This window comes from Streptosporangium subroseum (genome assembly GCF_900188345.1).
GTDB classification, from domain to species: domain Bacteria; phylum Actinomycetota; class Actinomycetes; order Streptosporangiales; family Streptosporangiaceae; genus Streptosporangium; species Streptosporangium subroseum.
This window is the reverse complement of sequence record NZ_FZOD01000005.1, coordinates 230169-287113: the sequence shown is the minus strand read 5'-3', so window position 1 is coordinate 287113 and position 56945 is coordinate 230169. Positions and strand designations below refer to the sequence as shown.

54 protein-coding genes (2 of these 54 cut by a window edge) are annotated in these 56945 nt (G+C 69.6%); 15 read left to right on the top strand and 39 right to left on the bottom strand.

The genetic code is table 11. From position 1 onward, the window contains the following. The 3 genes from CHC08_RS07845 to CHC08_RS07835 form a co-directional block, all read right to left on the bottom strand. On the bottom strand, positions 1-1585 hold the 5' portion of the coding sequence (locus tag CHC08_RS07845) for a DUF4012 domain-containing protein (RefSeq protein WP_089206500.1). The gene continues 143 nt to the left of window position 1, outside the view; 1585 of the gene's 1728 nt are visible here — the first part of the coding sequence; the start codon lies at positions 1583-1585; the stop codon falls past the left edge of the window. A gap of 22 nt (positions 1586-1607) precedes the next feature. Continuing rightward, positions 1608-2267 (bottom strand): hypothetical protein, encoded by a 660-nt coding sequence (locus CHC08_RS07840; RefSeq protein WP_143653138.1) that lies wholly within the window; start codon positions 2265-2267, stop codon positions 1608-1610. Positions 2268-2541: 274 nt separating this feature from the next. Beyond that, entirely contained in the window at positions 2542-3735 is a 1194-nt protein-coding gene (locus tag CHC08_RS07835; RefSeq protein WP_089206498.1) for a PQQ-dependent sugar dehydrogenase, read from the bottom strand. A 166-nt stretch (positions 3736-3901) separates the two neighbouring features. Between CHC08_RS07835 and CHC08_RS07830 the strand changes: the two genes are divergently transcribed. Beyond that, complete coding sequence (locus CHC08_RS07830) at positions 3902-4654, top strand: SDR family NAD(P)-dependent oxidoreductase (protein WP_089206497.1); 753 nt, start codon at positions 3902-3904, stop codon at positions 4652-4654. A gap of 134 nt (positions 4655-4788) precedes the next feature. Here the strand turns inward: CHC08_RS07830 and CHC08_RS07825 are convergent, their stop codons facing one another. After that, on the bottom strand, positions 4789-6003 hold the full coding sequence (locus CHC08_RS07825) for an ABC transporter ATP-binding protein (protein WP_089206496.1): 1215 nt from the start codon (positions 6001-6003) through the stop codon (positions 4789-4791). A gap of 176 nt (positions 6004-6179) precedes the next feature. On the opposite strand from CHC08_RS07825, the gene CHC08_RS07820 reads away from it, so the two are divergent. Further along, the gene (locus CHC08_RS07820) at positions 6180-7178 is read left to right on the top strand and encodes a LacI family DNA-binding transcriptional regulator (protein WP_089206495.1); all 999 of its coding nucleotides are present in this window, start codon (positions 6180-6182) and stop codon (positions 7176-7178) included. Positions 7179-7187: 9 nt separating this feature from the next. On the opposite strand, the gene CHC08_RS07815 is transcribed toward CHC08_RS07820, so the two are convergent. Continuing rightward, a complete protein-coding gene (locus CHC08_RS07815; RefSeq protein WP_089206494.1) occupies positions 7188-7673 on the bottom strand; it encodes a glutathione peroxidase in 486 nt (161 codons plus the stop codon). A 628-nt stretch (positions 7674-8301) separates the two neighbouring features. On the opposite strand from CHC08_RS07815, the gene CHC08_RS51345 reads away from it, so the two are divergent. Further along, positions 8302-9066: an aggregation-promoting factor C-terminal-like domain-containing protein gene (locus CHC08_RS51345; RefSeq protein ID WP_245878194.1), complete on the top strand. Its 765-nt coding sequence runs from the start codon at positions 8302-8304 to the stop codon at positions 9064-9066. 70 nt (positions 9067-9136) lie between these two features. Here CHC08_RS51345 and CHC08_RS51340 read toward each other — a convergent pair whose 3' ends face one another. Further along, positions 9137-9304 carry a hypothetical protein gene (locus CHC08_RS51340; protein WP_245878193.1) on the bottom strand — a complete coding sequence of 56 codons (168 nt, stop codon included), beginning with the start codon at positions 9302-9304 and terminating at the stop codon, positions 9137-9139. Between the two features lie 6 nt (positions 9305-9310). Then, positions 9311-9523, bottom strand: a complete 213-nt coding sequence (locus CHC08_RS51335; RefSeq protein WP_245878204.1) for a TetR/AcrR family transcriptional regulator C-terminal domain-containing protein — start codon at positions 9521-9523, stop codon at positions 9311-9313. Here CHC08_RS51335 and CHC08_RS51330 point away from each other — a divergent pair. Further along, the gene (locus CHC08_RS51330; RefSeq protein ID WP_245878205.1) at positions 9485-9631 is read left to right on the top strand and encodes a hypothetical protein; all 147 of its coding nucleotides are present in this window, start codon (positions 9485-9487) and stop codon (positions 9629-9631) included. The two genes, CHC08_RS51335 and CHC08_RS51330, sit on opposite strands and share 39 nt — an antisense overlap. A 149-nt stretch (positions 9632-9780) precedes the next feature. Here the strand turns inward: CHC08_RS51330 and CHC08_RS07800 are convergent, their stop codons facing one another. The 5 genes from CHC08_RS07800 to CHC08_RS07780 form a co-directional block, all read right to left on the bottom strand. After that, on the bottom strand, positions 9781-10500 hold the full coding sequence (locus tag CHC08_RS07800) for a hypothetical protein (protein ID WP_089206493.1): 720 nt from the start codon (positions 10498-10500) through the stop codon (positions 9781-9783). 171 nt (positions 10501-10671) lie between these two features. Next, positions 10672-11031: a DUF202 domain-containing protein gene (locus CHC08_RS07795; protein WP_089206492.1), complete on the bottom strand. Its 360-nt coding sequence runs from the start codon at positions 11029-11031 to the stop codon at positions 10672-10674. After that, positions 11028-11369 carry a YidH family protein gene (locus CHC08_RS07790; protein WP_089206491.1) on the bottom strand — a complete coding sequence of 114 codons (342 nt, stop codon included), beginning with the start codon at positions 11367-11369 and terminating at the stop codon, positions 11028-11030. Before CHC08_RS07790 ends, CHC08_RS07795 begins: the two co-directional genes overlap by 4 nt. A gap of 57 nt (positions 11370-11426) precedes the next feature. Next, positions 11427-11831, bottom strand: coding sequence for a hypothetical protein (locus CHC08_RS07785; RefSeq protein WP_089206490.1), 405 nt, complete (start codon positions 11829-11831; stop codon positions 11427-11429). Between the two features lie 9 nt (positions 11832-11840). Beyond that, on the bottom strand, positions 11841-12068 hold the full coding sequence (locus tag CHC08_RS07780; RefSeq protein ID WP_218825154.1) for an ATP-binding cassette domain-containing protein: 228 nt from the start codon (positions 12066-12068) through the stop codon (positions 11841-11843). 232 nt (positions 12069-12300) lie between these two features. Between CHC08_RS07780 and CHC08_RS07775 the strand changes: the two genes are divergently transcribed. Continuing rightward, a complete protein-coding gene (locus CHC08_RS07775; RefSeq protein ID WP_089206489.1) occupies positions 12301-12558 on the top strand; it encodes a ubiquitin carboxyl-terminal hydrolase 14 in 258 nt (85 codons plus the stop codon). A gap of 161 nt (positions 12559-12719) precedes the next feature. On the opposite strand, the gene CHC08_RS07770 is transcribed toward CHC08_RS07775, so the two are convergent. Then, a complete protein-coding gene (locus tag CHC08_RS07770) occupies positions 12720-14306 on the bottom strand; it encodes a Na+/H+ antiporter (protein ID WP_089206488.1) in 1587 nt (528 codons plus the stop codon). Positions 14307-14781: 475 nt separating this feature from the next. Beyond that, on the bottom strand, positions 14782-16134 hold the full coding sequence (locus tag CHC08_RS07765) for a hypothetical protein (RefSeq protein WP_143653137.1): 1353 nt from the start codon (positions 16132-16134) through the stop codon (positions 14782-14784). A gap of 264 nt (positions 16135-16398) precedes the next feature. Between CHC08_RS07765 and CHC08_RS07760 the strand changes: the two genes are divergently transcribed. Next, the gene (locus CHC08_RS07760; protein WP_089206486.1) at positions 16399-18537 is read left to right on the top strand and encodes an ATP-dependent DNA helicase; all 2139 of its coding nucleotides are present in this window, start codon (positions 16399-16401) and stop codon (positions 18535-18537) included. Positions 18538-18714: 177 nt separating this feature from the next. Here the strand turns inward: CHC08_RS07760 and CHC08_RS07755 are convergent, their stop codons facing one another. The 9 genes from CHC08_RS07755 to CHC08_RS07715 form a co-directional block, all read right to left on the bottom strand. Next, entirely contained in the window at positions 18715-19518 is an 804-nt protein-coding gene (locus tag CHC08_RS07755; protein WP_089206550.1) for an SGNH/GDSL hydrolase family protein, read from the bottom strand. A 178-nt stretch (positions 19519-19696) separates the two neighbouring features. Beyond that, positions 19697-20134, bottom strand: coding sequence for a type II 3-dehydroquinate dehydratase (gene aroQ / locus CHC08_RS07750; protein WP_089206485.1), 438 nt, complete (start codon positions 20132-20134; stop codon positions 19697-19699). A 253-nt stretch (positions 20135-20387) separates the two neighbouring features. Then, positions 20388-21464, bottom strand: coding sequence for a 3-dehydroquinate synthase (aroB, locus tag CHC08_RS07745; RefSeq protein ID WP_089206484.1), 1077 nt, complete (start codon positions 21462-21464; stop codon positions 20388-20390). After that, positions 21461-21964: a shikimate kinase gene (locus CHC08_RS07740; RefSeq protein WP_089206483.1), complete on the bottom strand. Its 504-nt coding sequence runs from the start codon at positions 21962-21964 to the stop codon at positions 21461-21463. The genes aroB and CHC08_RS07740 overlap by 4 nt, the downstream gene beginning before the upstream one ends. Positions 21965-22028: 64 nt before the next feature. After that, entirely contained in the window at positions 22029-23207 is a 1179-nt protein-coding gene (gene aroC / locus CHC08_RS07735; RefSeq protein ID WP_089206482.1) for a chorismate synthase, read from the bottom strand. A 367-nt stretch (positions 23208-23574) separates the two neighbouring features. Continuing rightward, positions 23575-24255, bottom strand: coding sequence for a prepilin peptidase (locus tag CHC08_RS07730; RefSeq protein WP_179281930.1), 681 nt, complete (start codon positions 24253-24255; stop codon positions 23575-23577). A 309-nt stretch (positions 24256-24564) separates the two neighbouring features. Further along, positions 24565-25209, bottom strand: coding sequence for an SseB family protein (locus CHC08_RS07725; protein ID WP_245878192.1), 645 nt, complete (start codon positions 25207-25209; stop codon positions 24565-24567). 51 nt (positions 25210-25260) lie between these two features. Then, complete coding sequence (gene bar / locus CHC08_RS07720; RefSeq protein WP_089206480.1) at positions 25261-26352, bottom strand: barbiturase; 1092 nt, start codon at positions 26350-26352, stop codon at positions 25261-25263. A gap of 33 nt (positions 26353-26385) precedes the next feature. Then, entirely contained in the window at positions 26386-27303 is a 918-nt protein-coding gene (locus CHC08_RS07715) for a carbamate kinase (RefSeq protein ID WP_245878191.1), read from the bottom strand. A gap of 254 nt (positions 27304-27557) precedes the next feature. On the opposite strand from CHC08_RS07715, the gene CHC08_RS07710 reads away from it, so the two are divergent. Continuing rightward, entirely contained in the window at positions 27558-28454 is an 897-nt protein-coding gene (locus tag CHC08_RS07710) for a cation diffusion facilitator family transporter (RefSeq protein WP_245878190.1), read from the top strand. Between the two features lie 116 nt (positions 28455-28570). Here the strand turns inward: CHC08_RS07710 and CHC08_RS07705 are convergent, their stop codons facing one another. The 4 genes from CHC08_RS07705 to CHC08_RS07690 all read right to left on the bottom strand — a co-directional run bounded on the left by CHC08_RS07705 (position 28571) and on the right by CHC08_RS07690 (position 33266). Further along, positions 28571-28975, bottom strand: a complete 405-nt coding sequence (locus tag CHC08_RS07705; RefSeq protein WP_089206478.1) for a YidB family protein — start codon at positions 28973-28975, stop codon at positions 28571-28573. 286 nt (positions 28976-29261) lie between these two features. Beyond that, positions 29262-30116, bottom strand: a complete 855-nt coding sequence (locus tag CHC08_RS07700; RefSeq protein WP_089206477.1) for a GNAT family N-acetyltransferase — start codon at positions 30114-30116, stop codon at positions 29262-29264. Positions 30117-30378: 262 nt separating this feature from the next. After that, positions 30379-31563 carry a pyridoxal phosphate-dependent aminotransferase gene (locus CHC08_RS07695; RefSeq protein ID WP_089206476.1) on the bottom strand — a complete coding sequence of 395 codons (1185 nt, stop codon included), beginning with the start codon at positions 31561-31563 and terminating at the stop codon, positions 30379-30381. Positions 31564-31664: 101 nt separating this feature from the next. Further along, the gene (locus CHC08_RS07690; RefSeq protein WP_218825153.1) at positions 31665-33266 is read right to left on the bottom strand and encodes a GDSL-type esterase/lipase family protein; all 1602 of its coding nucleotides are present in this window, start codon (positions 33264-33266) and stop codon (positions 31665-31667) included. 739 nt (positions 33267-34005) lie between these two features. Here CHC08_RS07690 and CHC08_RS07685 point away from each other — a divergent pair. Continuing rightward, on the top strand, positions 34006-35325 hold the full coding sequence (locus tag CHC08_RS07685) for an extracellular catalytic domain type 1 short-chain-length polyhydroxyalkanoate depolymerase (RefSeq protein ID WP_143653136.1): 1320 nt from the start codon (positions 34006-34008) through the stop codon (positions 35323-35325). A 120-nt stretch (positions 35326-35445) separates the two neighbouring features. On the opposite strand, the gene CHC08_RS07680 is transcribed toward CHC08_RS07685, so the two are convergent. Together CHC08_RS07680 and CHC08_RS07675 are read right to left on the bottom strand one after the other, a co-directional pair. After that, entirely contained in the window at positions 35446-36822 is a 1377-nt protein-coding gene (locus CHC08_RS07680) for a GH1 family beta-glucosidase (protein WP_089206475.1), read from the bottom strand. Next, positions 36819-37109, bottom strand: a complete 291-nt coding sequence (locus CHC08_RS07675; protein WP_218825152.1) for an ABC transporter permease family protein — start codon at positions 37107-37109, stop codon at positions 36819-36821. The genes CHC08_RS07680 and CHC08_RS07675 overlap by 4 nt, the downstream gene beginning before the upstream one ends. A gap of 276 nt (positions 37110-37385) precedes the next feature. On the opposite strand from CHC08_RS07675, the gene CHC08_RS07670 reads away from it, so the two are divergent. The 5 genes from CHC08_RS07670 (at position 37386) to CHC08_RS07650 (ending at position 41119) form a co-directional block, all read left to right on the top strand. Further along, on the top strand, positions 37386-38411 hold the full coding sequence (locus CHC08_RS07670; RefSeq protein WP_089206474.1) for a LacI family DNA-binding transcriptional regulator: 1026 nt from the start codon (positions 37386-37388) through the stop codon (positions 38409-38411). 71 nt (positions 38412-38482) lie between these two features. Then, complete coding sequence (locus CHC08_RS07665; RefSeq protein WP_218825151.1) at positions 38483-39463, top strand: DUF418 domain-containing protein; 981 nt, start codon at positions 38483-38485, stop codon at positions 39461-39463. Next, complete coding sequence (locus CHC08_RS07660) at positions 39426-40220, top strand: carbon-nitrogen hydrolase family protein (protein WP_089206473.1); 795 nt, start codon at positions 39426-39428, stop codon at positions 40218-40220. Before CHC08_RS07665 ends, CHC08_RS07660 begins: the two co-directional genes overlap by 38 nt. Positions 40221-40259: 39 nt before the next feature. Further along, positions 40260-40691, top strand: coding sequence for a hypothetical protein (locus CHC08_RS07655; protein WP_089206472.1), 432 nt, complete (start codon positions 40260-40262; stop codon positions 40689-40691). Then, entirely contained in the window at positions 40688-41119 is a 432-nt protein-coding gene (locus CHC08_RS07650; protein ID WP_089206471.1) for a hypothetical protein, read from the top strand. Before CHC08_RS07655 ends, CHC08_RS07650 begins: the two co-directional genes overlap by 4 nt. Before the next feature lie 64 nt (positions 41120-41183). Here the strand turns inward: CHC08_RS07650 and CHC08_RS07645 are convergent, their stop codons facing one another. Next, positions 41184-42680 (bottom strand): carboxyl transferase domain-containing protein, encoded by a 1497-nt coding sequence (locus CHC08_RS07645; RefSeq protein ID WP_089206470.1) that lies wholly within the window; start codon positions 42678-42680, stop codon positions 41184-41186. Continuing rightward, positions 42677-43831 (bottom strand): CaiB/BaiF CoA transferase family protein, encoded by a 1155-nt coding sequence (locus CHC08_RS07640; RefSeq protein ID WP_089206469.1) that lies wholly within the window; start codon positions 43829-43831, stop codon positions 42677-42679. Before CHC08_RS07640 ends, CHC08_RS07645 begins: the two co-directional genes overlap by 4 nt. A gap of 176 nt (positions 43832-44007) precedes the next feature. On the opposite strand from CHC08_RS07640, the gene CHC08_RS07635 reads away from it, so the two are divergent. After that, the gene (locus CHC08_RS07635; RefSeq protein ID WP_089206468.1) at positions 44008-44583 is read left to right on the top strand and encodes a uridine kinase family protein; all 576 of its coding nucleotides are present in this window, start codon (positions 44008-44010) and stop codon (positions 44581-44583) included. A gap of 245 nt (positions 44584-44828) precedes the next feature. On the opposite strand, the gene CHC08_RS07630 is transcribed toward CHC08_RS07635, so the two are convergent. Next, positions 44829-45734, bottom strand: coding sequence for an alpha/beta fold hydrolase (locus CHC08_RS07630; protein WP_089206467.1), 906 nt, complete (start codon positions 45732-45734; stop codon positions 44829-44831). A gap of 398 nt (positions 45735-46132) precedes the next feature. On the opposite strand from CHC08_RS07630, the gene CHC08_RS07625 reads away from it, so the two are divergent. Then, complete coding sequence (locus tag CHC08_RS07625; RefSeq protein WP_089206466.1) at positions 46133-49648, top strand: S8 family serine peptidase; 3516 nt, start codon at positions 46133-46135, stop codon at positions 49646-49648. Positions 49649-49789: 141 nt separating this feature from the next. Here the strand turns inward: CHC08_RS07625 and CHC08_RS07620 are convergent, their stop codons facing one another. From CHC08_RS07620 to CHC08_RS07590, 7 genes are all read right to left on the bottom strand, one after another. Then, positions 49790-50149: a hypothetical protein gene (locus tag CHC08_RS07620; RefSeq protein WP_143653135.1), complete on the bottom strand. Its 360-nt coding sequence runs from the start codon at positions 50147-50149 to the stop codon at positions 49790-49792. A gap of 59 nt (positions 50150-50208) precedes the next feature. Beyond that, complete coding sequence (locus CHC08_RS07615) at positions 50209-52305, bottom strand: hypothetical protein (RefSeq protein WP_089206464.1); 2097 nt, start codon at positions 52303-52305, stop codon at positions 50209-50211. 272 nt (positions 52306-52577) lie between these two features. Continuing rightward, complete coding sequence (locus CHC08_RS07610; RefSeq protein WP_089206463.1) at positions 52578-53234, bottom strand: histidine phosphatase family protein; 657 nt, start codon at positions 53232-53234, stop codon at positions 52578-52580. Positions 53235-53502: 268 nt separating this feature from the next. Next, positions 53503-54399, bottom strand: coding sequence for a polysaccharide deacetylase family protein (locus CHC08_RS07605; RefSeq protein WP_089206462.1), 897 nt, complete (start codon positions 54397-54399; stop codon positions 53503-53505). Positions 54400-54697: 298 nt separating this feature from the next. Then, complete coding sequence (locus CHC08_RS07600; RefSeq protein WP_089206461.1) at positions 54698-55645, bottom strand: ribokinase; 948 nt, start codon at positions 55643-55645, stop codon at positions 54698-54700. An 87-nt stretch (positions 55646-55732) separates the two neighbouring features. Continuing rightward, a complete protein-coding gene (locus tag CHC08_RS07595; protein WP_089206460.1) occupies positions 55733-56599 on the bottom strand; it encodes an aldehyde dehydrogenase family protein in 867 nt (288 codons plus the stop codon). Positions 56600-56647: 48 nt separating this feature from the next. After that, positions 56648-56945, bottom strand: partial view of an aldehyde dehydrogenase family protein gene (locus CHC08_RS07590; protein WP_089206459.1) — the final stretch only. The gene runs 1130 nt beyond the window's last position; the window shows 298 of its 1428 coding nt (coding positions 1131-1428); its start codon lies off the right edge, out of view — the gene reads right to left on this strand; its stop codon occupies positions 56648-56650.

Here is a 56945-nt window from a genome sequence, read left to right as displayed (position 1 = left end):
CCAGGATGGTCGAGTAGACGGGGTGGGACCGTTCGGTCGCCTTGATGAGCGACACCGGGTCGCCGTCGAGCCGGGCCCCGGTCATCTTCGCCCCGAGCCCGCCGTACAGCGACACCCACAGCAGGTTGGACCCCGGGGCGTGACGGCGCGTCGGGGAGTCGAGCCGGCTGGTGACATAGCTGGGCAACGCCCCTCGCGGGACGTCGTTGGTGAGGCGGACCCGCACGGTCGAGGGGCGCAGCCCGTCCCGGCAGGGCCCCAGTTTGTAGTCGAGGGAGCGTTCCAGGTAGTAGTCGAGCTTGCCGCCGGCGGAGTTGTTGACCACCAGGCCCGCGAACGGTCCCGAGCGCAACGGCAGCACGCCGCTGACCGGGGTCCGCGACAGGCGTCGCTGCTCCGCCTCGTGGCTGCTCCAGATCTGGATCCGCCGCTCGCTCACCATGCGGGTCAGCACGGGCAGCAGTCTGGCGGGCTGGGTGAGGGACGCGGGCAGCGCCTCGCTGACGGCGCCGGCGATCGTGATGAGGAACCGCTTGCGCGCCATGGGGTCGGCGAAGCGGGCGTAGGCCGTCCGCTCGGTGAGGTCGACGACGTTCGAAGAGGTCACCTTCTCCCCACCGGGCAGGGTGACCGGTCCGATCAGCTGCAGCAGGTAGGACAGGCCCACCGGGTCGGTGGCGAGGGCGCCGTCCAGGTGGCCGCGGGCCTGCTGCTCCCACAGTCCCGTCCAGGTGGCCGCGGCGTACGGGAAGTGCGGGGAGAGGTTGGAGATGGAGAGCAACTTGGTCGACCACGGTCCGTAACGCGCGCGGTAGTCCGGGCCGTGGTCGGCACCGGGAACGGAACTCCCGGCGAGGCCGTTGTTGGCGGAGAGGTGCCCGATGTCGACCTTGCCCCGGTCGGCCTTCAGGATGCCGAACGCACCGACCAGGCCTCCGGTGCCTCGTGCTTCGGCGTTGGTCTGGAACGCGAGGAAGTAACGACGGGGGCCGTCGAGGCCGAGCATCGGCGGCAGCAGGGTGGCGGCGGTCGCGGCGGCGTCGAGCCAGCCGTGCAGCCGGTCGACCTCGTGCAGCGCCGTACCGCGTGCCTGGTCCAGCTGCTTCAGGCCGGTCTCCGCCGGGGTGGCCTCCAGGCCGGAGCCGATCCTGGCGAGGCGGGCGGCGGCGGATTTCAGGGTCGGCGACGCCGCGTCGAGGTCGGTCAGCGGCTGCCGCAGGTTGCCCGGGGATCTCTTTCCCATCGTGGTGAAGGCCGCGGCGAGGGGCCGGACGTCGGCCAGCACGCCGGTCAGATCCGCGGCGCTCTCGGCCAGTCCTCGCACGGTCGTCGCGGCGTCTCCCACGACCGGAGTGTGGGCGATCGTCCACCAGTCAGGGCCCTCGGTGAGCCGTCGTGCCTCGTCCGCGTGCCGCCGGGCCTCGGCCAGCGCCGTGGCCATCGGGCGCGGGTCGCCCGTGCTCGCCGCCGCGCGCACCTGGACCAGTGCGGCCCCGGCGGCCTCCAGATGATCGCGCACGCGCATGCCGAGATGGGCCGACCAGCCTCCCGCCAGTATCAAGACCGCGGAAGCCAGCAGGCCCACTACGACTATGCGACGTCGTCTCCTACTTGACACTGGTGGATCGGCGGCGACGTACCGGAACCAGCACGCCGACGGTTCCCATGGCCAGCAGGCCACCGCCGAGCGCGGCCACGGTCGTCACGGGCGCTCCCGTGAACGGCAGCTCCCTGCCCCTGCCGACCCGTTCGCCACAGCCCCCCTCGCAGCAGTCATCCCCGCAGTTGCGGAAACCGCGCCTGTGGTGGCGGTCCTCGTCACCGAAGTCCTCATAGACGGCTTCGGGATCGACGTTGTTGTTGTTGTTCGTGTTGTTCACCTCGCCGCCCCCCTCACATCCGCGGCGGGCGATCTCCTGAGCCCGCTGGGCATCCGCATCAGCCCCGACGGCCATCCTCTCCGCGTCCCTGGCCATGTCCTCGGCCTCGGAATCGCCTGCCGCATCGGCGGCGTCGGCGATGGCGTCGGACCTGATCCCGATGTTCCTGGCCTCGGCCTCGAGCGCCTCGGCCGCCGCGGTTATCCTCGCCGCCTCGGCGGGGCCGCCCTCACAGTTCTCGGCCTCCCGGAGGAGAGCCTCGGACCTGTCGTCCACACTCGCGGCGTCGGCCATGGCCGCATCGGCGAGGGCTCCGAAGTCGGGTGGATAGGGCTGCGCGTGCACGGCGGCCATCGGCGCCGGCATGCTGGTTGCGGCGATCGCCATTCCGGTGGATCCGAGCGTCAGTCCGCTCCCGGCCACCACTGCAAAAAGAACAGATATTGTGTATTTTCCGGCCATTCCGGACCCCCTGTGGCAATGATTCAGGTCATAGAAACCAGACGCTTGGAACACAAGCGGCATGTCCCCGGAACCCGTTATATTCACCACCGGAAAATGGCAACCCGACCGGCGCACACCTCTTACCGAACAATCAGTGGTTGTTCTCCGAACATTGACATTCGGAGGACGACAACGCCCCGGCCGGAGATCGGTGAGGTCACGGAGCGACCTCGATCCGGTAGACGGGTCCGTCCAGGCTGAGCGCGTACAGCTCGCCGTCGTGATCCTGGCCGAAGGACGACAGCTGCTTCACCTCGCCCAGGTTCTCGGCCCGCTCCGGCTCCCCCGCGGGAGCGGACCTGATCCATCCCGCGCAGAAGTCGCCGTAGAGGAAACGCCCCTCCAACCCGGTGATCTTCTTGCCGCGGTAGACGTATCCGGCGATCACCGAGCAGTTCCCGCCCTCGTGCAGGGGGTATTCGATGACGGGGTCGACCAGATCGCCCGTGGCGTCTCCGTCCCGGAACCGGTGGGTGGCCTCCTTGATGTTCCAGCCGTAGTTCTGCCCGCCCTTGCCCCGTGGCTGGACGTCGACCTCCTCCCAGGCGTTCTGGCCGACGTCGCCGATCCACATGTTCCCCGTCTCGGAGTCGAAGGTGAACCGCCAGGGGTTGCGCAGGCCGTACGCCCATATCTCGGGCTTGGCGCCGTTCGTCGCGACGAACGGGTTGTCGCCGGGAACCTTGTACGGAGTGCCGCGCGGATCGATCCTGAGGATCTTGCCGAGCCAGGTGTTCAGGTTCTGGCCGTTGCCCTGCGGGTCTCCCCCGCTGCCGCCGTCACCGAAGGCGATGTAGAGGTAACCGTCGGGACCGAAGGCGAGCTGACCTCCGTTGTGGTTGGCGTACGGCTGCTCCTGCGTGAGCACGTCCCTGCGCCCGGTGGCCTTTCCATCCTTGAAGGCCCATTCCGTCACGTGGGTGTGCCCGTCGCGGTCGGTCCAGTCCAGGTAGAGGAAATCGCCCCCCGGATGGAAGGCCACGCCGAGCAGCCCCTGCTCGTTGCCCCCGCTCACCTCCGCCGAGAGGTCCACGACGGGCTCCTGGGCGACCTTGCCGTCCGTCACGGCGCGCAGCCGTCCCGTCTGCTCCACGATGTAGAGCGTGCGGTCCCCCTTGCGCACGGCCATCGCCACCGGCTTCTCCAACCGGGCGAACTCGGTGAACCTGACCCGCGGGGCGGTCTCCCCTGCCGAGCCTCCCGAGGCCGTGTCGGCGGGCGTGGCTGCGGGCGTCGCCGCGGATGTGACGGCGGGCGGGGAGGCGGCCTCGGTGGGCGTGCCGGAGGAGCAGGCCACCAGCGCCGCACTCAAGAGGGCGAGGCCCAATCCGGTCCGGTAGGAGATCGTCATGGTTCTCATCCTTCAATAATCGGCGACTACCTGACTGACTGCCTTCTACCCAGGCCTGGCGGCAAAGGTTCCGCGATGGTCCGGGCCCGTGCTCCGCCGAGCCCATCGTGAATCGCGGGGACCGTGGAGGTTGGGGGATCCGATGGCGCGATCTTAGACTGCGTGCATGCCAACCGCACTGATCACGGGAGCGACCGCCGGCATCGGCGCCGCCTTCGCCCGCCACCTGGCCGCCGACGGCTTCTCCCTCGTCCTCGTCGCCCGCGACGGCGAGCGCCTGTCCGCCGTCGCCGAGGAGCTTCGCCTGCGCTACGGGGTGAGCTCCGAGGTGCTCCCGGCCGACCTGTCGGCCGACGAGGGCCTGGAGGCGGTCGAGGAACGGCTCCGCCGGGGAGTCGACCTGCTCGTCAACAACGCGGGTTTCGGCCATGGCGACGCCTCCTCCGAGGTGTCCGTGGACGAGGAGCGGCGGATGCTCAAGGTCCACTGCGAGGCGGTCCTGCGACTGACGCTGGCCGCGCTACCCGGAATGAGAAAGCGCGGCCGCGGCGCGGTGATCAATGTGGCGTCGGTGGCGGCGTTCTTCCCCCAGGGCACCTACAGCGCGTCCAAGGCGTGGGTGGTCAGCTTCAGCGAGTCCATGGCCGCGGAGCTGGCCGGCAGCCGCGTGCGGGTGATGGCGCTGTGCCCGGGATTCGTGCGCACCGAGTTCCACGACCGCGCCTCGATCGACATGTCGGGCCTCCCCGGGTTCCTCTGGCTGTCGGCGGACAAGGTGGTCGGCGAGGCCATGCGCGATCTGGCCCGCGGCGTATGGGTGAGCGTCCCCGACCTGCGCTACAAGGTCATCACCAGAATCGGCACGCTGGTCCCCCACCGGCTGGCCGCCGAGGTCTCCCGCCGTTTCGTCCGCCGGTAGTCGCGGCCCGGCCTCGGCGCGGGCAGCTGGGAAGACGAAAGGGCCCGCGCCACGGGAGGGGGTCGTGGCGCGGGCCTTTTCGGCTTACGAGGTTGGTCACGGGCGGGCCTCGCGGCCCGCGGGGTCACTCAGGCTCAGACGTTGGCCTCGTGGCCGATCGCCAGGCCCGAGACCGGGTCGAAGAAGTGCAGGTTGTGGGTGTCCACGACCAGCTCGATGGTCTGGCCGGGGCGGACGTGGCTGCGCGAGTTGACGCGGGCGGTCCACAGCGACTTGTCGCCGACGAGCGGGAGGGTCGCCTCCTCGTCGTCACCGGCGTCGGCCGCGGCGACCGTGTCCTGGTGCACGACGGGCGGGGCGTCGATCAGGAACAGCACGTTGATCTCGGAGCCCAGCTCCTCGGTGACCTCGGCGCGGACCTGCAGGTGCGTCCAGCCGCCGGCGGAGCCGTTGGCCGCGGTCGAGTCCTCGAAGTCGGAGGGACGGATGCCCAGGATGATCTTCTTGCCGAAGTACTGGTCGAGGCCGGGCTTCTCGGCGAAGGTCGACTCCGGCACCGGCAGGCGAAGGTCGGCGAAGGCGACGTAGGCGCCACCGTCACCGCGCACCAGCTCGGCGGTGACGAAGTTCATCGAGGGGGAGCCCATGAAGCCGGCGACGAACAGGTTGACCGGCTTGTCGAACAGGTTCTGCGGGGTGTCGACCTGCTGGAGGAGACCGTCGCGCAGGACGCAGACGCGGTTGCCGAGGGTCATGGCCTCGACCTGGTCGTGGGTGACGTAGACGGTCGTCACGCCCAGGCGCTCGTGCAGGGTGTTGAGGGAGGCGCGCATGGAGACGCGGAGCTTGGCGTCCAGGTTCGACAGCGGCTCGTCCATGAGGAAGGCCTGGGGCTCACGCACGATCGCGCGGCCCATCGCGACACGCTGACGCTGACCACCGGAGAGTGCGGCGGGCTTGCGCTTGAGGTACTGCTCGAGGCCGAGCATCTTGGCGGCCTCGCCGACGCGCTTGGCGATGTCCGCCTTGGGCATCTTACGGAGCTTCAGACCGAAGGCGAGGTTCTCCTCGACGGTCATGTGCGGGTAGAGCGCGTAGTTCTGGAAGACCATGGCGATGTCACGGTCCTTCGGGGGCAGATGGTTGACCATCTTGTCACCGATGAAGATCTCGCCGCCGCTGATGTCCTCGAGACCGGCGATCATGCGCAGGGCGGTGGACTTGCCGCAGCCCGACGGCCCCACCAGAACCATGAACTCCCCGTCCTTGATCTCAAGGTCGAGAGCGTTCACGGCTTTTACGCCGCCTGCATAGATCTTGTCGACTTTGCTGAGAACGATGGAAGCCATGAAAGTCCTTAGCGCTTCGGGCCAACCCCGTGTTTACCCGGTGTGGATACGTTTTCATGCATCTCACCGGAAACGGACATCAGTGTCAAGAGGTAGGTCGATTTTGGCTTGTCAGAAGCACTTCTGTTACCTCTCCGCACTGGATTGCTCACGGAAATCATGATGGAATCGTTTCCATGAGTATGCGTCGTACGACCATCAAAGACGTCGCGGGAGCAGCCGGGGTCGGGGTCGCCACGGTGTCACGAGTCCTGTCCGGCGGCTCGGCGAGCCCCGAGACCAGGGAGCGGGTGCTGAACGTGGCGGCCCAGCTCGACTACCGGCCCAGCGCGCTCGGCCGTAACCTGCGCCAGCAGAGATCGGGCGGGATCGGGCTGCTGCTGCCCGACATCACCGACACCTTCTACGGCCGCCTGGCCGACGGCGTGCTGGCCTGTGCCCGTTCGGCGGGCGAGCCGGTGATCCTGGGCACGACCGGCGACGACCCGGAGCGCGAGGCCGAGCTGATCGGCATGCTGATGGAACAGGGCGTGGACCGTGTGATCGCGGTTCCCTCCGGCGACGGAGAGATCTGGGCGCCGACCCTGCGGGCCGGGCTCACCATGGTCTTCGCCCACCGGCTCTCGACGGGGCATGGCGACGTGCCCGCGGTGCTGGCCGACGACCGCGCCGGCGTACGGACCGCGGTGGACTACCTGACGGGGCTGGGACACCGCCGCATCGCCTATCTGGGCGGCCCCGGGCAGGAGCAGCGCCTGTCGGTCTTCCGCCAGGCGCTGGGCGGCCTCGTGGACGAGGAGCTCATCGTCGTCGCGCGGGGCAGCCGTGACTCCGCCTACGCCGCCGCCGCCGGGCTCTTCCAGCACCGGCCCGACCTGACCGCCGTGCTCGCCGGGGGCAACCTGCTGGGCGAGGCGGCCGTGCTGGCCGCCAGGGAGCTGGACCTGCGGGTGCCCAGGGACCTGTCACTGATCATGTTTGACGACGTGCCCTGGGCCGAGCTGTGCGCTCCGCCGCTGACCGTGATCGCCCAGCCCGCCCAGGACATCGGCTACCGCGCGGCCGAACTGGTGCTGCGCGAGGGTGGCCGGCGCCCGCGCGGCGTGCTGCTGCCCACCGAGCTGATCGTCAGGGGCAGCTGCGCGCCCAGGAGAACGCCGAACAAGAGCGGTTGAACCGATCGGTCAGAGAGACTTCTCGATCGCCTCGACGACCGCGGGGTCGTCGGGCTGGGTGCCCGGCCTGAACCGGGCCAGCACCTCTCCCTCGCGCGAGACCAGGAACTTCTCGAAGTTCCATTTGACGTCTCCGGCCTCCCCTTCGACATCGGGAGTAGAGGTGAGCTCGGCGTAGAGCGGGTGGCGGTCCTCCCCGTTGACATCGGTCTTGGCGAGCAGAGGAAAGTCCACGCCGTAGGTGACGGAGCAGAACTCCTGGATCTCCTCGGCGGTGCCCGGCTCCTGACCGGCGAACTGGTTGCAGGGGACGCCGACGACGGTGAAGCCCCGCTCGCCATAGGCCTGCTGGAGGCCGACCAGTCCGGCGTACTGGGGGGTAAGGCCACATCTGGATGCCACGTTGACAATCAGGACGGACCTGTCGCCGGCCAACTCGGCCAGGGTGGTGGACACGCCGGTGAGAGTACGAAGAGGGGTATCACGGAGACTCATGCTCCGCAGCCTAATCCTCGCGTCGCATTGGAGAGTCGGCGCCCCGGGGGGTGGGACATGATCGATGCGATATATGAGATGTCAAACCATTCACCAGCCCTTTTGCCACCTGCGAGCCCTTCCTTGACATAAAAAACGACGGGTGAGGTCGGCGTGGCCGCCGGAGAGCCGTCCGTACGTCGCATCGCCCTCCTCTCGGGGCCCGGGCGGACGGCGGCCCAGCGGGCCCGAACCACCCCGGGGAGCGCCGCGGATAGCCAGGTGGGGTGCGAGCTCGTTTTCCGTCGCACAGCCGGCCCCGATTTGAAACCCCATGCCGAAGCTATTTTTGAATCGGTCCTCCATAGAGGAGAATCGCCTGGCGTAATTCGGTACCCGCCGAATCGCCTTTAGACCACGAAGATCGGGCAAACACCTTTCCTCCGCGTGTCGCATCCGTCTCTCAACGATCCCTCGGCGTACTAGAAAGCGGCCTAGAGAGATCGTCGCGGTGTCTCATGCCGGAAACAGGCCGGCGAGACCACGCGGGCATTCCTCACCCGGGCCACGGGCGCTGGATCGCCAAGCACGTGAGAGCACCTCGTGCCCTCACGTGCCTCCCGCACGCGGCCAGAGGACAAGGATCACCTTGAACAGCTACCGCCTTGTGCGCAACACCGTCGTGACCATGATCGCCGCGTCGACCATGGTCGGATCGGCGGCGGTGGGGCGAGCAGAGGAGACCGTCGAACCATCCGGAAAAGGAACGGAGGAGACGGTCCGCGAGGACGCATGGTCCACCCAGGCCGAACCTGGGGTCACGATCCGCGAGAACATCAGGACCGCCCAGGCCGAGCCTGGGGTCACGGTCCACGAGGGCATCTGGTCCACCAAGGCCGCACCCAAGGCCGTGGTCCGCGAGAGCACCTCGACCACCCGGGCGAAGCCCGGGGTCGCGATCCGTCGAAGCACCTGGCCCACCCGGGCGAACCCCGGCGTGACGGCCCTCGACGGCACCTCGTCCATCCGGGCGAGGCCCAGCGTCGCCGTCCACCAGAGCACCTGGTCCACCAAGGCCGCACCCAGGATCAGACTGGCCACAAGGACCGCCAAGGGCAGGAACAAGGCGATCGCTTATCGCCTCGTCTCCCGCCGCGCGTGGTCACACAGCCAGTTCCGATGTCTGGACAGCCTCTGGACCAGGGAGAGCAACTGGAATCACCGGGCCTACAACCAGTCCTCGGGGGCCTACGGCATCCCGCAGGCGCTGCCGGGCTCGAAGATGGGCGGCAGCGGCGGGGACTGGCGGTACAACCCGTTCACACAGATCCACTGGGGTCTGAGCTACATCAAAAGCCGTTACGGGTCACCGTGCGGCGCATGGGGTCACTTCCAGTCCAGTAACTGGTACTGACACCGCCGGGGAGCTTCCAGGGGAAGGGAACGCTCCCTGATGACGCCCGGGACCTGGCCGGTTCCGGGCGTCACCTTTTCAGCCGTACGGTTATCGCCTCTATGAGCAGTTCCAGGCCGAACTCGAACTCCGCCTGGTGGTCGCAGTCGCTCAGCGCCGAGGTGAGCCCGCTTACCTCGGGGAACAGCTGGGGATCGACGTCCTTGACCGCGAGGTCGGTACGGTAGGTCGGGGTCACCCCGACCTACCGCAGCAGTGAGCCCACGATGTAGGCGATGAACGTGCGCAGGACGCGCACCGCGTCGTCACCGTCGAATCCGGCGCCGCGCAGCGTGGTGAGCGCCCGCTCCACCGGCAGCAGCCCCGCGTTCGACTTGAGCCGGCGGCTGACCACCACCATCGTGCACCGGGGATAGTGGTGCGCGATCTGCCGGAAGGCGAGCGCCTGTATGCGCACGCGATCGGGCCATTCGGCGAGAAGCTCGACGCCGAGCGCTTCGCCGCCGAGGAGACCGAACGCCACGCGGAGGTCGCCGAGACGGTGGCCCTCGGCGTCGACTCCTGACCTTCCGTACTCCAGGGCAGGCCGAAGACGCTCGGCTCCCGTACGTCAGAGCAGATCGAGGGCGCTCGAACCTCCGTCGTCATGGCAGGCCGAGGGCCCTCGAACCTCCGTACGTCACGGCGGGTCGAGGGCGCTCAGACCTCCGTACGTCACGGCAGGTCGAGGGCGCTCAGACCCAGCAGCAGGGTCTGCCTCTCCCTCGTGGTCAGGGTCTCGTACGGCACGGCCGCGCGGCGGTTCGTCTCCGCCTCGATCCGGTCACGGACGGCGCCCGGCGTCAGGGCGATGATCTGCGCGGCGGTGAAACCCTCCTCCTCCCAGACCGCGGCGTGAACGTCGGCGCGGTGGTAGCGCAGCGCGGCCAGCCGGTTGAACAGGAGCACGCCCGCGGGGGTTCCCTCCGGCTCGTAGGGCGGCGAGGCCTGGGTGAAGGCCGCGCCGCCGCTGTCCGCACCGGCCGCCAGGAGCCGCCCGGCGAGGTCCGCGAGCTCGGGCAGCCGGTCGGCGTGGTCCGCCCACAGCGCGCCGGTCACCGTCGCGTGCACCTCGTACAGGGCCGCGATGAACGCGAGCGAGATGTCCGTCGCGTGCAACGCGCCGTCGTCGACGAGGATGCCCTGGGCGATCTGCGCCTCGATCTCGGCCCGGTCGAAGGGGTTGTAGCGGTAGAGGGCGGTCAGCCCCTCGGGGGTCAGCGGCCGGATGGGGAGCACGTAGCGGAGATCGATCATCAGCTCCGTCTGAAGACCCGACTGCCTGACGAGTTCCCCGCCGATTGGCCGGCTCGCGACATGGACGCCCAGGTGAACGGCATCGATCAGCGGAGCGATCGATGCCGCGTAACCCGGCAGATCATCGAAGCGTGACATGCTGCGCCATCTTGCCCCATTTTTGATGGGTCAGGAGACGTCATTCGATGCCTGGCAGTTCTCCGGCCACCCGCCGCCGACCGTCGAACCCCCCGAACGGACCGGGCGGACCAGGCGGACCAGGCGGACCAGGCGGACCGGATGGACGGGCGACCCGGACGACCGGCGCGCCTACCGGGTGAGCACGAGGCTGAGCGCTCCGAGGGTGACGGCGAGGGTTCCAAGCCAGGCGATGAGGGCGTCCACCCGGTTGTCGAGGGGGCGGCCTCTCCGGATGGCCTCCTGGGCGTTCCGGTAGCGGATGCCGGTACCGGTGAGCAGGAGCGCGCCGCAGAAGACGGCAGGGGCGAAGGGGATTATGGCGATCGCAGGTGTGCCGGTGCGCAGGGCGAGGCCCGCGCCGCCCAGGCCGGTGACGGCCAGCAGCGCGGCGGTGCGAACCCAGGCCAGCCGGGTCCGCTCGCTCTGCAGGCCTTCCCCTCCCCTGAGGTTCGACGGCGGGTCCGGAGGTTCCTCTCCGCGAAAGCTCATCGGCGGAACAGGATGAGAACCAGGGCGAGCACGGCTACGGCGGCCACGCCGTAGCCGAACAGGGGCGCGAGGGCCGGAGGCGGGAGCGGGGCAGCGCGGCGCAGGGCGCGCTGGATCAGGCGCCAACGGGGGTAGGCCATCGCGGCCGACAGGGCGGACAGCGACACGAGGATGACCGCGAGCACGGTCCGCATCCAGGGCACGAAGACGTCGGCGGAGACCGCCGCCATGGCGACGCCGCCCGCGCTCAGCGCGAGCGACGTGCTCAGCCAGGTCAGGAACGTTCGTTCGTTCGCGAGCGTGAACCGGGGGTCAGGCTCGTTTTCCAGGGTCTTCATGAGAACGACGCTATTTCAGCCACATTCCCCCTAGAGAACCCGGGATTGAGCGGAGGCTCAGCCGCCGCAGGCGCCGGCCAGCTGCTCGACCCACTTCACCGAGTCGGTCGCGACCTTCTGGGCCGCGTCGACGGCGTTGTTGGCGTTCGTGGCGTTCAGTCCCTCAAGGTCCTTGGAAACGCCTTCGGCGGCTTCCTTGAGCGTGGTGTTGGCCGCCTCGTCAGCCAGGGTGCCGAGCTTGGCGGCGCCGTCGTTCAGCGCCTTCTCCATTTCGGCGGGGTCGTTGACCAGGCCGGCGACCTTCGCCGCCGTCTCGGTGACGATGCCCGTGGCCTGAACGCACTGCTGAGCCTTGTCGATGCCCTGGCTCACGTCCTGGATTTCGGAACAGCCGGTGGTGACGAGCAAAGCGGCCAGAACCGAGGCGGAGAGGATGGGAATTCGTCGCGGGAGGGGTCGCATGCCTCGACCCTACCCAACGGGCCGCCGCGACAGGCGCCTGACGCGGCGGTCATTGTCCGCCCGCCGTTTCGTGGAGCGGGAACCGCCCAACATGCGGCCCCGCGCCTTGCATGGGCCGCTCCCCGAACATCGGACCGAGCCTCGGGTGATCTCGCCGTCGTGCACGTCCGGCAAGCCGGAGAGGGTCCGGAGTAAGGTTGTTCTACCGGCTCCGTTCACGCCGAGAAGAGCCGCCATCGAACCGGTGGGCGCTTTCAGACCGACACCCGCGCGACACCGGCGTCACGCCGTCGTAGACGACCTCAAGATTACGGACCTCCAGCATCGGACTCCCACGAGGTGAACTCCATGCCACTCTCCGTCGATGGAATGGCAACTCGCCGTGACACCCTGTATCGATGGGCAAGGCGGCCGAGTTGGAACCCGGCTCTGGAAGTACGATCATTGGATGTCTAAGTAAGGGGAGAACATGAGTGTTTGTGAGCACATCGTTGAAGCGCAGGACCCGCCCGCCAAGACGCCCCAGGGGTGCGAGGAGTGTCTGGCGATGGGTACGCGCTGGGTTCACCTGCGCAAATGCCTTTCGTGCGGGCACATCGGTTGTTGTGACTCATCGCCCGGCAAGCACGCCACGGCCCACTACAAGGAGACCAGCCACCCGGTCATGGCGTCCTTCGAGCCGGGCGAGAACTGGCGCTGGTGCTTCGTGGACAACGTCATCGGCTAGAGGGGCCCCTCCTCGGGCGTCGAACAGATGTCACCGTCGGACGGTCGGCTCCTGCCGGGGCCGGTTCTCCTCGCGGGACGGTCTGACGGGGGATGATCCTTTCCCGTCAGGCGTTCACGGAGCCGGTGCCGGTCCTTCTCGCGGGACGGCCTGACGGGCCGTCAGTCCCGCTCCAGGGTGGCCTCTTCGAAGTCGATCTCGTGGATGATCCTGCGGAGCACCTCGTCCTCGATACGTCGCTCGTCGCGGAACCGTACGAACACCTCACGCTCGACGACCAGCATCTCCCTGCGCAACCGCCGGTAGATCGTGCTGGGTGTCTCCTCACCCTCCTGGCCCGTGCCGCCGCCGAGCCGCTCCCAGGCCGTGAGAGTCCGGCGTTCGGACCGTGACCTGAGCTGCTCCACGATGTCCTCGTGGACGTCGGCGACGCCCTCGGCGACAAGCTCCTCCAGCCGGGCGAGCCCGGCTGAGGCAGCCGCCTGCTGGGCTGCCGCCTCGGCCAGATTGTCGGTGTAGAGCTCTCGATCGTTGGAGATCTTCAGCCTGCGGATCAGCGCCGGGAACGACAGACCCTGAACCAGCAGGGTTCCGATCACCACCACGAAGGTGAGGAAGAGCATCGTGGGCCGGCCCTCGAAGTCCAGGGGGATGGCGAAGGCCGCCGCGAGGGAGACCACCCCGCGCATGCCCGCCCAGCTCACGATCGCCACGTTCTGCCAGGCCACCGGATGCGGCTCGCGCCCCCGGAACCTCCTGGCCAAAAATCCCGGCAGGTAGCTGGTGGGCACGACCCAGACGACCCTGGCGAACACCGCGGCGGCGAAGACCGCCAGCGCCATTCCCGTGAGCTTCCACCGGTCGTCCCAGTCCAGCGCGCTCATGATGGGCCACATCTGCAGGCCGATCAGCACGAAGACGATCGACTCCAGGAAGAAGTCCATGACTCGCCAGACCGCGTCGGACAGCAGCCGGGTGCCGAAGCCCGCCCGGGGCATGCGGTGCCCGATGTAGAGACCGACGATCACGACGGAGATCACACCGGAGACGTGCACGCTCTCGGCCACGAAGTAGACCGCGAACGGGGTGAGCAGCATGACGGTGTTCTCGACGAGCGCGTCGCGCAGGCTCAGCAGCACGCGGGCGAGTATCCAGGCGAGCACGACCCCGATCAGCACGCCGCCCACCGCCGAACGGGCGAACTCGAAGGTCACGGCCTGCCAGGTGGCCGCTCCATGGCCCAGCGCCGCCGCGATGGCCACCCGGTAGAGGGTGAGCGCGGTGGCGTCGTTGAACAGGCTCTCCCCCACCAGGATGGTCACCACCTTGCGGGGCAGCCCGAGCCTGCGGGCCACCGCGACCGCGGCGACGGCGTCCGGCGGCGCCACGATCGCGCCCAGCGCGAACGCGGCGGCCAGCGGCAGCTCGGGCATGAGCAGGTGGACGACCCACCCGATGACCAGCGTGGTGAACAGCACCAGACCGATCGAGAGCAGCGCGACCGGGCTGCGGAAGGCCTTGAGCCTCAGGTAGGAGCTGTCGATCGCGGCGGAGTAGAGCAGCGGCGGCAGGAACACCAGCAGAATCAGGTTGGGGTCCAGCTGGTAACCGGGAACCAGCGGCGACAGCACCAGCCCGACCAGCACCAGCACCAGCGGGGACGACCACCCCATGCGCCTCGCCACGGCGGCCACTGCGATCGCGATGACCGGCACCACCAGTATCTGTACCGCCAGCGCCTGGTCCATCCCACCCCTACCGACAGAAAACGATCAGCATGCGGAACCATGCTCACATACGCGCATTAACGCGGTTTTACCGTAGGCAGAGTACGCGTAACCGCTCCATACACGCGCATGGGATCGGCCCTACCGGGATCAGCCCGCGCAAGGCACGCGGAGCCGCTCTACGCGCGCGGACTCCGCAATGATCGGACGGGCGTAGCCGCCCCGTGCGAGGACTCCGCGGACGTGGCCGCCTCCACGCCGGCGCAGGCATGCCGCCCCACGCGCGCGGCCTCGGCGCGCCACACCACCCGCATCATGTCGCCGCCTCACACGCACCCGGACGCGGCGGCAGTGATCGCCTCCACCCGGCCGGGGCCTGCCCGCCTCACCCTCGCGCATGACCCCGACGCCACACCGCGCCACCCGCGTCGACGTCCTGCCGCTTCACGCGCGGACCGGGCGCCTCACCCGCGGCGGGAGGACCTTGACGGCCCGATCACCAGTCGCGGCGCTCGTCTCGCTCGTCCCGGCGCCGCCCTTCGCGGCGCTCGTCCCGCCCGTCGCGCCGATCGTCGTAACCCTGGTCGTCACGACGCCGCTCGTCGTAACGCTGCTCGTCATAGCGCTGCTCGGGACGGAGCCTCTCCCCGGTGGCGTGCGACGGCTCCTGGATGTAGGGGCGCGGCGCCAACTGCTCGGGCTGCTGACCGCGCAGGCCCAGCGGGTCGGACGGGTCCACGTTCTGTTGCTGGTAGGCGGGCGGTGCGCCGTACAGGTCGCGCAGGTCCGCCGGGTGACCGGCCTGCGGGGACTGCGGCGGGCCGGGTTGCTGGGCGCCGAACGCGTAGAGGTCGGGCTGGGCCGGGGCGGGGTAGCCGTAGGCGTCGGGCTGGGCCTGATAGGCGGGCTGCTGCTGTTGCTGCTGGGCCGCGAACCCGAAGGGGTCGGTGGAGTGCTGCTGTCCCTGGGGCGTGTAGAGGTCGGCGTGCGACTGGTGCGCGGACGCCGGGAACTGGTCGGCGTGGGCCGCGAAGGGATCGACCGGCTGCCGGCCCGCCGGCGCGGTGAACGGGTCCACGGGCTGCTGGAGAGGAACGCCGTACGGATCCGGCTGGCCCCCCGGGACGGCGAACGCGTCGGGCTGCTGACCCGGCGTGCCGTACGGGTCCGGAGCGGCGCCGTACGGGTCGGGTACGCCGTACAGATCCTGGTGGCCCTGCGAGGCGCCGTAGGGATCCGGTTGCGAGGTCGGGTAGCGGTCGCCGGGCATCTGGTACATCGGCTCGCCGGAGCCGAGCGGCCCCGCGGGCTGCGGCTGCCCGTAGGGCAGGGCGTCGCCCACGATCATGTTCTCGCGCGGCACCGCGTCGCCCGAGCCGTAGGCGGCCATCCGGTCCTGGGATCGATCCGGGGCCTGTGGCGCGGTGCCCCGGGCGACGAGCACGTCGTTGGGCCCGAGGGTGGCGACCTGGCGCGGCTCGTCGAGCGGCGGGGCGTGACCGACCGGGTCGGCGTACGGCTGCGGCGGCTGGGCGTAGTCCTCCGAGCGCGGCCGGGCATACTGCCCGGTGGCGGGGAACTCACCGTGCACCTGGTGCTCGACCATGTGCGCGGGCTCGCCCGCCTCGTCGGGATACTGGCCCCCGGCCTCGACAAAACCCTCGTCGAGGGTGTCGACCAGACGTCCCACGTCGTCCATGGGCATGCGGAAACTCGCGGTGCACATCTCACCGCGCCACAGGCTCAGCACCAGCGTGCCTTCGTGCCAAGTGACCCGGAGCACCCGCTCCTGGCCACGCTCGTCAAAGAACACCTCGCCGAACGACGGCAACGGGACAACTTCCGACATGGAAGACATAGTGCTTCAGCCAGCCTTTATTCGTCCACTCGACCTCAGGAAACTCTACCGAACCGACCTTTCCACCCCCATCTTCCGCCCCAGCAACACCAGAACGGTAGATCTTCCTTGACCTTTGGGGGATTGGCGAGCCGGGTGATCGAGCCAGTTTGCCACGGAACATGAGCCCCAGGTTTGCGAATACCGCGATGCGTCCGCACAGTGACTCCCCGGAGCAGCCGCGATTGTCAGGGCGAGCGGGTACGGTTGGCTGTCGTGCCAACCGACTCCATCGCCCCTCCCGAAGACGTCTCCTCAAAGGTGGATATTCCCCCAGTTGAGGATTTGCTGAGCATCGCCGTCGAAGCCGTCGGCGGGGTCGAGCGCCCCGGACAGATAAAGATGGTCCAGGCGGTGCAGCACTCGATCGAGTCGGGTGACCACCTGGCCGTTCAGGCGGGCACGGGCACGGGCAAGTCCCTGGCCTACCTGATCCCCTCGATCCGGCACGCGATGACCTCCGAGGGAGCCGTGGTCGTCTCCACCGCCACCATCGCGCTCCAGCGCCAGCTCGTGGACCGCGACCTGCCCCGCCTCGCCGAGGCGCTCGCCCCGCAGTTGCCGCACGAGCCCAAGTTCGCGATCCTCAAGGGCCGCCGCAACTACCTGTGCCGTTACAAGGCGAGCGCCGGATGGCCCGACGACGAGCAGGATCAGCTCTTCGACCCCCGCGAGGTGAACGCGACGGGGCGCATGGTCCAGCGCATCCAGGACTGGGCGAACGAGACCGAGACCGGCGACCGCGACGAGCTCGTCCCCGGTGTCAACGAGCAGGCGTGGCGGCAGTTCTCGGTGAGCGCCAGGGAGTGCCTGGGCGCCACGCGCTGCCCGAGCGGGATGGAGTGCTTCGCCGAGCTGGCACGGGCCCGCGCCGGGGAGGCCGACGTCGTCGTCACCAACCACGCCCTGCTCGCCATCGACGCGATGGAGGACTTCCCTCTCCTGCCCGAGCACGACGTGGTCGTGGTGGACGAGGCCCACGAGCTGGTCGATCGGGTCACCTCGGTGGTGACCGGCGAGCTGTCCGAGAACATGGTCTCGCTGGCCGTGCGCCGGGTCGGCAGGCTGATCGACCAGCCCACCTCCGACCGGCTCATGGAGTCGGGAGAGGATCTCAAGGCCCTGCTCGCCGCCGCGCCCGCCGGGCGCCTCGACGAGCTGCCCCAGGTGCTCGGGATGACGCTCGCCCTGGTCCGCGACTCGGCGTGGACGTGCATCACCTCCCTCGGCCCTCGGATGGGCGGCGACAAGGACGACCCCGAGGGCGCGGGTCTGCGCAAGGCGGCCTTCACCGCCCTGGACGAGATCCACGACACCGCGCAGCGGATGCTGGACGCCTTCGGCCACGCCGAGGAGATCGACCGGGCCGAGGTGGTCTGGCTGGAGGCGGGCACCGAGCGGCGCCCACCCCTGCTCCGGGTGGCGCCGCTCACCGTGGCGGGCATGCTCCGCGACAAGCTCTTCGGCGACCGGACGGTGATCCTCACCTCGGCCACGCTCGCTCTGGGCGGCGCCTTCGACGGCCTGGCCCGCCAGTGGGGTCTGGGCTCCGGAGACGGCGCGAGGGACGAGGCCCGGGTGACCGGAGGCGAGACGAGCACCGCGAACGGCGCGACCGGGGACGAGCCGAAGAACGGAGCCGGAGACGGGGCGAAGGACGGAGCCAAGGCTCGGCCGAAAAAGCGGGCCGGCTGGACCGGCATGGACGTCGGCTCACCCTTCGACCATCCCCGCAGCGGCATCCTCTACGTCGCCAAGCACCTGCCGCAGCCCGGCCGCGACGGCCTGCCCGAGGCCTACCTCGACGAGATCACCGAGCTGATCGAGGCCGCCGGGGGCCGAACCCTCGGCCTGTTCTCCTCGATGCGCGCGGCCAAGGCCGCCACCGAGGCCCTGAGGGACCGCCTGAGCGTGCCGCTGCTCTGCCAGGGCGACGACTCCACGATGCTGCTGGTCAAGCAGTTCGCGGAGGACGAGCCGACCTGCCTGTTCGGCACCCTGTCCCTCTGGCAGGGCGTGGACGTGCCGGGCCCCTCGCTGCGGCTGGTCATCATCGACCGCATCCCCTTCCCCCGCCCGGACGACCCGCTGAGCTCCGCCCGCCAGCGCCACGTCGCCGCCAAGGGCGGCAACGGCTTCATGGCCGTCGCCGCCACCCACGCCGCCCTGCTTCTCGCCCAGGGTGCGGGCCGGCTGCTCCGCAGCCAGCACGACAAGGGCGTGGTCGCGATCCTGGACCCCCGCCTGGCGACGGCCCGCTACGGGAGCTTCCTGCGCGACTCCCTGCCGCCCTTCTGGCCCACCAACGACCCCGCGAAGGTCCGCGACGCCCTCAAACGCCTCAGCTCGTCATAGGGCGTCGGCGTGAGGCGCTGCCGGAGAACGGAGGGACCCGCGTTTCCCGGCAGCGCGCCGTTTCGGCACCGCCGGAACCGGTCCTGTGAGCCGGTGGCCTGTCACTCGGGGGTCGCCGGAAAACCGGTCCGTCAGGAGCCGGTCATACGACAAATGCGCGACGCCCGGAGGCGGCCGCTAGGGAAAGATCCTCAGGTCCGGACGCTTGGGGTCGACGGCGTCACCGGAGGAGCGCCCGCGCAGGCGGCGGCCGAGCCAGGGGCCGAAGTGCTCGCGGACCCACTGGGCGTCCTCGCGGCGCTTGGCCCTGCGGTCCACGTGCTCGCGGGGCGGCCAGACCTTGCGCCAGTCGTCGTCGCAGTCGATCCCGAGCACCTGGCAGATCTTGGCGGCCACGATGCGGTGGCCCTCCTCGTTCATGTGCAGGCGGTCGTCGCTCCATGCCCGCCAGTCGCGCAGGCCCTGCATCGACCACTGGTCGACCAGGCGGCAGCCGTACAGCTCGGATATGGACCTGACGTGCATGTAGAAGATCGCGAACGTGCCGCGGGCGCGGCGCATGATCGGGGTGTCGCGCGGGTCCACGCCGGTGAACAGCAGCACCTCCGCGCCGGTGGCCCGCAGCTCCCGTACGGCTCCCGCCAGCTTCTTGGCCATCCGGTCGGGGTCGCTGCCCGGCCGGAGCAGGTCGTTGCCTCCGGCGCAGAAACTGACCAGGTCGGGCCGCATCTCGATTGCCCGCGGAACCTGGTGCTCGACGATCTGGTCGATGAGCTTGCCGCGCACGGCGAGGTTGGCGTAGCGGAAGTCCGGGTCGAGCGCGGCCAGCCGTTCGGCGACCCGGTCGGCCCAGCCCCGGAAGTGACCGTTCACACCGGGGTCGTTCAGCCCCTCGGTGAAGCTGTCGCCGAGGGCGACGAACGAGGAGAAGGAGCGGTCGCGCGCGGGGCCACTCGCCGAGCCGCTCACCGGGCCGTTCATCGAATCACCCGCCGAGCCGTTCACCGGGCCGTTCATCGGGTCACCCGCCGAGCCGTTCATCGAATCACTCGCCGAGCCGCTCACCGGGCCGTTCATCGGGTCATTCGCTGAGGAGTCGTTCACCGGGTCGCTCGCCGGACCGTTCATCGGGTCACTCACTGGGTCACTCATCGGGCACTCACTCCGCAGAGATCTCGGCGATGGCCTGCAGCGCGAGCACGTAGGACCTCAGGCCGAAGCCCGCGATCGTACCGGTGGCCACGGCGGCGACCACCGAGTTGTGCCGGAACTCCTCGCGGGCGGCCGGGTTGGAGATGTGCACCTCGACCAGGGGCGCGGTGCGCTGGGCGATGGCGTCGCGCAGCGCGTAGGAGTAGTGGGTGAACGCCGCCGGGTTCAGCACCACCGGCACCCGGCCGTCGGCCGCCTCGTGCAGCCAGCCGAGCATCTCGGCCTCGTCGTCGGTCTGCCGGACCTCCACCGAGAGGCCCAGCTCCCGGCCGGTCTCCCGGCAGAGCGCTGTCAGGTCCGCGAAGGTCTCCGCGCCGTAGACGTCGGGCTCACGGGTGCCGAGCCGCGACAGGTTCGGGCCGTTGAACACATAGACGGATCTCATGGAATCACTACCGCTCTTCAATGGCCGCGTGTCTGCGACACGGCCGACGTTCTGTGCTCACCGCTGCTCCCCGGTCGCCTCGTCCGCGACTCCGCCCGTTACCTCGCGCACCGGAGCCGAGTCGCCCCGTTCGCCGCTCAGCACGTCGCCTCGCGCACCGCGGCCGAGCCGCTCCGCCCGTCACTCCGCATATCGGAGCCGAGCCGCTTCGTCCGTCATTCCGCGCACACCTCGGGCGAGTCGCACCCGCTGCTCAACGGGCCACCTCGTCGTAGGCGGCTTCGAGCAGCGCCTCCGGCGGATCCTCCAGCGGGGAGAGCTTCGCCAGGTCGTCCAGGAGGATGAAACGGAGCTTGGCGCCGCGGCTCTTCTTGTCCAGGCGCATGTGGTCGCGGAGCTCGGGCCAGGCCTCGCGGCGGTAGGCGGTGGGCAGCCCGACCGAGGTCAGGATGGACCGGGTCCGCTCCACGAGGTCGGGGCCGATCCTGCCGGCCAGGCGGGACAGCTCGGCGGCGTAGACCATGCCGATGGCGACGGCCTCGCCGTGGCGCATCTGGTAACGCTCGACCCGCTCGATGGCGTGGGCCAGGGTGTGCCCGTAGTTGAGGATCTCCCGCAGGCCGCCCTCGCGCAGGTCGGCCCCGACCACGGCGGCCTTGATCTGGATCTTCCGTTCGATCAGCTCGCGGGTGTGCCGTCCCTCGGGGAGCCTGGCGCCCTCCGGGTCGTCCTCGATGAGCGTCAGGATCGTCGGGTCGGCGATGAAACCGCCCTTGATGATCTCCGCGAGGCCGCCGACGTAGTCGTCGCGGGGCACCGAGACCAGCGTGGCCAGATCGCACAGGACCCCGGCCGGAGGGGAGAAGGAACCGACCAGGTTCTTGCCCTCGGGGGTGTTGATGCCGGTCTTGCCGCCCACCGCGGCGTCGACCATGCCGAGCAGGGTCGTCGGCACCTGCACGACCTTGACACCACGCAGCCAGGTGGCGGCGACGAAGCCGGCCAGGTCGGTGGTGGCTCCCCCGCCGACGCCGACCACGGCGTCGGATCGCGTGATGCCGTGACGGCCGAAGGCCGACCAGAGCTCGGCGGCCACCTCGATCGTCTTGGCCCGCTCGGCGTCGGGCACCGGCAGCGCGACGACCTCGTATCCGGCCGCCTCGATCGCTCCGCAGACCGGCCGCGCGATCTCCGGCAGACTCGCCGGGTGGATCACGGCGACGGTGCGGACCCTGGGCCCGAGCAGGCCGGGGAGCTCGCCGAGCACGCCGGCGCCGACCACCACGTCGTAGGGGGTCTCTCCGTCGACCTTGATCCTGGAGATCGTCACGGCTCCAGGCCCTTCACGATCTCGTCGACGACCTCGTCGGGCTTGTGCTCGTCGGTCGCCACGGTGATCCGGGCCAGGCCCTCGTAGATCGGGCGGCGGGCGTCCATCAGCTTCTTCAGCTGGCTGCGCGGGTTCAGCACGAGCAGGGGTCGCGCCGAGGCCAAGCCCACCCGCTGCACGGCCTGTGAAAGACCGATCTCCAGGTAGACCACCGTGTGACCGGCCAGCAGCTCGCGCGTCGCCTCGTCCAGGATGGCGCCGCCGCCGAGGGACAGCACGCCGCCGTGCTCGGCCAGCGCCCGCCGTACGGCCTCCGCCTCCAGCTCGCGGAAGCGCTCCTCGCCGTCCTCGATGAAGATGTCGCCCACCGACTTGCCCGCCACGGTCTCCACGTCGGTGTCGGTGTCACGGAAGTCGACCCCGAACCGGTCGGCCAGAAGCTGGCCGACGGTGGACTTGCCGGATCCGGGGGGACCGATCAGCACTACTCGGGGACTCACTGTGCCTCCTCAGCTCGCGTCTCGCCCGCCCGGGAGCCGAGGCGGCTCCCGCGGGTGCGCCCGCTCACTTGATCACCATCGAAGAAAGGTATCCGGACAGGTTGCGCGCGACCTCCTCGACGGAGTCGCCGCCGAACTTCTCGATCGCGGCGTCGGCCAGGATCAGCGCGACCATCGCCTCGGCGACGATCGCGGCGGCTGGGACCGCGCACACGTCGGAGCGCTCGTGGTGGGCCCTGGCCGCCTCGCCGGTCAGCACGTCGATGGTGGCCAGCGCCCGGGGCACGGTGGAGATCGGCTTCATCGCCGCGCTGACGCGCAGCGGCTCGCCGTTGGTCATGCCGCCCTCGACGCCGCCCGCCCGGTTGGTGATCCGGTGGACGCCGTCCGCGGTGTTCTCGATCTCGTCGTGGGCCCTGGAGCCGGGGCGGCGGGCGGTCTCGAAGCCGTCGCCGACGGCGACGCCCTTGATCGCCTGGATGCCCATCAGGCCGGCCGCGAGGCGGGCGTCGAGGCGCCGATCCCAGTGGGTGTAGCTGCCCAGACCCGGGGGCAGTCCGTAGGCGATCACCTCGACGACCCCTCCGAGGGTGTCGCCGTCCTTGTGCGCCTTGTCGATCTCGGCGACCATCGCGGCGCTGCCGACCGGATCGGCGCAGCGCACCGGATCGGCGTCGACCGCCGCCAGGTCGCCGGGACCCGGCATGACGCCCGGGGTGGCCTGTGCCTCGCCGATCGAGACGACGTGGCTGACGATGTCAACGCCGAGGGCCTGCTTGAGGAAGCTCCGGGCGACCTGGCCGAGCGCGACACGAGCGGCGGTCTCGCGGGCGCTGGCCCTGTCGAGCACGGGGCGGGCGTCGTCGAAGCCGTACTTCTGCATCCCGGCGAGGTCCGCGTGGCCGGGCCGGGGACGCGAGCGCGGCGCGTTGCGGGCCTGCCCCTCCAGCAACGCGGGGTCCACGGGGTCGGCCGCCATGACGGTCTCCCACTTGGGCCACTCGGTGTTGCCCACGCGGATGGCGACGGGGCTGCCGAGCGTGCGACCGTGCCGCACGCCGCCCACGACGTTCACCACGTCCTGCTCGAACTTCATCCGGGCGCCGCGGCCGTAGCCCAGACGACGTCTCGCCAGCGCCTCATCGATATGGGCCGTGGTCACCTCCACCCCGGCGGGCATGCCTTCCAGGATCGCGACGAGCTCGGGGCCGTGGGACTCTCCGGCAGTCAACCAGCGCAACATGGTGACAAGTCTTCCATGTGCCGCCCACTGGAATGGCCCCAGCTCACCGGGTGAGACGCCGACCGGCATTCCGAAACGGTCGTACCGCCCGACATCGGGTCACATGAATCACAACAAGGTTATACAAACCCGCATCGGGCCAGGTAGTCATAACGGGGTCGGCCAGACCGGCACCGGGTCGTACGAGCACCGGGCGGCATCCGGTCACACGGGTCACCAAGCACCTGCGGCCTGGAAGCCTCGTCTTTCAGGACTTCGGCGGCCGATCCGTTGTGGCTCTTCTCGACCTGCGCGTCCGACCCCGACCGCGACACCGGACGTGGCCCGATGGGAATCGGCCGGCGGAGTCCCTCGGGGCGGGAGGGTGTCAAACCAGGATCGCCGCGAACGCGCCAATGATCATGAACGGGCCGAAGGGAATCTCACTCTTGCGGCCCGCGCGGCCCGCGGCCATCAGCGCGACGCCGTAGAGGCCGCCCGCGACGAAGCCCAGGAACGCCCCGATGACCACGCTGTCCCAGCCGAGCCAGCCGAGCGCGGTGCCCAGGCTTGCCGCGAGTTTGACGTCGCCCAGCCCCATCCCCGCCGGATTGACCAGGAAGAGCGCCAGATAGAAGGCCGCCAGCGCGGCGCCCGCCAGTCCGGCCCTGAGAAGGTCGTCGAGTCGTCCTCCGGCCAGGGCCGCCGCCGCGAGCAGGCCGCCGGTCCCGAGGTACGCCGCGAGGGTGAGCCTGTCGGGGAGCCGGTAGACGGCCAGGTCGATGAAGGCCAGCATCACGGTGATCACCGCCAGCCACCAGAAGGCGAGAAGCTCCCCCACCCACGTGGCGTCCGGCGGAAAGAACGCCCCCGAGGCGGGGCGGTCCGCCAGGGCCCGCAGGGCCAGCGCCCCGAGCGCCAGGGCGGTGACCACCGGAACGACCGGCGACGGTGACCGGGACGGCCGGGACGGCTCCCCCTCGGCCGGGGCGTACCGGGCTATCAGGGCGCGTGTCCGGAGCCCGATCACCAGACCGGCCAGGGCCGCCACAACGGGGAGGAGGATCACGCGACGACCATAATCCGCGGGGGCCTCCCCCGTCCGCCGGGCGCCTGAGTCCGCATCGACGGCCTCAACCGCCGACTTCGCCGGTCCCCGAGGCCGCTGCCGGAAGAGCCCATCCTCACCTCGGCCGGTCCTCCCGAGATCGCCGCCGGAGCTACCGGAAGAGCCCACCGTCGCCGGTCCTCCCGAGGTCGCCATCGGAGCTGCCGGAGCTGCCGGAGCTGCCGGAGCTGCCGGAGCTGCCGGAGCTGCCGGAGCTGCCGGAGCTGCCGGAAGAGCCTGCCGTCGACTCGGTCGGTTCGCCCGAGGTCGCTATCGGAAGGGCCAGCCGAACCGCCGGCGCCGGGGAGACGGAGCGGGCTCCTCCTCCATGCGCGCCACGGTGACCTCGGGCCCCAGCCCGCCGATCGTGCCCGACTCGACCGCGGCGAGCGCCCGCAGGAGACTCCCCTCGATCACAAAGGGCACCGGGCCCGCCACGTCGATCACGACGGCGGCCACGCCCTCCTGCACCGCGGCCTGGCAGACCTGGAGGGTCGTGGCCTGGATGGGCCGGGCGTCGGGGCGCCAGAGCCTGAGCGACTCGGCCCCGGTGAAGGCGGGAACGGCCTCACGCCCGTCGTTGCCGACCAGCTTCGGGAGAGCCATCTCGCTCTCCTTCTCCTGCTTCAGCCCGTGCTCCCCGACCTCCGACTCGGTCAGCAGGGCCACCACGGGGACGAGCAGCCTGGCCCCGCCCAGCGCGGCCACCACCTCGCCCGCCTCCGCCGTACCGGCGGCGAAGGCCGCGAGCGCGGACGTCACGGAGACGTCGGCGCCGCCGTCGTCGTCGGGAACCAGTGGTTGCGGAATGCTCGGCACGAACCGGGAGCCTACCCGCGGACGGCGGTGAGGCATGACCGCCCCGCCGCGGTCCCGCCTCACCAGCACGTCCCCGTCCGCGGATCCCCGGGTCACCCGGAATCCTCGGGCGCCCGGGCGACCCGGCCCGTGCTCGCGTGAGACGAGTCAGCCCAGGTCGGCGATGGCGGCCACCGGACCCCCGCCGCTGGGGCCTTGGTGGACCGCGGCGACCGAGACGAACACCGCGGGATCGCCGGTGACGCTGGCCGCGACCCCGCCGACGGTGGCCTTGATCTGACGGTGCCAGTGCACGTCGGAGTCGTCGAGCATGATGTTGCGACGTCCCCTGACGCTGCCCGACGGATCGGCTTCGCACTTCATGAAGACGTTGACCAGTTTGTCGCCCAGGTCCGACGGATGGGGGCGCTCGGGCAGGTCGATGCCGCTGGAGCGGATGGCCTCCCAGATGCCGTCGGCGTCCAGCGCGTCCTTCATGACGGAGTGGCCGATCCGGTAGCGACCGCCGATGCCGCGCACGTTGCCGACGACCACGATCTGGGCCCGGTCCAGCTCGACGCCCGAGGAACAGGACGCGACGGAGGAGAAGAGCGACAGGTCGCGGTGGATCTGGTCGGCGGCGGGCATCTCGATCTCGCCGAGCGCGACGGCGATGCCGAGCGCGGTGGTGGAGTTGGAGATGTCCATGGACGGGCCGGTGTCCTCGATGACCACGTCCTTGCCGCGCGACTTGGCCTCGTTGATGGTGGCCAGGGTGAGCAGGGGCGTCTTGGTCTGGACGTAGTGAACGTCGGCGGGATCGTCGATCCCGGCGGCCTTCATCGCCTCGCGGACACCGGCGGCGACCTTCTCCACCATGGCGGGACGGCCGATGTCCTCGGGAAGGATGACGTCGCTCATCGCGATGCCGACGCTGACGCGCGGCTCGTCGCCCGGCTCGGCGTTCGCCGTGGTGGCGAAGATCGTGGCGTGCGGGCTGAGCACACCGTCGGTGCCGCCCGACCACACCAGCGGGACGCTCTCGGGGGAGGGATGGCCCTTGGCGGCGAGCACCTCGCGGAAGGCGCGGTCGGCCAGGATGCGGGTGTAGTCGTTCACCCCGCCGTTGCCCTCGGTCTTGCCGATCACCGCGAGCACCCGGTGCGCCTCGATCACCCCGTCGTCGATGAGCCTGGTCAGCCCGGAGGCGTCGGTCACGCTCTCGATGGCCACCTTGCGTACTTCAATCGGTTCCGGCATCCCTGCCACCTTTCAATCGGGTCGTACTCACATTCACTGTCGCACCACGGTTCCGGCCTCCCCCGCGACCGCCGCCCCGATGTTCTCCAGGGAGGTGATCACCGAGCGGTCGCCGCCCTGTTCGACAAAACGCAGGGCGGCCTCGACCTTCGGGCCCATGCTGCCCCCGGCGAAATGCCCGGCGGCGTGCAGCGCGCGCAGTTCGGCCGTGGTGACGTGGCCGACGGGCCGGGCCTCGGCCGTACCGAATCCGACGACGGCCTGCGGCACATCGGTGGCGATGACCAGGGTCGTGGCCCGTACGGCGCGCGCCAGCATCGCGGCGGCCAGGTCCTTGTCGATCACGGCCTCGACTCCGCCCAGCTTCCCGTCGGCGTCGCGGACCACGGGCACTCCCCCGCCGCCGGCGGCCACGACGGTGAATCCCGCGGCCACCAGCGCGGCCACCGCGGGCGCGTCGAGGATCTCCAGCGGTTCCGGGGAGGCCACCACCCGGCGCCAGCCCCGGTCGAACCGGTGCCAGGTCTGGCCGAGTTTCTCGAAGCGGTGGGCCTCCGCCTCGGTGAAGTAGCGGCCGATCGGCTTGATCGGGTCCTGGAAGGCCGGATCGCCGAGGTCGACGAGCGTCCGGGTCACCACCACCGCGGCGCGGCCGTCGAGCGCGTTGAGGATGAGCGTGCCGATCGTGGCCTGGGTCTGAGCGCCGCACCAGTCGAGCGGCACCGGGGGCACGACGTCGGCCGCGATCTGGTTCTTGAGGATCAGGTTGCCGACCTGGGGTCCGTTGCCGTGGGTGAGGGTCACCTGGTGGCCGGCCGCGACCAGGGTGGTGACATGGAGCATCGCGTCCTCGACCGCGCGGCGCTGATCGTCCGGCGACGCGCTCCCGTCGGGGGCCGTCATCGCGTTGCCCCCGAGCGCGATCAATACTCGTTCGCCCAACTCATTCACCCAACCCGCTCACCCGGCTCGTCCCCTTCATTCCTTCACCCACACGGGCGACGTTAACGGGCTGCCCGGCCCGGCTCATGGGCACTCTTTGCCCAAGGCACGCCTGTTCTTCGACAGAACCCGCCGGTCGGAGGCCCGGCGCCCCGCCCTCCCCTCCGCTTTGCCGTCGCGTGGAAGGCGGGATGTTGCCTTGCCGGGGACGCCTTGCGTAATATATGAGCATCTGTTCAGGTGTTAGAGAGATGGATCTTGCGATGGGTCACGGACATGGTCACGGGCACAGCGCGAACTCCGACCGCCGCTACCTGGCGGCGGCGCTCGCCCTGCTGGTCGTCTTCATGGCGGCCGAAGTCGTCGTCGGCGTCATCGCCAACTCCATCGCGCTGATCTCCGACGCCGGGCACATGCTCACCGACGCCGCCTCCATCGCGCTCGCGCTGATCGCGATCAACATGGCCGCCCGCCCCGCGCGCGGCGCCTACACGTTCGGCTGGAAGCGCGCCGAGATCCTCTCCGCGGCGATCAACGGGCTGACCTTCGTGGTGCTCGTCGCCTACTTCGTCTACGAGGGCGTCCGGCGGCTCATCGAGCCACCGGAGGTCAAGGGGCTCCTGGTCTTCGGTACGGCTCTCGTCGGGATCGCGGTCAACGCCGCCGCCGCGTGGCTCATCGCCAGGGCCGACCGGAGCAGCCTCAACGTGGAGGGCGCGTTCCAGCACATCCTCAATGACATGTACGCCTTCGTCGCCACCGCGATCGCGGGCGCGGTCATCTGGCTCACCGGCTGGGGCAGGGCCGACGCGATCGCCGCCCTGATCGTCGCGGCCCTCATGGCCAGGTCCGCCTACGGCCTGCTGCGCGACGCCGGGCGCATCCTGTTCGAGGCCGCTCCCGCCGGCGTCCATCCGACCGAGGTGAACGCCGCGATCGTCGCCCATTCCGAGGTCACCGCCGTCGAGGACCTGCACGTGTGGACCGTGACCAGTGGCTTCCCCGCGCTGTCCGCGCACGTCATCGTCAAGCCCGGTGGCGACTGCCACCGGGTCCGCCGCGAGCTGGCCGAGCTGCTGCACGAGCGGTTCCACATCGACCACACCACCCTGCAGGTCGACCACGTGCCCGGTACGGCATGCCGGATCGTCTCCGCCTGAGCCGGCCTCGCGCCCGGGCCGGAGCTCGAAATCGGCCGGGTGACCACAGCATCGTGGCCGGGCGAGTGTGATCACACTCGCCCGGCCCTCGTCGTCCTCGTACCGACGATGTCCGATCAGGACATGCCGGGAGATCTACCGGAAGACGTGTCGGAGGACATGTTGCGAAGGTCCTTCATGCTCCCGTTGGGCGTGGCCTTGTCGACGACCTCGGGCAGGAAGCTCACGAGTGCCACGATCACTTCCTGCTCGCTCATTCCGGCCCTTTGAGAGATTCGTTTGAGGTCAGCCTGGTCGATGGCGCCCCTCAGCTCCTCTTCGGTCAGCTGCTTGTTGGGACCGGTGCCGACCCAGGACTTCGTGTGCTCCTCCAGGCCTCCGCTTTTCAGCTGCTCGACCGCCCTGGCCGGCCCGCCGGCCTTGCCGGAGCCGCTCTCGTCCTCTGGGGAGAAGAATGATTTGACCATGTTGCGGACACCCTCGTCAGGGATGAGCCGCTCTAGGAAGTTGTCGAATGCCATGGAATCCCCCGGTTACGCGATGGCGCCTTCGCGCCGCGAACAAGAACGGACCCGAAGGCCCATAAACCGGAATACCCCGAAATGCGCACCAGTAATCGATATGTCACTCTAAGTGAGTAAAATCAGCGATAAGTTGCCTCGCCCTTCCTGGAACCACCTAGGAGAAGCGAAAACGGACGCCCCATGACCACCCGACGGAGCCGGAACGGGCCGCCCGGAGCCACCTCGGGTAAAGCCCGGGCGGACGCCTTCGCCCCCGCCCGCCTTCGCCGGATCATCCGGCGGCCTAAGGCTTCTCGGGAAATTCGGCGATCAGCGCGGTACCGATGCGGCGGAACCCGATCCGGGCGTACATCCGGGCGACGTCGTCGTCTCCGGCGGACAGGAAGACGGTCTTCACACCCCGTGATCTGGCGTCGGCCACCAGCGCGGCGGTGACCGCGAGCCCGAGACCGCGCCGGCGGGCGGCGGGCAGCGTCCCGACACCGACGATCTCGCTGACCGCTCCGACCGGCTGGTGCTGGCCCGCGCACAGCGCCATCCCGTCCTCGACGGCCGCGGCGATCGCCGTCAGTCCCGCCCGCATGCGCGAGACCGCGCGCTCGACCGAGCCGTCGGCGGCGCGGGTCACCGCCGCCGTGGCCAGTTCCGCCAGGCCTGCCACACCGACGCCCGTCCCGGGTTCCGCGAAGGCGAGATGCGGAACGGCCAGCGCGGAGGGCAGCGCCGGGTCGTCCGGGCCCATGATCCGTACGGACGGTCCCCCGGAGAGCTCGCTCCGCTCCGGTATCGCGGCGTCCTCGTCGAGGACCATCAGGGGATGTTCGTGAATCACGAGCCCCGACTCCTCGACCGCGGGCCTCAGCGCGGGCGAGGTCTCGGCGACCCACTCGAAACTCTCCGGAATCCCGAGCTCGCGCTGCCGGGCCCGCACCAGTGTCACATCGGTGGCGCTCACGGAACCGCTCCATTCCCGAGCGGGCCGTGCGTAGAACGGCCAGCCCTCGCCCTCCCGCACGAACAGCGTGAGGGGCCCGTGGCGCTCTACGCGAGCGCCGGAGAGCGGGACCGCGTCGTAGTACTGCTCAAGCCGGTCCAGCAGGGCCCGCTCAGGGTGATCATCGAGTTTCACGGAAGTCATACGGATCATCCAAGCAACACCCGGCCGATCACCGCCACCCGATTACGGCCCAGGTCAGGGCATCTACCGTTCAAAGGGACGGTCGACCCGGTTTCCGGCGAACCGCCCCGTCGCCACGCTCACCGGTCCCGTGCCGAGCCGGGTTCCGCGAAGGAGCGAGACGGACTCCGTAAAGAGACGGACTCCGCAAAGAGCCGGGCTCCGTAAAAGAGCCGGGCTCCGTGAAGGAGACGGCCCGCCCGAGAAAGGGGGCGGGCCGCCGTCACCCGGGGTGACCGCCCGTCCCGCCGAGCCGGGCCAGGCGGCTCACGGCCTCGTCGATGACCTCGTCCTTCTTGCAGAAGGCGAAGCGGACGAAGTGGCGTCCGCGCTCGGGGCGGGCGTAGAAGACCTGCGTGGGGATGGCGACCACGCCCGCCAGGGACGGAAGCTCGCGGGTGAGGGCGAGACCGTCGGTGAAGCCGAGGGGGCGGATGTCGGTCTGGACGAAGTAGGTGCCCGCGGGGCGGTAGACCTCGAAACCCGCCGCGGACAGCCCCGCCATCAGGCGGTCGCGCTTGGACTCCAGGTCGGCGCGGAGGGAGGAGACCCAGCCGAGCTCGTGGCGCAGGCCGTACGAGGCGGCGAGCTGCCAGGGCGCGGCGGCGGTGAAGGTGAGGAACTGCTTGACGGTCTGGACCGCGCGGACGAACTCGGGCGGGGCACAGATCCAGCCCGTCTTCCAGCCGGTGACCGAGAAGGTCTTGCCCGCGGAGGAGATCATCACGGTGCGGTCGCGCATGCCGGGGAGGGTGGCCAGGGGGATGTGCTCGATGCCGTCGAAGGTGAGGTGTTCGTAGACCTCGTCGGTGACGGCGATCAGGTCGCGCTCCTGGCAGAGAAGGGCGATCTCCTCCAGCTCCGCGCGGGTGAAGACCGTGCCCGTGGGATTGTGCGGGGAGTTGACCAGGATCGCCCGGGTGCGCGGGCCGACGGCCGCGCGCAGTTCGGCGGGGTCGAAGGTGAAGCGGCCCTCGACCGGGCGCAGGGTGACCGGGCGGAGCACGGCTCCCGCCAGGGTGACGGAGGCGGCGTAGGAGTCGTAGTACGGCTCGAAGGCGATCACCTCGTCGCCGGACTCGCACAGCGCCAGGATCGTCGCCGCGACGGCCTCGGTGGCGCCGACGGTGACGAGGACCTCTCCGTCGGGGTCGTAGTCGAGGCCGTAGTGGTCCTTGCGGTGCTCGGAGACGGCCTGGCGCAGCTCGGGGACTCCGGGACCCGGCGGATACTGGTTGAAGCCATCCCGGATCGCCGCCATCGCGTGCTCAAGCATCGCGGCGGGCCCGTCGGTGTCGGGGAAGCCCTGCCCCAGGTTGATCGAGCCGGTCCGCACGGCCAGCGCGGACATCTCGGCGAAGATGGTCGTTCCGAACTCGCGCATCCGCGCCACCAGAGGATCGCTCACGCGTCCCAGCCTAACCGGCACGCCGTTCGGCGATCACGCTCGGAAGATGCCCGGCGCCCGACGGGTCGTGGTGAACCCGCCGGGCATCGAGGTGCCGGTGGTCAGCCGGCGACGATCTCGAACTGCTCCCAGGGTCCGATCGCGTCGCGGTTGGCGATCAGAGGCTGCGCCCCGCCGCCCTCCGCGCACACGTACTTCCCGTTGACCTGGGCCCGGATGCTGGTCGAGCCGTCCGGGTTGCCGATCAGCTGGAAGGTCTCCCAGGAGCCGGCCGTGGCGCGGTCGGCGATCAGTGACTGTGCCCCCGCGCCCGCGGCGGACACGTACATGCTGTTGATCTTCGCTTTCAGGGCCACGTTCCCGTTGCCCAGGTCGACGCGCTCGAACTGCTGTCCCGGTCCGACGGACGTCCCGTTCGCGATCAGGGGCGCGCCGTTGGCGGCGGTGACGTAGCGGCCGTTGGCCTTGGAGCGCAGGCTGACCACCGAGGAGACCGGTGTGCCCGGTGCCCCGAACCAGCTGAGGTTGACCGCGTTCGCGATGGCCTGCAGGCCGGCCTCGTTGGGGTGCAGGTGGTCGCCGGTGTCGTAGGCGGGGAGGAACATCGTGGGATTGGCCGGGTCCCTGGTCGCCGCGTCCTGGTCGAGCACGGCGTCACAGCCGCTGCCGGCGCCGCGGACGAAGGTGTTGTAGGCGACGCGCTGGTTCTCGGCCGCCTGCGACCAGCCGCCCGCGCCGCGGAAGGGGGTCAGCGTCGAGCAGATGAACGTGATGTTCCGCTGGTGGGCGCGGGAGATGAGCTGCTTCGCAGCGTCGATCAGCTGCGACGCGGCCGGCGGCGAGGCGACGCCCAGGTCGTTGATGGGATCGTCGGAGAAGATCACCCATTTGACGCCCGGCTGGGCGAGCACATCGCGTTCGAAGCGGTTGGGCGCGCTCTGCCCGGCGCCGTCGGCCAGCAGCTTGTTACCGCTGATGCCCTGGTTGAGCACTCCGACCGCGCGGCCCGAATCGACCAGCCGGGAGGCCAGCCGGTTGGGCCAGCGCCGGTTGGTGTTGGAGCTGGAGCCGACACCGTCGGTGATCGAGGCGCCCAGCGTGGCGACGGCGCCCGGCGCGGAGGCGTTCTGCACGTCCAGGTTGGCCAGGAAGTAGTAGCTGCCGACCTGCTGGGCACCGGGGAGGGTCGCGTTCGCGCTGACGTTCCCCGAGGTGACGTAGTTGGTCTGGCTCGAGGTCTGGTGGTAGGTGGCGGGGCCGGTCGCCTGCGGCAGGTAGATGCTGACCGCGAGGTCCGACTGCGCGGGGACCACGAGGTCGATGGCGTCGCTGATCGCCATTGACCCGGCGGGGATGGTGACGCTCCGCTGACCGCCGAAGGTCGCCACCCGGTCGGTGCCGAGATCGACGCCGGAGTCGGAGGTGCGGCGGGCCACGTGCACGTTGTCGATGGTCACTGGTTGCCTGCCGAACGCGTTCGACAGCTGGACGCGCGCCGACGTGCCGCCGATGCTGGTGTGCACGATCTGGCGCACGGTCTGCTGGTTGAAGACGGTGCTGCCGGCCTGTGGCGAGACCGCCCAGGTGCCGGTCCATCCGATCGCCGCCGCGTCGGCCGGGCCGGTCGTCACGCCGGTCATGCCCGCCGTCAGGACGGCCGCGAGGGCCACTGCTGACAGACGGAAAACGCCGCGTCGTCTCAAGAATCCTCCTGTGAACCGGTGCTGCCGTGAACGGAACCCGGTGGCCGGCCGTATTTACGGACGGCTCATGTCATGGTCCGGTCATCGAATTAATCAAGGCGACATTAGGGCGACATATAGGACTCGGTCAAGACATAGATAGGATGTATCGACAAACTCCCGTCGGGATGTTTTCGACATGATCCATTGCAACGTTCCTAAAAATACGATTTTTCAGCCCGATTCCCCAGGCGAGCGGGGAATGGGCGATGGGATCTCTCCAAATAGGTCCGATCTATTGGGGAGAAGGGCGACTCACCGAGCGACCTGAGATCCGCCGCCGATCCGTCTGCCCAGGACCGCGAGGCCCTAACTCCGGCCATCGAAGACGCCACCGTCGGCGCTCAACGGCTCGTCCGGCCCGAGCATCACGACACCCAGCGCGTCCGGACGTCCCCGGGCGCTCCGCACGTCCGAACCGGCAGCGCGACGGCCTGAATCCCGGCCGCCCGCGTACGGACCACGCACGGGCCCGGTGGGTCCGGCGGACCCGCCGAACCGGCGGGCCGGTGGAGATCCGGCCGAAAGTTTCACCTGGTCGGCGCCCGTGTTCGCGACTTCTTCCAGGTCATCGGCCCGCCCTCTGACGAGGTCCGCGGCGAGGCTTGTCCTCTGAAACATTTCTATAAACACTTCGAAATATTTCAGACGGTCGCACCCTTGATGCGGTCCGCCCCAGGACAGCCAGAAAGGACAACGGATGAGGGTGAAAGCTCACGCGTTGGGCGCGGTGATCGCCGCCATGGTGCTCGTCATCACGGCCCTGGTCACGGCGCCACCGGCCTCGTCGGCATCCCTGACCGAGGTGACCGGCTTCGGCACCAATCCCACCAACCTGCGAATGCACCTATACGTACCGGACCGCGTCGCGGCCAGACCGGCCATCGTGGTGGCCGTGCATTACTGCACCGGCACCGGCCCGGCCTTCTACTCGGGTACGGAGTTCGCCTCCCTGGCCGACCGGTACGGGTTCATCGTCATCTATCCGTCGGCGACCCGGAGCGGCGCCTGTTTCGACGTCTCCTCACCCCAGGCGCTCAGACATGACGGCGGCAGCGACCCCGTGGGGATCGTGTCCATGGTCAGATACGTCCAGCAGCGCAACAACGCCGACCCCGGCCAGGTCTACGTCGTCGGCGCGTCCTCCGGCGCCATGATGACCAACGTCCTGCTGGGCGACTACCCCGACGTGTTCAAGGCCGGGGCGGCGTTCATGGGAGTGCCGTTCGCCTGTTTCGCCACCACCGACGGCTCCGGCTGGAACAGCGCCTGCGCCAACGGCACCGTCGTCAAGACCCCGCAGCAGTGGGGCGACCTGGTGCGAGGGGCCTATCCCGGCTACAGCGGCGCACGTCCGCGCATGCAGGTGTGGCACGGCACCGAGGACGCCACCCTGCGCTACCCCAACTTCCAGGAAGAGATCAAGCAGTGGACCAACGTCCACGGGCTCAGTCAGACCCCCACGTTCACCGACCACCCGCAGTCGAACTGGACCCGGACCCGGTACGGAGGCACCGGCGTGAACGTCGCCGTGGAGGCGATCAGCGTCCAGGGCGTCGGGCACAGCCTTCCCACAGGCGGCATGGCCGCGGCCGCCATCCAGTTCTTCGGCCTGACCGGCGGCCCCTCGCCCACCCCGACACCCACACCCACCCCGACGCCTACACCGACCCCCACCCCGACACCTACGCCGTCGCCCTCCGGTCCCTGCCGCGTCACCTACACCATGAACACCTGGAACAACGGATTCACCACCGCGGTCACCGTTGCCAACACCGGAACCTCCCCCATCACCAACTGGTCCCTGGCGTTCGCCCTCCCCGGCGGGCAGACGATCACCTCCGCCTGGAACGCCACCGTCTCACCGGCCAGCGGTCAGGTGACCGCCAGGAACGTCTCCTACAACGCGACCATCGCGGCGGGCGCCTCGGCCGGCTTCGGCTTCCAGGCCACCCACACCGGTAACACCGGCAAACCCGCCTCTTTCACCCTCAACTCCGCCACCTGCACCACGGGCTGAGAGGATCCGCGTCGGCGCTCGGGGGCCGGCGCGGGCCTGAGGCAGGCGGATGCCCCCACCGCCGACCACTCGGTACAGGGGTGAGGGCTCGTCCCCCGGGCGACCCCGGAGGACGGGCCCTCACCCCTGGTCACCGATGAAATCCCGGTACCAGTGGTAACTGGCCTTGGGCGTGCGAGCCTGGGTGGCGTAGTCGACGTGCACGAGGCCGAACCGGGCGTCGTACCCCCTGGCCCACTCGAAGTTGTCGATCAAGGACCAGCAGAAGTAACCGCGGACGTCCACCCCGTCGGCGATGGCCGCGCCGGTGGCGGCCAGGTGCTCCGCCAGGTAGTCGATGCGGCCGGCATCGTCGATCTCGCCGCGGTCGCCGTAGCCGTTCTCGGTGACGAAGACCGGCGGCAGTCCAGGAAACCGCGCGGCAAGCCCGGTGAGGGTGTCCCGCAGGCCGCGCGGCTCGATCCGCCAGCCGAGCCCGCTGGTCCGCGGCCCGTCCGGCATCACCGTGCGCACGCCGATGTCGTGGGCGGAACGCAGCGCCGGGTCGGGCTGGGCGTACGGCGCGGCGGCGGCGTGGATCGGGTAGTAGTAGTTCACCCCGAGGAAGTCCAGCGGCGCCGAGATGAGTTCGAGGTCGCCGTCGCGGCGGAAGGAGAAATCGCTGATCTCTCCGTAGACCTCGGGCAGGTCCTCGGGATAGGCGCCGCCGAGCAGCGGCTCTGTGAACTGCCGGTTGACCATCAGGTCCATCCGGCGGGCGGCGGCCGCGTCCTCGGCCGAGGGGCTCGCCGGCACGCCCGGCGACATGTTGAGCGTGACGCCGATCTGCTCGCCCTCCCGGGCGCGCTCCCGCAGGCGGCCGGTGGCCAGGCCGTGCCCGACGAGCAGGTGGTGTGCCGCGGCCAGGGCTCCGTGCCCCTCCCGGGCGCCGGGCGCGTGACGGCCCTCGGCGTATCCGACGATCGAGGAGCAGTACGGCTCGTTCAGCGTAATCCAGTACGGCACGCCGTCCAGTGCCTCGTGCACAGTCGCGGCGTAGTCGGCGAAGCGCTCGGCGGTGTCCCGATCCCGCCACCCGCCGCCGTCCTCCAGCGCCTGGGGCAGGTCCCAGTGGTAGAGGGTGACGAACGGCACGATGTCCTGCTCGTGGAGCGCGTCGACCAGGCGGCGGTAGAAGTCGAGGCCCCGCTGGTTGACGCGGCCGCCTCCCTCGGGGAACACCCGTGGCCACGCCACCGACAGCCGGTAGGCGCCGACGCCGAGACCGGCGAGGAGCTCCACGTCCTGGGGCCAGCGGTGGTAGTGGTCACAGGCGGGGTCGCCGGACTCCCCCGCCGCCACGGCTCCCGGGACCTTGGCGAAGGTGTCCCAGATCGACGGACCGCGGCCGTCGACGTCGACGGCCCCCTCGATCTGGTAGGCGGAGGTGGCCACGCCCCAGACGAAACCGGCGGGGAAGGTCCCGGCCGCCGCGACGTGCTCTTCGGTCGCCGTCATCCCTTGATCGCCCCTGACATGATTCCTCCAATGATCTGCCGGCCGAGGAGCGTGAACACGACCACCATGGGGACGGTCGCGATCACTGCACAGGTCAGCACGCGTGCGAAGTCGGTCGTGTAACCGCTGGCCAGGGTGGAGAGCGCGACCTGGACGGTCGGATTCTCCGGGGTCAGCACGACCAGCGGCCAGAAGAAATCGTTCCATGCCTGCATGAAGGTGAACAGCCCGAGCACGGCCGCAGCGAGCAGTCCTGCCGCGATGATGCGCATTCTTCCCGAGAACACAGGGACTCCTTCTTCCTGAAGAAGCGGGGAAAGGTCCCAGAAATAAGGAATAGCGCGACCGCGGGCAACGAGCGGTGACCCAGATTTCACATAGAAAGACACCTGCTTGTCAAGTCACGGACCCGTGAAACGGGACGCCTTTACTTGACCGCGAGGAAATTCACCTGGCTGCGGGATACGCCGGCCGCAGAGGGGTTGACGGAGTCAGCCAGGACGGCTACCTTCCATGAAACCGGTTACATGAAACCGGTTACAGAGGTGCGGTAGTGTGCGGTCGTGGCAACGATCAGAGACCTGGCCCGCCAGTGCGGCGTGTCGGTGGCGACAATCTCCCGTGTTTTCAACAACCCCGAGGTGGTGAACGCCGAAACCCGCGACAACGTCCTGCGCGTCGCCGCGCGTATCGGCTACCAGCCCAACGAGTCCGCGCGGACCCTTGCCACGAAGAAGTCATACATGGTCGGCCTCATATGGGACACCGACCATCGACGCCCCGGATGGCGTCATCCCTTCTTTCAGGAAATCATCATCGGCCTGAAAACCGCTCTGAGTGAGCGGGGATACCACCTTCTGATGCTCGCCACGAGCGACGACGAAGGAAGCCATCTCCGTGCCGCGAAAAGGCACAATCTCGATGGCGTGGTATTCATCGACAATGGCACCCAGGATCCCGCCCTGACCCAGCTGGCGGAGTCCGACGTGCCCTGTGTCTCTCTGGACCGCCCGATCACGGGGCCCAGGACGACCTACGTCATCTCCGACAACGCGGGCGGCGCCCGCATCGCGGTCAACCACCTGTACGAGCAGGGAAGACGGTCCATCGCCACGATCGCCGGGCCGGGTCGCACCCGGCCGGGCATCGAACGGCTCGACGGATACCGCGACGCGCTCGCGGCGCTCGGCCTGCCCGAGCGGAGCCACCACGTCGTCGAAGGCGACTTCTACCTGGCGGGCGGGCACGCCGCGATGCGGCGCCTGCTCGAGCTCGACGAGCGTCCCGACGCCGTCTTCGCGGCGGGCGACGAGATGGCGATCGGCGCCATCCGCGCCATCACCGAGGCGGGGCTGAAGGTCCCCGAGGACATCGCGGTGGTCGGTTTCGACGACATCGAGCTCGCCGCACTGGTCCAGCCGGGCCTGACGACCGTCGCCCAGGACAAGGGCGGGTTCGGCACCGCCGCCGCCACCGCGCTGATCGCCATGATCGACACCCCCGCCACCGGGTCGCCTCCGCCCAGCGTGCTGCCCACCAGCCTGGTCATCCGGGGAACGACGTCGACCCTGCCGAGGACGTCACCTTAAAGGCTCATAGACGCCTTTGTTCCCACTGATGTCTATGCGTGATCAGTTATGTGGTGATACGTCTATTTCTTGTGACCAGAAGACTGCATGAGCTCGACGCGCTCCGTGGCTTCGCGGTGTGCGGGATCATGGTGGTCAACACCTGGCAGCACACGCGCGAGCACCTCACGAGCCCGGGGCAGAACGCCGTCGACTGGGCGATCGACAACCTGCTGCAGAGCAGGTTCTATCCGATCTTCTCGTTCCTGTTCGGGCTGAGCTTCGTCCTCTTCCTGAGGTCGGCGGCCCAGCGGACGGATCACCCCTGGGCCGCGCTGCTGCGCAGGCTGGCGGTGCTCGCGGTCTTCGGCGCGATCCACTGGATCGTGAACCCGGGCGAGGTGCTCCTGCCGTACGCGATCTTCGGGGCCCTGGTCCTGCTGCCCGTCTCGTTCTTCCCTCCACCCGCGACGGTGATACTCGGGGGCGCCCTCACGATCTGGGCGGTGCACGAGGGCGGCGGGATGATCCTCATCCCCGGGCTGTTCCTGCTGGGCATGGCCGCGATGGAGCATCCGCCGCCCGAGCGGTGGCTGCTCCCCGCCTTCCTCGTCTCCACCGTGCTGGCGGTGGCGCTCGTGTATCTGTGGGCCCTGACCTTCGACGATCCCGACACCTTCTACCGGGGCACCTACCCGGCCGCGGGGCTCGCCGCCGCCACGGCGTACTGCACCGGTCTGCTGCTGCTCCTGCGGACCCGGCTGCGGGACCCGCTGTTCGCCGTCTTCACCCCGCTCGGCCGGATGGCGCTGACGAACTACCTGCTCAGCACGCCCATCATCCTGATCTCCCTGCCGCTGCTCACCGCGGATTCGACCCGGGTCACCGGGGTGGTCCTGTCCGTCGTCGTGCTGGCGCTCCAGGTCGTGTTCAGCCGGATGTGGCTGGCCAGGTTCAGGTACGGCCCGATGGAATGGGTGTGGCGGTGCCTCACGTGGATGGAACGAGTCCCGAACCGACGGATAGGGTCAGAGCGTGACACGCATAGCCCTGTGCCAGATCCCGGTCTCTGAGGAGCCCGCCGCCAACCTGAGCCGTGCCCGCGAGGCCATGGACAGGGCCGCCGCCGACGGCGCCGATCTGGCGATCTTCCCCGAGGCCACGCTCACCCGGTACGGCAAGCGGATCACCGACCTGGCCGAGCCGCTGGACGGACCCTTCGTCACCGGGCTGGCCGAGTCCGCACGGGCCCACGGCCTCGCGGTGATCGTGGGAGTGTTCGAGCCGGGAGACGACCTGGTCCACAACACGGCGGTGGCCATCGGCTCCACCGGTAGGATCGAGGCGGCCTATCGGAAGATCCACCTGTTCGACTCCTTCGGCGCCCGCGAGTCCGACCTGGTCTCGCCGGGTTCCACCCCGGTCGTGGTGGAGCTGGCAGGACTTCGGATAGGCCTGGTCACCTGCTACGACATCCGCTTCCCCGAGTTGACCCGGGCGCTGGTCGACGAGGGTGCCGAACTGTTCGCGGTGATCGCCGCGTGGGGGTCGGGACCGATGAAGGAGGAGCACTGGACGACTCTGGTCAGAGCCCGCGCGATCGAGAACACCACCTGGGTGGCGGCCGTGGGCCAGGCGCCGAATCCGGAGGCCCGCGACGGCTTCGGGATCGGCCGGAGCATGCTGGTCGATCCGATGGGCGTGGTCCGCGCCGATCTCGGCCCGGCACCCTCCGTCCAGACCTGCTCACTCGACCCTCAGATCACGATTGTCACCCGGAATGCCCTACCGTGCCTGGAACACCGACGCCTCAACATCGGCAGATCGTAAAATGCGACCGTGAGTGAGCCACCAGGGCGTAGAACGCAGATGCAGAAGGTCATTCCCCCTCGGCTGCTCGTGCCCTATCTGGCCGGCAGGCGGACGGTGATATCGGGTTACGTCTACCGTGTTCAGGACTGTGCCCGCCTGACCACCCCCGCGGAGTTGTTCATGGGCCTCGACCTGGCGTTCGAGGGCTCCGAGCTGACCGTGACGGTTCCGGAGATCTACCTCATGCGCTGGTTCGCCCGCGACATGGACGCCTATGTCGTGCCGTACGGCCCGCACATGGGTGGTGACTGGAACGATTCACCGCCGTTCGCCGGGAACGGCTTCACCACCTCGCGCGAGCATGTCGTGCCCCAGTTCCACACCACGCCCATGCCGATCCCCGCGGGGGCAGAGATCATCCATGTGACTCCCGACGAGGAGCGCCTCTTCGGCCTCTACGACGGACTCAGCTGGAGGCCGGCCTCATGAGCCCCGAGATCGAGCCGGTGGCCTCGGGTTTCGCCGCCCACTACGAGGGCCAGACCTACGCCGCGGCCCTCGGGCCCGGCAGCGCCGAGGTCGTGCTGTTCAACGAGGAGGCCCACAAGGGCTTCGAGGCGGCCTCCGGCTACTGGCGGGCGGTGGTGGCCCGCGAGGACCTCGACTGGCTCGTGCTGGTCCGCACGGTCGGCGCGTTCGGCGGTGAGCCGTGCCTGATCCTCGACGTCTCGGAGGAGAACGGCGAGGAGAGCCTGCACATCGCCTACACCGGGCACAGCGGGCTGAAGGCCGAGGCCCTAGGTTACTGGATGGTCGACCACGGAGCCTACGAGGTCGTCGTCCCCCGCGACGAGGTCTTCTCCATCCGGATCGAACGACTCCCCGTCCCGCTCGCCCCGGCGGGCTCGGAGCCGTAGCGTCGTCCACCGGCGGGGCCCGCCAGCCCGCGGCCCCGTCCAGGCGCCCGCCACCGGTGCCTTCTCAGGCCATCCCGAGCCGACGGTAGCGGGAGAGCCTGGCGGCGAGGCGGTCGGCGGGGGGCTGGTCGAGCAGCCCGGCGATCTCGTACTCCAGAGCCCGGGAGATCCTGCGGCAGAAGGCCTCGGGTTCGTAGGCGGCGTCGGGGAGCTCCGGGATGATCCGGTCCACGACGCCGTCCCGCCGCAGGTCGGTGGATTTCACCCGCTGGGCCGCGGCGATCTCCGGGGCGAAGTCGACGCTCCGGTACAGCAGCGCCGAGGCCCCCTCCGGGGAGAGCGGCGACAGCCAGCCGTGCTGGGCGCAGAGCACCCGGTCGGCCGGGAGCAGCGCGAGCGCCGCGCCGCCCGCGCCCTCGCCCAGCAGCAGGCAGACGGTCGGGGCGTCGAGCATCACCAGGTCGGCCAGGGAGCGGGCGATCTCGGCGGCGAGCCCGCTCTCCTCCGCGACCTTGGACGCCGCGGCCCCGGCTGTGTCGATCACGGTGACCAGCGGCAGGTTCAGCTCGGAGGCCAGGCGCATGCCTCTCCTGGCGACCCGGAGCCCCGCGGGGCCGACCGGGGCGACGATCCGCTGGCGCCGCCGGTCCTGGCCGAGCACAACGGCCGGAACCTCGCCGAACCTGGCCAGGGCGAGAAGCATCCCGGGGTCGTTCTCCCCCTCCCCGGTGCCGCTGAGCGGCGTGACGTCGGACGCGCCGAGCTTGAGCAGCGCCCGCATGCCCGGACGGTCGTCCCGGCGGGAGCGGCTGATCGCGTCCCAGGCCTGGATCGGCTGGACGTGCTCGTCCGGCTCGGGCCCGGCCTCCAGCCCCGTGCGGGGAGCGCACAGTACGGCGAGCGCCCGGATCGCGATCCTCCGGGCGTCCTCGGCCGACACGACCGCGTCGACCAGGCCGCGGGCGAAGAGGTTCTCGGAGACCTGCACCCCGCTGGGGAACGGGTAGCCGTGCAGCGACTCGAACACCCTCGGCCCGAGGAAGCCGATCAGCGCCTCCGGCTCGGCCGCGGTGACGTGCCCGAGCGAGCCCCAGGAGGCGAAGACGCCGCCGGTGGTGGGATGGCGCAGATAGACGACGTACGGCAGGCCCGCGGCGCGATGGTTGGACACCGCGACGGTGATCTTCACCATCTGGGCGAAGGCCACCGCGCCCTCCTGCATCCGGGTGCCGCCGGAGGCCGGGGCGGCCAGCAGCGGGAGCCGCTCGGCGGTGGCCCGCTCGATCGCCGAGGTGAGCCGCTCCGCGGCGGCCACCCCGATCGAACCGGCCAGGAAGGAGAACTCGCAGGCGACGATCGCGACCCGGCGCCCGTCGAGCAGGCCCTCACCGGAGACCACCGCTTCGTCGTATCCGGTCTTGGCCCGGACCGCCGCGAGCTCTTCCGCGTAGCCGGAGCCCGGCTCGGCCGGGTCGATGGGCGTCTCGTCCCACGACCGCCAGGTCCCGGGGTCGAGAAAGGTGTCGATCAGTGTGCGCGCGTCAGGCCGGGTGAGGCTCATCCCTCACGATCCTCCAGCCAGGCGAGCACCTCGTCGTTGTGCTCACCGAGTGCGGGCGGGACCCGGTGGCGCATGGGAGGGGCGCCGTCGAAGCGGAGCGGCGGCCCCGGCAGCTCGATGGGGCCGAGCACGGGGTGGTCCACCTCGATGACCAGTCCCTGGGAGCGGGCCTGGTCCCAGGCGTACACCTCGTCGATGGACCTGATGGCCCCCGCGGGCACACCGGCCTCGCCGAGCGCGGTCAGCCAGTGTCCGCGGTCGTGCTTGGTGAGCGCCCGCTCCATGTCCGCGATCAACTCATCCCGATGAGCAAATCTTTCCCTATTTGTCGCATATTTCGCCACATTGGGATCAATGTCCAGCAGGGCGGCGACCTTTCGCCACTGCACGTCATTCGCCGCGGCGATCTGGATCATGCCGCCGTCGCAGTGAAACGCGCCGTAGGGGGCGATGGAGGCGTGGTGGTTGCCTCCCGCCCCGGGCACCTGGCCGCCGACCGTCCAGGCCGTGCCGTGGTAGGAGTGCACGCCGGCCACCGCGGCCAGCAGCGAGGTCCGCACGACCTTGCCCAGCCCGGTCCGCTCGCGCTCGTAGAGCGCGGCGACCACGCCGTACGCCCCGTGGATCCCGCCGAGCAGATCCGCGATCGAGGCGCCCACCCGGTACGGCTCGTCGGGGGACGGGCCAGTGAGGCTCATCAGGCCCCCCTCGCCCTGGGCGATCTGGTCGTAACCGGGCCTGCCGCCCTCGGGACCGTCGTGGCCGAAGCCGGTGATCGACAGGATGACCAGGCGCGGGTTGAGCTCGTGCAGCCGCTCGACGGTGAAGCCCAGTCGGTCCAGGACGCCGGTGCGGAAGTTCTCGATCAGCACGTCGCTCTGCCGTACCAGCCGTTCGATCAGGGCCTTGCCCTCGGCGGCCTTGAGGTCGACGGTGATCGACTGCTTGTTGCGGTTGGCGGCCATGAAGTATGTGGACAGGTCGCCGTCGGGGCCCACGAACGGCCCCCAGCCCCGTGACTCGTCGCCCCCTCCGGGATGCTCCACCTTGATCACACGGGCCCCCAGATCGCCGAGCATCTGCGCGGCGTGCGGTCCCGCGAGCGCGCGCGAAAGGTCGAGAACGACGATGTCGCCGAGGGCTCCCTGCAAGATCAACCTCCAGTGGTGGTGGCCGAGCCTAGTCGAACCGGGTCCGGAAAGGCATTCCCCTCCCCACCGGTCACCTTGCCAGGTGACCACCCGGCACGACATCCAGATGTGGAGAAAATAGTCGATTCCTCACGCGGAGGATCAATAGGGTAGGCGACGGATGGAATCATGGGAAAATGGCAGTCGCGATCTCCTTCACGGAACTGGCCGGAAAGATCAGAAAGCTGCCGCCGTCGTGCGGGCCCACCCGGGTCGTCGCGGTGGACGGCCCCGCCGGATCGGGCAAGACCACCTTCGCCGGACGGCTGGCGCGGGAACTGGGCGCTCAGGTGATCCACAGCGACGACTTCCCCGTGCCGTGGGACGAGCCTCCGGCGGCGTGGTTCGGACGGGTGGAGGACCAGGTGCTCGGCCCGCTGGCGACCGGCGGACCGGGACGCTACCAGCGCTACGACTGGGTCCGCGGCACGTTCGAGGACTGGGTGGACGTGCCCGTCGCGCCGGTCCTTCTCCTCGAAGGGGTGAGCACCGCCCGTCGCACCGCCCCCGTCGCCTTCGCCGTCTGGGTGGAGGCTGCCAGGGAGCTCCGGCTGGCCCGCGTCCTGGCCAGGGACGGCGCCTCTCTCGCGCCGCGCTGGCGGGACTGGATGCGCGCCGAGGACGCGTGGTTCACCGCCGACGGCACTCGCGCCCATGCCGATCTCCTCCTCGACGGCGCCGCGATCCCGGGCGAGTTCGTCGGAATCCGATAGGGCTCGGTCACCTCGGGCAGGGGGCGCCGCTTCTCTCGCTGACTTTAACAATCTGCCCATTTACCAGCGATATTTACATGTGTCGGGTAAAAATCCATTTACGGTGAGACGTGCGGGTAAAAGCGCGTCCGCTCTCGCGCCGCCGTACCCGGAATCCGGCACGTGACCTCCACCGGGATGTCACGGCCGGGACCCGGCGCCCGGCCGCCGCCACGCCGCCATGGCTGGGATCCGGCGCCCGATCGCTACCGGGCCACCGCGGCCCGGGAGAGGAACGAGCCGAGGAGTTTCGCCGTCGTCTCGGGCGCCTCCTCGGGCACGTAGTGATCGCAGGGCAGCGCATGGCCGCGCACGTCGGTCGCGTACCGGCGCCAGACGTCGAGGACGTCATAGGTGCGGCCGACAAAACTGTCGGCGCCCCACAGGGCCAGGACCGGGCAGCTCACACGCCAGCCCGCGTCCGCGTCGGCGTCGTCGTGACGCAGATCGATGCTCGCGGCGGCCCGGTAGTCCTCGCAGGAGGCGTGGATGGCCGCCGGATCGGAGAAACAGCGGACATACTCGTCCAGGGCCGCCGGGTCGAACGGGGTTCCGCCGTTGTGGCGGGCCTGCATCCGGGAACGGACCCAGAACTCCGGGTCGCCGCCGATCAGGTGCTCGGGGATGCCGCCGCCCGCGGCGAGGAAGAACCAGTGGTAGTAGCCGAGCCCGAACGCGGCGTCGGCGTGCTGGAACACGTGGCGGGTGGGCACGATGTCCAGGACCGCCAGCCCGGTGACCGCCCGCGGGTGATCCAGGGCGAGGCGGTGCCCGACCCGGCCTCCGCGGTCGTGACCCACCACCGCGAAGCGGTCGAAGCCGAGTTCGCGCATGACGAGCAGCTGGTCGTAGGCCATCGCCCGCTTGGAGTAGGCGCTGTGATCCGGCGTGGAGGGAGGTTTGCCGCTGTCTCCGTAACCTCGGAGGTCGGTGAGGACCACGGTGTGCTTGCGGGCGAGCACGGGCGCCACGTGGTGCCAGATGAGATGGGTCTGCGGGTAGCCGTGCAGCAGCAGCACCGGCGGGCCGTCGCCGGAGACGTGGGTGTTGATCCGCACGCCGTCGGCGTCGATCACGCGATGGGCGAACGAGGCAGGCAAAGGGATACTCACGATGACGTCCCTCCCGGGCGCGGCAAGGTCGTGGGGTCGGTCGACCGTTCCGCGGCCTCCCTTGGGCGGGCGCTGATGTGCCCCTGATTCGATACCAGCACATACCGGGCCCACCGGCCACACCCGTGCCGCCGGTCGGCACAGAGGTTTTGTCGTATCCCATCGGAAAGCGGAGGTTCGCCCTTGACCCGTGCGCGTTCGAGGCGTCGCGGGGCCTCGCCCCCACCTGGAGAGCAGCCCGTATGTGTTAATTCTGGCGAAATATAATTCTTTAACGGCCTAAAAGCTTGAAAAATTGACAAGATCGATTCACGATTCTCCACGTGGGTTGCAAAGATCATGCGCATCCCACTTCGCTTTCCCCGGCGGGACCCCCCGCCCGGCGTGAAGGAGATCGTGTGTCCAACACCTTCCGGAACTGGCGAGCGGCCCTGATCGGGACCGTCGCCGCCCTCGCGCTCGCGCTTCCCCAGGGCGTCGCCCAGGCCGCGCCCGATCCCGACAAAATCCACCAGACCGTTCTGACGGAGCTGGCCAACGGCGACAAGGCCACCTTCTGGGTACGTCTGAAGAACGGCGCCGACCTCAGCGCGGCCCGCAGGGCGACGACCAAGACCGAGAAGGCCAAGCAGGTCTTCCGGGCCAAGACCGAGCTCGCCACGTCCTCACAGGCGGGCCTGCGCAAACTTCTCACCGCCCAGCATGTCGACTTCACCTCGTTCTGGATCGCCAACGCCGTCCAGGTGACCGGGAACGCCAAGCTGGCCGCGGAGATCGCGAAGCTGCCCGAGGTGGAGCGAATCGATCCCAGCCGCGTCACCAAGTTGCCCGACCCGCTGCCGGGCAAGGTGGAAGCGAAGATCAGCGCGATCGAGTGGAACATCGACCGCGTCAACGCCCCGAAGGTCTGGAACGAGCTCGGCACCCGCGGTGAGGGCATCGTCGTGGCCAACATCGACAGCGGCGTGCAGTTCGACCACCCCGCGCTGGCCGCCCAGTATCGCGGTAAGAAGGCCGACGGCAGCGTCGACCACAACTACAACTGGTTCGACCCGGCCGGGGTGTGCCCGAGCGCCGCGCCGTGTGACAACAACGACCACGGCACCCACACCATGGGCACCATGGTGGGCGACGACGGCGGCGCCAACGCCATCGGCGTCGCGCCCGGCGCGAAGTGGATCGCCGCCAAGGGCTGCGAGTCCAACACCTGCTCCGACGCCTCGCTGCTCGCCGCCGGGCAGTGGGTGCTCGCGCCCACCGACCTGAACGGCCAGAACCCGCGCCCCGACCTGGCGCCGGACATCGTCAACAACTCCTGGGGCGGCGCCGGGTTCGACCCCTGGTACAAGGAGACCGTCGAGGCGTGGGTCGCGGCGGGAATCTTCCCCGCCTTCGCCAACGGCAACGTCACGGGCGCGGGATGCAACTCCAGCGGCTCCCCCGGGCAGTACCTCTCCAGCTACAGCGCCGGCGCCTTCGACATCAACAACACGATCGCGACCTTCTCCACCCGCGGCTCCGGTGAGAACGGCGAGATCAAGCCCAACCTCGCGGCGCCCGGCGTCAACGTGCGCTCGTCCATTCCCGGCGGTTACGACTCCTTCAACGGCACCTCGATGGCCTCCCCCCACATGGCGGCCACCGTGGCGCTGATGTGGTCGGCCTCTCCCGCCCTGCAGGGCGACATCACCGCCACGAGGGAGCTCCTCGACCAGACCTCGATCGACGTCAACGACACACGCTGCGGTGGCACCGCGGCGGACAACAACATCTGGGGCGAGGGCCGGCTCGACGCGTTCGCGGCGGTCCAGTCCGCTCCCGTCGGGGATCTCGGCGCGCTGAAGGGCACCGTCACCGCGGGCGGCTCGCCGGTGTCCGCGGCGACCCTCACCGTCACCGGGCCGCTGAGCCGTACGGTCACCACCGCGCAGGACGGGACGTACACGCTGCCGCGCCTGATGGTCGGCGACTACCAGATCACCGTCAAGAAGTTCGGATACGACGACGCCACCGCGACGGTCACCGTCGTGGTCGACCAGACGGTCACCGAGGACGTGTCCCTGACCCTGAAGCCCTCGGGCACGGTGTCGGGAACGGTCACCGCCGCGGGCGCACCCGAGGCGGGCGCGGCCGTCGTCGCGGTGGGCACCCCGGTCAGCACGGTCACCGACGCCGCGGGCCGCTACCAGCTCACGCTGCCCAACGGTGACTACGAGCTGAGGGTCACCCCGGTCTCCCGATGCGCGGGCGGCCTCACCGTGCCGATCACGGTGAGCGGCGACCTGACCAAGGCCATCGACCTGCCGCGCCGCAGCGACACCTTCGGCTACACCTGCACCAGCGCCGCCGAGGCGTACGTCGCGGGCACCGACAAGCAGCCGATCACCGGCGACGACGTGGCCCAGCCGATCACGCTGCCGTTCACCTTCCCCTTCTACGGCACGAGCCAGACCGCGGGCTGGATCAGCAGCAACGGGTTCCTGAACTTCGCCGCCAGCAGCACCTCGGCGGCCAACGGACCCCTGCCCTCCACCGCCGCGCCCAACGCGGCGATCTACCCCTACTGGGAAGACCTGGTGCTGGACGACCAGGCCGGGGTCTACACCGCCACCCTCGGGACCGCGCCGAAGCGCACCTTCGTCATCGAATGGCGCAACGCCCGGTTCTACTCCGACTCCAGCCTGCGCATCTCGTTCTCGGCCCTGCTCGGCGAGGACGGCTCGATCGGGTTCCGCTATCGCGGCATCGACAGCGAACGCGCCTCCGGTACGAGCACCACGGTGGGCATCGAGAGCCCGGGCGGCACCGACGCGCTGCAGTACTCCTCCGACAGCGCCGCGCTCAAGAACGGTCAGAGCCTGACCTTCACCGCGAGCCGGCACGGACTGCTGACCGGCACCGTCACCGACGCCAACGACGGCAAGCCGCTGGCGGGCGCGACGGTGAAGGTGGGCGACCTGGCCACCTTCACCACCGGGGAGAACGGCACGTTCATCGGGCAGGTCCTCGCGGGCGACTACAGGGTCGAGGTCTCCAAGGAGAACTACGGAACCTTCACCCAGGACGTCACCGTCGTCGCCGGAGCCTCGGTCCGGGTGGACACCGCCCTGACCACCGGCCGGGTGGCGGCCTCGGTCGGCGAGCTGACCCTGGTGATGCCGGCCGCGTCCACCAGGAGCGGCACGGTCGAACTGTCCAACCTCGGCGGCGCCACGACCTACACCGTCGTGAACGATCCCGCCCAGACCTGGCTGAGTGTGACACCCACCGGTGGCGACCTCGGCTCGGGCAGGTCGGTGACGTTGAAGATCACCGCCTCCAGCGCGGGTCTCCAGCCGGGCACCGTCCGCACCGGCAAGCTGCTGGTGCGTTCGGCGAGCGGCCGCAACCCGCAGATCGAGATCATCGTGACGGTCGTGGTGCCCAAGCACCGGGTCGCCGTCGAGGTGGGCGGCACCAAGGACGTCGTCGACGCCGCCGGTGACCGCTGGACCGCCGACCGGAAGTACAGCGCGGGCGGCCACGGCTACGTGGGCACCGGCACCAAGACGAACACCGCGAGCAAGACGGTCGCGGGCACCACCGAGCAGGCACTGTTCAAGAGTGTCCGCGAGTCGATGCTGGAGTACCGGTTCGACCAGGTGCCCAACGGCACCTACACCGTCGAGCTGGGCTTCGCCGAGACCCGGGGCAAGCGTGAGGGCCAGCGCGTCTTCGACGTCATCGTCGAGGGCCAGCTCGCGATTCCCGCGCTGGACCTGGCTCTGGAGGCCGGCGCGTACACCGCCGTCAACCGGCAGTACACGGTGAAGGTCACCGACGGCCAGCTCAACGTACGGTTCGCCGAGCGGGTCGGCGACACCATCGTCAGCTCCATCCGCATCTCCGAGCGTCCCGACAAGGCCACCCCGTAGCGGCCTGAACCATCACCGGCCCGTCCCGCCTCCATGGCGGGGCGGGCCTCATGCGTCGCCGCCGGGACGTTCGCCGACAGACACGCCGGCTCACGGAACAACCGCGACGGTCTGGGGACACCTTCGGGAGAAGACCCCCGGTCAGGAGTGGCGCGGGTCGTAGTTCTGGAACTCGACCAGGTGGACGTCGCTCTGCGGCAGCAGGGGCACTCCGCTGCTGGAGTCCAGCACCACCCGGCGGCCCAGGGGCTCGCGCAGCGTGACGCCGATCCGGTCGATCTTCCCCATCGCATTGCAGATCTCCACGTCGTCGTCCCGGACGTCGACGTCCACGACCACCGCTTCGGGCGTCTCGTGGACGCGGGAGCCGTACGTCGTGTCACAGGTGCCGTGCACGTAGCTCAGCTGGAGCTCGGTCGGTACGCGCACCTCGTAGGTGTGCACCTCCTGGATTCCTTCGTCCAGCGGCCGGGGCGGCCCGCCCATCGCTGCCGGGTCCACCGCGACCCGCCGGGCACCGATAGGACATCTGATCTCGCCGCCCAAAAAGGGACAGAACGCTAGAGCCGTTCCGCCGGGGCGGCCAGGCAGAAGGTGTCGCCGCAGACGTCGATCACCAGGCCGTCCCGGAGGAAATACGCCTTCTGCACGCGGGCCGCGGGATTGTTCCTGGGGTCCTCGTGCGGGTCGCGGCCGTACTGCGGGCCGGACGGCGGAAGGTTGACCACCGGGGGCGCGGGGGTGCCGCTGTCCCAGACGACCAGGGCCGAGCCGGAGTACGGACCGCGGGGAAGCGCCCTCAACCCCCAGTACGGCTCGACGTCGGGATTGCGCCCGCCGGCCACGACCGGCTGGTGGATGCGCGCGCCCACCGTACGGGCCTCGACCTCGGCCGTCACCGTGGAGACCTGATGGTCGCCGAAGGCGACGTGCAGCAGCACGCGGTGGCGGGGCGAGCCGGGCAGCGGATCGTCGGTCAGGTGCTGGGCGTAGCCGTTCGTCTCGGCCCGGTCCCAGAGCATCTGGATCAGCGCGAAGCAGATCTGCTGGATCTGCCTGTCGGGATAGGAGTCGTTCATGAGCTGCTGGAACGGCTCGAAGTCCACGCTGCGGTTGAGCAGCGTGCTGTAGTTCATGCCCGTCACGCCGAGCACGGCGTTGCGCACGTCGGGCGAGACGGCGACCAGCGCGCCGCCCGCGATGCCGCCCTGGCTGTTGCCGTCGTAGGCGAGCTCGGCCCGCCGGTCGATCAGCGATCTGCCCCGCTTGTCCTGGAAGGCCTTGTGGCCCGCGAAGCCGTCCCTGGTGATCATCGCCCGGCCGAGGAGGACGAAGTTGAGCAGGCTCTGCTGGAGCCGGTCGGTCACCGTACCGAACCTGGAGAAATCTCCGAACACGCTCGCCACGTTCGAGACGTCCTCATCGGCCATCCCGATCCACTTGGTGGCGCAGAACATGAAGCCGTGCTCCCCCGCCATCGCCCGCACGTTGCGGGCGCGCACCTCGGTGGCCTTCCCGAGCAGGCCGTGGCCGTACAGGGAAGGCTGCGCGGGCCGTTCGAACGCCGAACGCGGGATCTCGCACAGATACTGCGCCTTCAGGCTGTCGCCGAGGGGCCGCGGCAGTCCGCCGGGTCCCCGGTTGAGGTTCGAGCCGGGCGGGCCACCCGGCCTGTCGAGGAAGTTGGGGACCGTGATCTCACCGGCGACCTCGCGGGCCACGTTGGGATCCTGCTCGGGGGTGAGGTCGGTGACGGTGGTGACCGTGAAGCGCGGTGAGCGGCCGCGCAGGGCGCTCAGCGCCTGGTCGCGCATCGCCAGCACCGGGCCGGCGATGCCCTGCTCGCTGGCGACGGTGAAGTCCCACGCCAGGTGGAGCCCCTCCGCGTTGACCCCGGCGCGGGCGAGGTCGCCGAGCGTCTGCCGGAGCTCGCGCTGCCGCCGGACGAGGAGGTCTCCGGCGGGGGGCCCGCCGTCGAGGAGCGCGGCGAAACCCTCCGGAACCGGGAGGTCCTCACCCGCGGCGTTCTTCAGCCGTCGCAGGGCGACGGCGTAGCGGTGACCCTCGAGGAAGTTCTTCGCGGGCCTGATGATCAGCATCCGCCGGGCGGGGTCGGTGGCGCCCGCGTCGAGTTCGGTCCAGTACGGCCAGCGCTCCCCGGTCCTGGTATCGACGATCACGATGGGGGCGTCGCGTCTCAGGGACCATCCGACGTCGGTGACGGGCGCGGCGCCGGTCTTGGCGAGGTCGATGCCGGGCACATGGGCCAGCAGCATCGAGCCCGGGGAGAAGCCGTCGGCCGTGTTCCACTGCGCCGGGTTGATCGGGGTGCCCGCCGTGTTGCGGGGCATGGCCTCGGCGGAGAGGTTGACCCGTAGCCCGGTCGGGGTGCGGGCGTTCGTGGTGAACCAGTCGTTGGGGAACGGCAGCAGGCACTCCGTACCGGCGATCGGATCGCACCCGGCGACGGCCGGTACGGCCGATCCGGCGGACCCGGGAGCGGGACCGGCGGAGACGGAGGTGAGCCCGGGTCCCGCGGCAGCGGTCTCGGAGCCGGCGCCGGGAATCGCCCCGGGCTCCGGGACGGCCCACGCGGGTACGACCGTCATCGATGCCACGACCAGAACGAGGCTCGCCATCACCATGCGCAGACGCATGCGGCTCCTTCCACGAACCTCATGCCCATGAGGATCTACAAACGACTAGGCGCAGCAGACCTCAGTAAGGCTCAATCGTCAATGGAGCGGCCAGAATCCGCCTGAAATCATGTCCTCCGCAGGTGTTCAACGGCGTTGAGCACCTCGATCGAAGCAGTGCCCTCCGGCGGGTGCCCGGCGGCCGTTGAAGGTCCCCCGGCGACACCTCCGCGGGCGTCCACCGGCATTGAAGGCCTCGGTCTACAGGTGCCCCGCGTCGTTGGAGACCTTGGCTAGAACGAGGTCTCCCGCAGGTGCCCGACGTCGTTGAAGACCTCGGCCTCGGAGCCCCTCCATATCGAGACGGAGGCGTTGCGGACCGGGAGGAGCTCCGCCAGGGCGTCCGTCGGAATATCCTCGATCACCTGCTTGAGCATCAGCACCACTGAGTCGTGCGCGACGATCAGCACCCGGCGTCCGGCATGCTCGGCGCGTAGCTCCTGCAGCACCTCGCGCAGCCGGTCCGCGACGTCGGGAAGACTCTCGCCGCCGGGCGGGCGCCATCCGGCGAGCAACCGCGACCTCAGGTTCTCGGCCTCCCCGGGAAACCTGTCCCGGATCGCCGCCAGGTTCATTCCCGACCACTGCCCCATGTCGTGGTCTCTGAGCCGGGCGTCCAGCCGGACCTCGGGAGACGTGTCCAGCTCGGCGGCGACGAGCTCCCAGGTCTGCACGGCCCGCAGGTACGGCGAGCTCAGGACGAGGTCGGGCGGGTCCTCCGCCGCCAGACGTCGTCCCAGCCGCGTGGCCTGCTCCCGGCCGAGCGGGCTCAGCGACACGCCCCCGTCCGGACGATCCAGGGCGATGCTCACGCCGCTGCGCTTGGCCTCGTCGAAGGCCGCGTTGGACTCGCTCTGGCCATGCCGTACCGCAGTGATCGTAGAAGGCATACCACCAGCGAACCTGTCCGCCCCTCCCTTGGCAAGGCTCGACTTCTGGACACAAGCCCTTGGCTTGGTCGGCAAGGGTGCGGACCTTGGTCGAAGATCGGGGAGGTGGACACGCACGGCCACCGAAAAAGAAACAGGCACCGCAGACCATCGGACGGCTCGCCGCCTCGTCTGCTTCCCTATTCTCCGAGACGATCCAGGGCAGCTTTTCGCCCTTCCTCATACAACGAACAACGCATACGCGATGCAGTTCACCCTGTTAAAGCTTTTAAGCGCTGGATCCGGGCAGGCCACTGATGGGAGCGGGGTCGCGGCTGACCCAGGTGACGGTCTCGGGATGAGCGAGAATCCAGTCGGCGATCTGATCCTTACGCGCCCACCACACGTCATCGTGTTCGCGCAGCCTGGTGAGAACACGGTCGAGCACACGGACCCGGGAGGCGTGGCCGGATAGACGATCGTGGAGAGCGACGACCATCATTCGGCGCTTGTGAGCCCCTTCCTCATAGAGCTGATCGAACTCGTCGATGAGTTGCTGCTCGTACGCGGCCGGATTGAAGTTGGAGAAGTCGAAACTGACGATGTCGTTCAGATGCACCGTATACGGAACGGTGACGAACGGCCTTCCGTTGATGGTCTGCAGGAACGGCTCATCAGCGGACAGATCGTCGATGTGATACCGGAATCCCAACTCCTGCAGGATTTCCAGGGTGTTGACCCCGGGGCGAATCCAGTAATTGGTGTAGCCACTGGGGCGGGTGCCCGTGGCTTCCTCGATGGATCGCACGTTGCTCGCGATCCACGCCGTCTCCTGGGGGCGATCCAGCTGGTACTGGCGCTGCCAGCTCTGCCCGTGCGCGCCGGCCTCATGCCCGCGCCGCACGATTTCTGCGGCGAGATCCGGGTGGCGACGGACCGCGTCGCCGACCATGTAGGCGCTTACCTTGATGCCGTGCTTGTCGAAAAGATCCAGAAGGCGAGGTATCCCCTCGCGGGCGCCGTATTCATAAAAACTGTTCTGCCCGAGGTCCGGAAATCCGGGCAGGATCGGCTCGGCGATAGGGCCCGGTGCGCCGCTGATCGGCTGCCCTCCCGCCTCGAACTGAAGAGTGACCGTGACGGCCAGTCGTGCCCTGTTCGGCCAGAAGGTGCTCGCCATGGTCATGGGGTGGTTCCATTCCACGTAGGTGTGAACAATGCCGCCGCGTTGCGTACGCCATCCGATCCTCAGGGAGCGGGAAGGTCCAGCGCCTGTGGCTCGCGTTCTCGCGGACATGCTCCACCTTCGGGCACGCCCCTAGAACCCCCACTACCCGATCAATCGGCACCTGGTCGGATCCGACCACAGCATTGATCATTTATTTAGAGGTTTTTAATGGGTGTTTGATCAATAAAAATGATGAAAGATGCCATTTTCAGAGATCACGCGAGCCGGCCGGCGATTGAGGTTCCGTTGTCGCTCCTCATTGGGCGGCTCCTCCCACGATGGCGTGCAGGTTGATCAGTTCGTCCACCGCTTCCCGGTCGGGAAGTGACGGGCTGGCGCCGGGCCGGGTGGTCGCCAGGGCCCCGGCGGCCATCCCCCGACGGATGGCCGTGGCGGTGTCAAGGCCGCCGGCGAGGGCTGCGCCCAGGGAGCCGGTGAAGGCGTCACCCGCGGCGGTGGTGTCCACCGGATTGACGGGGTAGGCGGGGAAGTGCCGTTTCTGCTCCGGGGTGACCGAGAGAGCGCCGGCCGCGCCAAGCGTGATGAGCGCATGCCGTACACCCCGATCGAGAAACCAGGCCGCGGCCCGCTCGGCGGATTCGAGGTCGACGACCTCCACGCCGGTCAGAGCTGTGGCCTCGCTCTCGTTGGGGGTGACAACGGCGATGTACGGCCAGACGCGGTCAGGCAGCGATTGCGCGGGCGCCGGGTCGAGCACGACTGTCAGGCCGGCGTGCGCGCCCGCCTCCGCGGCGTGACAGGCGACCTCGGTGCGGATCTCAAGTTGGAGGAGGAGCACGCTCGCCCTGTCACGGACGGCACGGATGCTCTCGTCGACCATGTCGATGCTCAGGTCGGAGTTGGCGAGGGGTGTGATGACGATGTCGTTCTCGCCCGACGCGTCGACTCTGATGTGTGCGACGCCCGTACGGTTGTCGACGGTGCGAATCTCCGTCGAAGCCACCCCGTAGGAGTGCAGCCCCGCCAGCACGATCTCGCTGAACGGGTCCTTGCCGACGCAGCCGACCAGCCAGGTGGGCGCTCCCCCACGGGCGGCGGCGACCGCCTGGTTCGCGCCCTTCCCGCCCAGGACCAAAGTGACGTCGTCGCCGAGAATCGTCTCTCCCCGGCGGGGCAGTCGGCGGCTGAACGCTGTGACATCCGCGGTGATGCTCCCGACGACGAGGACGCCTTTCGGTTTCATCTCGGTCCTCCTATTTCAAGCTGTTTCAGGCATTGCCAACTGAGGTCGCGGCGCACAGCCGTGGACGGGATAGGGGATGCGCCGGGTTCAGATCCCGATCGGATGCCAAACCGTCTTGGTCTCCAGGAACGCCGTCATCCGGCCGGTGCCCGGGTCGGTGATCCAGTCGGCTTTCCCGGAGGCGGGGCGTAGGACGCGTTTGAGGTTCTCGGCGGCGTCCTGCTCACAGGAGACGGCCAATTCGGGCTCCGCGCCGGTGAGGTCGATGGCGTTGACGTCCATGTGGCCCGCCAGCCATGGCGCGATCTCCGCGGCCGAGCCGGTGAGGATGTTGACCACACCACCGGGCAGGTCCGACGTGGCCAGCACCTCGGCCAGCGTGATCGACGGCAGCGGCGCCCGTTCCGACGCGACCACCACGCACGTGTTGCCCGTGACGATCACCGGAGCGATCACGCTGACCAGTCCGAGCAGCGGGCCGGCCTCGGGGGCCACCACGGCGACCACGCCGGTGGGCTCGGTGCTGGACAGGTTGAAGTACGGCCCGGCCACCGGGTTGGCCGATCCACGGATCGCGCCGATCTTGTCCGACCAGCCCGCGTACCACACGAGCCGGTCCACGGCCGCGTCCACCAGCTCACCGGCCCTGCGCACGCCGACGCCGTCGGCGTCGACGAGCTCGGTCACGAACTGGCTCCGGCGCCCCTCCAGCATCTCCGCGACGCGATAGAGGATCTGACCGCGGTTGTACGCGGTCGCGGACGACCAGCCGGGGAAGGCCTTCCGCGCGGCGGCCACCGCCTCCCTGGCGTCCTTACGGGAGGCTTTGGACGCGTTAGCCAGGAACTTACCCTTCGAGGAGCTCACGACATATGACCTTCCGCTCTCGGATCGCGGAAACGCGCCACCGATGAACAGCTTGTACGTCTTGCGCACGACCACGCGCTCACTCATTGCCGCATCGCCTTCTCGCGTTCTTCTGGTACGTAAGCTTTCCGGGGATCACACATCGAGATACGCCTCCAGACCGTGGCGTCCACCCTCGCGCCCGTACCCGGACTCCTTGTAACCGCCGAACGGGGAGGTGGGGTCGAACTTGTTGAAGGTGTTGGCCCACACGACGCCGGCGCGGAGCTTGCTCGCCACCCACAGGATGCGCGAGCCCTTCTCCGTCCACACGCCCGCCGACAGGCCGAACGGGGTGTTGTTGGCCTTCTCCACCGCCTCGGCCGGCGTACGGAACGTCAGCACGGACAGGACCGGACCGAAGACCTCCTCGCGGGCGATGCGGTGCGACTGG

Excerpts from the sequence above, each read along its gene's own strand:
- CHC08_RS07840 (WP_143653138.1), bottom strand. The coding sequence starts at position 2,267 with ATGGCGATCGCCGCAACCAGCATGCCGGCGCCGATGGCCGCCGTGCAC.
- CHC08_RS07835 (WP_089206498.1), bottom strand. The coding sequence starts at position 3,735 with ATGACGATCTCCTACCGGACCGGATTGGGCCTCGCCCTCTTGAGTGCG.
- CHC08_RS07830 (WP_089206497.1), top strand. The coding sequence starts at position 3,902 with ATGCCAACCGCACTGATCACGGGAGCGACCGCCGGCATCGGCGCCGCC.
- CHC08_RS07825 (WP_089206496.1), bottom strand. The coding sequence starts at position 6,003 with ATGGCTTCCATCGTTCTCAGCAAAGTCGACAAGATCTATGCAGGCGGC.
- CHC08_RS07820 (WP_089206495.1), top strand. The coding sequence starts at position 6,180 with ATGAGTATGCGTCGTACGACCATCAAAGACGTCGCGGGAGCAGCCGGG.
- CHC08_RS07815 (WP_089206494.1), bottom strand. The coding sequence starts at position 7,673 with ATGAGTCTCCGTGATACCCCTCTTCGTACTCTCACCGGCGTGTCCACC.
- CHC08_RS07800 (WP_089206493.1), bottom strand. The coding sequence starts at position 10,500 with ATGTCACGCTTCGATGATCTGCCGGGTTACGCGGCATCGATCGCTCCG.
- CHC08_RS07795 (WP_089206492.1), bottom strand. The coding sequence starts at position 11,031 with ATGAGCTTTCGCGGAGAGGAACCTCCGGACCCGCCGTCGAACCTCAGG.
- CHC08_RS07790 (WP_089206491.1), bottom strand. The coding sequence starts at position 11,369 with ATGAAGACCCTGGAAAACGAGCCTGACCCCCGGTTCACGCTCGCGAAC.
- CHC08_RS07785 (WP_089206490.1), bottom strand. The coding sequence starts at position 11,831 with ATGCGACCCCTCCCGCGACGAATTCCCATCCTCTCCGCCTCGGTTCTG.
- CHC08_RS07780 (WP_218825154.1), bottom strand. The coding sequence starts at position 12,068 with ATGGCGGCTCTTCTCGGCGTGAACGGAGCCGGTAGAACAACCTTACTC.
- CHC08_RS07775 (WP_089206489.1), top strand. The coding sequence starts at position 12,301 with ATGAGTGTTTGTGAGCACATCGTTGAAGCGCAGGACCCGCCCGCCAAG.
- CHC08_RS07770 (WP_089206488.1), bottom strand. The coding sequence starts at position 14,306 with ATGGACCAGGCGCTGGCGGTACAGATACTGGTGGTGCCGGTCATCGCG.
- CHC08_RS07765 (WP_143653137.1), bottom strand. The coding sequence starts at position 16,134 with ATGTCGGAAGTTGTCCCGTTGCCGTCGTTCGGCGAGGTGTTCTTTGAC.
- CHC08_RS07755 (WP_089206550.1), bottom strand. The coding sequence starts at position 19,518 with ATGAACGGCCCGGTGAGCGGCTCGGCGAGTGGCCCCGCGCGCGACCGC.
- aroQ (WP_089206485.1), bottom strand. The coding sequence starts at position 20,134 with ATGAGATCCGTCTATGTGTTCAACGGCCCGAACCTGTCGCGGCTCGGC.
- aroC (WP_089206482.1), bottom strand. The coding sequence starts at position 23,207 with ATGTTGCGCTGGTTGACTGCCGGAGAGTCCCACGGCCCCGAGCTCGTC.
- bar (WP_089206480.1), bottom strand. The coding sequence starts at position 26,352 with ATGCCGGAACCGATTGAAGTACGCAAGGTGGCCATCGAGAGCGTGACC.
- CHC08_RS07710 (WP_245878190.1), top strand. The coding sequence starts at position 27,558 with ATGGGTCACGGACATGGTCACGGGCACAGCGCGAACTCCGACCGCCGC.
- CHC08_RS07705 (WP_089206478.1), bottom strand. The coding sequence starts at position 28,975 with ATGGCATTCGACAACTTCCTAGAGCGGCTCATCCCTGACGAGGGTGTC.
- CHC08_RS07700 (WP_089206477.1), bottom strand. The coding sequence starts at position 30,116 with ATGACTTCCGTGAAACTCGATGATCACCCTGAGCGGGCCCTGCTGGAC.
- CHC08_RS07685 (WP_143653136.1), top strand. The coding sequence starts at position 34,006 with ATGAGGGTGAAAGCTCACGCGTTGGGCGCGGTGATCGCCGCCATGGTG.
- CHC08_RS07680 (WP_089206475.1), bottom strand. The coding sequence starts at position 36,822 with ATGACGGCGACCGAAGAGCACGTCGCGGCGGCCGGGACCTTCCCCGCC.
- CHC08_RS07655 (WP_089206472.1), top strand. The coding sequence starts at position 40,260 with ATGCAGAAGGTCATTCCCCCTCGGCTGCTCGTGCCCTATCTGGCCGGC.
- CHC08_RS07650 (WP_089206471.1), top strand. The coding sequence starts at position 40,688 with ATGAGCCCCGAGATCGAGCCGGTGGCCTCGGGTTTCGCCGCCCACTAC.
- CHC08_RS07645 (WP_089206470.1), bottom strand. The coding sequence starts at position 42,680 with ATGAGCCTCACCCGGCCTGACGCGCGCACACTGATCGACACCTTTCTC.
- CHC08_RS07635 (WP_089206468.1), top strand. The coding sequence starts at position 44,008 with ATGGCAGTCGCGATCTCCTTCACGGAACTGGCCGGAAAGATCAGAAAG.
- CHC08_RS07615 (WP_089206464.1), bottom strand. The coding sequence starts at position 52,305 with ATGCGTCTGCGCATGGTGATGGCGAGCCTCGTTCTGGTCGTGGCATCG.
- CHC08_RS07610 (WP_089206463.1), bottom strand. The coding sequence starts at position 53,234 with ATGCCTTCTACGATCACTGCGGTACGGCATGGCCAGAGCGAGTCCAAC.
- CHC08_RS07605 (WP_089206462.1), bottom strand. The coding sequence starts at position 54,399 with ATGACCATGGCGAGCACCTTCTGGCCGAACAGGGCACGACTGGCCGTC.
- CHC08_RS07600 (WP_089206461.1), bottom strand. The coding sequence starts at position 55,645 with ATGAAACCGAAAGGCGTCCTCGTCGTCGGGAGCATCACCGCGGATGTC.
- CHC08_RS07595 (WP_089206460.1), bottom strand. The coding sequence starts at position 56,599 with ATGAGTGAGCGCGTGGTCGTGCGCAAGACGTACAAGCTGTTCATCGGT.